Below are 57,671 nucleotides of genomic sequence, written 5' to 3'. Positions count from 1 at the left end.
GAATTTTAGGAAAAAATTCTCTAAGAGACTCTATTCCTCCCTTTTTTGCCTGTCCCCCAACAATCCAAAAAATATCATTAAAGGTGGAAAGCGCAGGAGCTGTTGCATCTGCATTAGTCGCCTTGCTGTCATTGATAAACAAAACCGCCCCCATTTTACGCACCTGCTGCATACGATGATCCAACCCTTTATAACTTGCTAAATGCTTGTTCATAGAAGGATCGGTTATTTTTAAAGCCTGCAACGTTGCTAATGCCATAAGGGCATTTTGCGCATTATGCCTCCCACGTAACACCGCCATAGGAGCAAGATCTGCAAGCATATGACGCTGTCCTTGACGAACAGAAAAGAGCTTGGTCCCATCTGCATAAAAACCATTTTCAACAAAATGATCCTTGGAAATTGCCTCTATTTGCTTCCCCTCATGAAGTAACTGTTGATATAAAACCCGGCAAGCTGCATCATCAACTGAAATAAAAGCCTGAGAAGCCTGAGCAATCAGATGCCTTTTGGTTTGCACATAACAGGCAAAACTTCCATGTCGATCAATATGATCAGGTGTGAGATTTAATAAAAGTCCAATAGTCGGCTGAAGAGAGGGAGTAAGATCAATTTGAAATGATGAACATTCAATCACATAGATACGTTTTTTAACAAAGGGCTTAAGCGTCAATATTGCCTTTCCAATATTTCCCCCCATCTGCACATCATAGCCCATTTTTTCCAACAAATGCGCAAGTAAAGATGTTGTGGTTGACTTCCCATTCGTCCCCGTAATCGCAATGAAAGGAACGTCTTTGTCACAAAAACCATAATGCTGTAAAAATTGATGGCGCGCCCGAACAAATAATTCAATATCACCGATAATTTCTATATTTTTTTTTCGTGCTTTTTCAACAACCCAATGGGGTTGAGGATAACTTAAAGGAACTCCAGGAGCTACAATCAATGCAACAAATTCTGACCAATCTTCATAACGGAGATCTCGTGTTGGAATATTGTGCCGAAAAGCCATTTGCACGCTTGAAGGACTATCATCCCACGCCACCACTTCTGCACCACCACACATCAATGCTTGTGCCGTTGCTAGTCCAGACTGTCCCAATCCAAACAGAGCAACTTTTTGACCTTTATAACACGCAACAGAAATCACATTCTCACCGCAATTTAAGTGTTGAAAGACCTATGAGAGCGAGAACAATCGAAATAATCCAAAAGCGTATCACGACTTGGCTTTCAGTCCAGCCTTTTTTCTCAAAATGGTGATGTATCGGTGCCATAAGAAACACGCGTTTTCTTGTTAATTTGAAATAACCAACCTGAATAACGACCGAAAAAGCTTCCACAACAAAAAGCCCACCAATAAGAACCAAAACAATTTCGTGTTTCGTAGCAACCGCAACAGTCCCTAAGAGTCCTCCAAGAGCCAATGAACCAGTATCTCCCATAAAAATAGCTGCAGGTGGTGCATTAAACCATAAAAAACCAAGCCCTGCCCCAACAACAGCTCCCAATAAAACAGCCAATTCACCTGTACCCGATACATAATGGATTTGGAGATAATCAGCAAAATTCATATTACCAGAAAGATAAGCAATCAGAGCAAAAGATAAAGCTGCAACCATCACAGGAACAATAGCAAGCCCATCGAGTCCATCCGTTAAATTAACCGCATTACCCGTCGCGACAATGACAAACGCAGAAAAAGGAATAAAAAACCAGCCCAAATTGATAAGATAATCTTTTAAAAAAGGCAAAGCGAATCCAGATGAGCCAATTTTCAGAATAACAAAAGCCGCAATTGCGGCAACACAAAACTCTAAGCTTAACCGTGCTTTCCCAGAAAATCCTTTGTCTGTTTGTTTTGTGACCTTAAGATAATCGTCATAAAATCCAATTGCCCCAAAAGAAAGCATAACCAATAGCGATACCCAAAAGTAAATATTCGATAAATTACACCACAAAAATGCCGATACCACAATGCCGGTTAAAATCATCAATCCACCCATTGTAGGTGTTCCAGCCTTTTTAAAATGTGTTTGAGGACCATCAGCACGAATCGGTTGTCCCTTACCCTGCCGCAATTTAAGAGAAGCAATGATGCTAGGTCCAAACAAAAAGACGATAAGTCCCGAAGTAAGCATAGCCGCTATCGTGCGAAAAGTAATATAACGAAATACATTCACACCTGGAAGCCAATCACTAAACGAAGAAAAAAACAGCATCATTGTACAAAAAACCTCTTAAAACTATGAAGAAACCGCTTTATAGCGATCAAGCAATGCAGTCACAATATTTGATGAACAAAGGCTATTGGATGATTTAACCATAAGCAGATCCCCAGAAGAAATTTCTGCTAAAAGAAGCGGTAAAATTTTCTCAATATTTTCAGCATAATGAACCTTAACACCAGTAGACAAATCACTGACTAAAGATTTCATCGCCTCACCAAATAGAAAAACCGGATTAGCACCGGAAAGACGTATTGGTTTTATTAAATCACGATGAAGCTTTTCACTATACTCCCCTAATTCTAGCATATCCCCTAAAATAGCAATTCGCCGCCCCTCTTTCCCTACAGGTCCTGTAGCAAGAAGCTCAAGTGCAGCACGCATAGAAGCAGGATTTGCATTATAGCTTTCATCAATGAGATAAAATTCACCCCCATTTGATAAAGACAATTGATAACGAACACCTCGCCCCTTTTGAGAAGAAAAATGGCGAAAAGAAAGAAAAACAGGCTCTAACTCAACCCCCATAGCATCACAAGCAGCAATAACCCCTAAACTATTTTGCACAATATGGCGTCCTGGAGCACCAATTTGAACCTCCCTATCCCGCCCCCCAATACGCACAATCATAGAAGTACTATCAGTTAGAAGACGTATACCTCGCGCTTGATAATCAGCATCTTTAGTCTCACCAAAGCTTAAGATCTTCTTTACACCGCATTTCTTTGCTTTTTGAACGAGATAAGAAAAAAAATCACTATCCGCATTTAAAATGGCAATTCCTTTTTCATCTAATCCTTCAAAAATTTCAGCTTTTGCCTTTGCTATTTCTTCAAGATCTTTGAAAAAACCCATATGTCCTGCACAAATATGCGTAATGAGAGCAACATGCGGACAAACCAGTTTGACCAGAGGGCGAATTTCATCTCTATGATTCATACCAATTTCAAAGATACCATAATCACTCTCCATAGGCATCCGCGCTAAAGTGAGTGGAACCCCCCAGCAATTGTTTAAAGAAGCGAGATTCGCATGAACATTCCCAGCAGTTGCAAGAGCTTGTTTCAAAGCTTCTTTTGTCGTTGTTTTTCCCACTGATCCTGTTACCGCGATAATCTTAGCTCTTGAACGTTTGCGTGCAGCTTGTGCAAGTTGTTCTAAGGCTTGCAAAACATCAGAAACGACAATGAGTGGAGCCGATATCTTTTTCATATCCCTCAAACGGTGTTCCGCAACGATAAGAACGCCTGCACCTCGTTTATAAGCTTGCGCAGCAAAATCATGACCATCAAGATGATGCCCCTTAATGCAGAAAAAAACATCCCCTTCCGCAAGAGTACGGCTATCAATGGAAACCCCAGAAAAAGTTTCTGGCATGCTTCCCATTACAACACCATTAATTGCAGCAACAAGTGCTTGCTTATCCCATAAAGCTGTCATTTCTTTCGGTCCTCTAAAGCTTCTATCGCTTTCAGACGATCTGAAAAAGGATAAGTTGTCTGCCCTATAATTTGGCCATCCTCATGACCTTTTCCAGCAATGATTAATGTGTCACCAACTTTCAAAAGCTCCACCGCGTAAGAAATAGCCTCACCACGATCTGCTATCTCTATTGCTGTTGGCACCGCCTGTAAAATATCCTTGCGTATTTTTTCTGGCATTTCTGTGCGAGGATTATCATCCGTTACAATAACAATGTCCGCTTTATCCGCCGCAATTTTTCCCATCAAAGGTCTTTTTCCTTGATCACGATCTCCTCCACAACCAAAAACAACGATCAAGCGCCCTTGCGTAAAGGGACGAACAGAAAGCAAAACCTGCTCCAAAGCTTCTGGTTTATGGGCATAATCAATATAAACAAGCGCATTATTTTCTGTCTTTCCCACAAACTCTAATCGCCCAGGTGCCCCCTGCAAAGTTTCAAGCGCAGAAAAAACCTTACGAGGTGAAGCACCCGTTGCAATTGCTAACCCCGCTGCCATAAGCGCATTGGCTACCTGAAAATCTCCAGCTAAAGGCAAAACAAATGTATAAATATTGTTTTCCACACGACACTCAATACACTGTTTTGAGCGTTGATGTTCGACACGATTAATCGTGATAAATTGCCCCTTACGACCAATTGTCAAAACACGGCGACGCGCTTGTGTGACAACATCAATAACCTTTTGTGAATAGACATCATCAGCAAAAATCAAAGCAGGAGCAGATACAGGCAAAAGTGTATCAAATAACCTCATTTTAGCCCGCAAATAATCCTCTACCCCCGTGTGATAATCCATGTGATCTCGCCCTAAATTGGTGAAGGCACCAGCCGTTAAACGGACTCCATCAAGTCGCCCTTGATCAAGCCCATGCGAAGAAGCTTCAAGAGCTGCATGTGTCACACCTTCATGAGAAATTTCATAAAGAAGACGGTGCAAGACGACCGGATCAGGTGTTGTGAGAGAACCATAAACATTCCGTTTAGGAGAAACAACACCAACCGTTCCTATACTCGCAGCACAAAATCCAACATAAGTCCAAATTTGCCGAAGAAAAGAGACAACAGATGTTTTACCACTTGTACCAGTCACAGCAACGACCGTTTCAGGCTGAGAACCGTAAAAACGTGCAGCTGCCAACGCTAAACTATGACGAACATTAGAAACACGTAAAATGGGAACAGATAAATCCTCAAGAACAGCATGACAATCTGTAACGATTGCTCGTGCACCACGCTTTATCGCATCATCTATATAGTGTCTTCCATCACTTTTTTTTCCTTGAACAGCAACAAAAACATAGCCTGGCAAAACTTGTCGAGAATCCGCACTTATTCCTGTTATTTCTATTGAAGAAAGACTTTCATCTTCAACGCATTCTGTAAAAACTGTTCCCAACAACATGATAACGCACCTTTATATTCATTTTACCGTTGTTTAACGAAACTTGAATTGCTCTTTTTACTTAAAAGAGGCTCATATTCTTTTTTAAAATCGGGTTTTACACCAAGAAAACTAGCTGTGCGACGAACAATATTAGCAAGCATTGGTCCAGCATTCATCCCCGCTGTTGCTGAACGCTGTCCCTCAGCAGGCTTTGGTTCATCAATAATTGTTAAAACAACATAAGCAGGATCCTCAATAGGAAAAGCAGCAAGAAAACTATTAAAATTTTTTGTTTTAGAATATTTTCCATTTTCAACTTTTTCAGCTGTTCCTGTCTTACCACCTACACGATAACCTTCAACTTTTGCATTACGTCCAGAACCAATATCACTATTTAATTTATAAAGGTAACGCATATTTTGACTTGTTTTAGCCTGCAAAACCCGTTTTGCATGGTGCAAAGTTTGTTCTTTTGGCCGTTTTAAAAATGTCGGAGCAATTAACCAACCACCATTCATTAAAGCAGCAGCCCCGACAGCTGTTTGCAAGGGTGTTGTTGCCATACCATGCCCAAAAGAAATCGTCATAGAATGGATATCCTTCCAATGATTTGGCACAATAGGGTGGGCAACTTCAGGCAACTCTGTTGTGAGACGATCCAGTAATCCAAGTTTTTGCAAAAAACCACGATGTTTATCAATCCCTATCGCCAACGCCTCTTTAGCAGAACCAATATTAGAAGAATAAATAAAAACCTCCCATAACGTTAAGGGTCGATTTTTTCCATGAAAATCATGAATAGTATAGCCACTACTTGCTTTTATTGGCTTTGAAGCATCAATAATACTGTTTAAATGAAAAATATCGGAATCAAGAGCCATAGCGGTCGTAAAACTTTTAATGATCGATCCCATTTCAAAAGCTCCTGCCGTCATCCGATTGAGACGATCACTTTTTAAAGCTTCAACAGGATTTCCAGGATCAAAGTCTGGTAGTGATGCCAAAGCCAAAACTTCCCCCGTATGTATATTTAAAATAACAGCTCCTGCAGCAATTGCCTTATAACGCTTCATAGCCTGAATAAGTTCATCATGAACAATTGACTGAACACGCACATCAATCGAAAGCTGAACTTGTTTTAATGATTCTTCCATGGCAAGACCAGCGGCACGCAAAGCACTCAGCCCCGCATCATCAATGTATTTTTCCATACCTGCAATGCCCTGATTATCAACATTCACCATACCGAGAATATGGGAAGTTACAGGTCCATCAGGATAAAAACGACGAATTTCAGTCCGAAAACCAATTCCTGGTATACCAAGAGCCATAATTTGCGTCTTCTGCATTGGTGTTAACCCACGCTGTATCCAAGAAAAACCAGATTTTCTTTTTAAGCGCTTATAGGTTTCCTGCCAATTAAGATCAGGCAAAACTGTTGAGAGCAATTCAATTGTTTCATCCACATCAATAATACGCCGTGGCTCAGCAAAAAGTGAATAAGTTTTAATATCTGTTGCCAATAAACGACCATTACGATCAACGATATCAGGCCGTGCCATCAATTGAAGCATTCCTGGCCCCTTTGCTTCTTCAATCTGTCCACCTTCCAACCCATAAGAAATAAGGCAAGCCCCCATGATTCCATATAAAATTAAAAAGCAGAACAACGAAAAAAGCAAACGTGGACGACTAGAATAGGGACGACGAACAGAAACATTATGATTATTCAACGAATTCTTTAAGCGCTTTTTCTTCTGTGAGAATAAAAAAGTCGATTTCATTACTGCGCGCCTTTTTGGACAACACTATTGATCTGAGAAGCTCGATTATTTGTCAAAATATCCTGATTATCTTCCAAGATATTTTGTTTAATCACTTCTTCAATTTGATCATGTACCTGTACCGGAATGTCTTTAAACTCCACGATTTGACGCGGCTGTATAACCTCTAACCCAAGTTCTTTCTGATAACGTTTCGCAAGTTTTTGCATGCGTGAAGGCCTTATCATCACAGCCCACTCAGCATGAAGCAAACTTACCGTATTTTTTGCTGCAGCAATTTCATGCTCAAGATGAAGAACTTCGTTCATTCGTTTTTGAACATCATATTTTACCTTATAAGTAAGTCCTGCCATACAAATCATAATCAACACTAAAATCATATCAAATGTACGAAAAACTGTCATTTTTTGCTGCCTTCAAAACTGGCAATCTCTGCTAAACCAAATAATTTCATATCTGCTGCAAGAGCCTCTGCTTCAGTCCGTACACCAATACGCAACCTCGCAGAACGTGAACGAGGATTTTTCTGTAACTCCTCTTTAGTTGCCGTGATCCCACCTTTAAACAAAGGAAAAAATGTTGCTGGAGCAGCCTTCATTTCAGGCAGATAGCGTGATCTCATACATTCTCCAGAACGAGCCGAAAAAAATCTTTTGACCATACGATCTTCAAGAGAATGAAAACTGACAACCCCCAAACGGCCTCCAGCTTTTAAAACGCGTTCAGCAGCAAATAAACCACATGCCAATTCACCAATTTCATCATTAACATAGATACGAAGAGCCTGAAATACACGTGTTGCTGGATGAATACGATCTCCCGGTTTACGTCCTATCAACGCTTCGATAGCATACGCCAAATCACCTGTACGCAAAAAAGGCTGTACAACACGACGCTTTTCAATCATCCGTGCAATTCGCCCCGCATAACGCTCTTCTCCTAATATCTTAAAAATACGTGCCAAATCCCTTGCTTTTAAATGATTGACAACATCGCTGGCTGTAAAACCAGTCTGAGCCATTCGCATGTCCAATGGACCATCTTTTTGAAAAGAAAAACCTCTTTCTGCTTCATCCAGCTGCATTGAAGAGACACCAATATCCAAAATAACTGCATCCACCTTCTCTTCAACGACACGATCGAGCTGTGAAAATGCCATATGGACCAAACGAAGACGTGGAAAAAATTCTTCAACAAGCGATTGTCCTGCACTGATAGCATGAGGATCACGATCAAGAGCGATCACCTGTGCCCCTGCCTTTAACAAAGCGCGCGTGTAACCACCAGCACCAAAGGTACCATCAATTACTTTTGCTCCAACCAATGGCATAAGCCCAGTCAAAACTGGCTGCAACAACACTGGAATATGGCGTTCAGCTCTTTGATCCTGCTTTATCAAAATAATCCGTCTTGAAGTTATGCTGTCTCAAATCAACAGCTCTCTCATGGCAACTGATCTTAGAATAACCTAGCCTTCAACTTTCATATTAATCACAATGAACGAAAAAACTAAAGTTATCCCAAAACAGATCCTAACGCATTATACTTAAAGAAATGTTATAATTTTTTAAAACACTCTTTGCTCAAGTGTCCATTTCAAACACATAGACTCCATAAAAGATCATATATAATCGATCTTATAAAATATCGCGTATCATCATGAAATATCAGTCGGCCTATAAGCCGGGTTCTGTAGAGTAAAGCTTACACTTTACATGGCAACCATTCATCTGGGACGGATGTTACCATCCGCCTCGTGCAACCTACCCGAATGACTCGCCCGGAAATCGGCTGCAAATTAAATTTTGCACGTCATTTCTATTTGGTCTTGCTCCCGGTGGGGTTTACCTTGCCACATTCATTACTGAATGCGCGGTGGGCTCTTACTCCACCCTTTCACCCTTACCTATAAAAATAGGCGGTTTACTTTCTGTGGCACTTTCCCTAGGGTCACCCCCGCCGGGTGTTACCCGGCACCGTCTTTCCATGGAGCCCGGACTTTCCTCACCTGCCATATTTCAGCATCAGACAAGCGCGGCTGCCCAGCCGACTGACGCATTAATTTATAAAACATTTTCTGCTCAATGAAAATAGCATCTTAAAATATTTTATGACAAACCTCTCTCAACAGATGTTTTTATTTTAATGAAGCCAGATAAGTTTTCACTTTTGCGCAATATTTCGCCGAAATGGAATTCATTTTTTTTGCAGCATGACCTGCGTTATATTTAAGGATTGTACCACACGTACTTCCACCACTGAGTTTATACGCCCGTGCCAAATAACGCATACCATATTCAAGATTGGTCGCAGGATCGTACAAATCCTGTACAGAACCACTAAAGCCCAACCCTCGTGCCGTAGAGGGTTTAATTTGCATCAAACCTATTTCGCCAGCAGCCCCCTTTATACCTGCCTTATAATTACTTTCAACTTTTACAACAGCATGTGCTAAATTAACGGGAACATTATATTTATTCGCAAGTTTCTGAATAAGAAACTCATAAGGGCGATCAGGAATCTTAGGAGCAACAATCACTGAGGCTTCTCCTGATTCCGAAACATTTAAGACACTATGAGTCCAACTTATGTCAAATACAAAAAATACAGCACACGCTGTATTTAACAAGATTTTCAAAAATTGCATTTTCTTTCTCTTCACTCAAACATTCTCAAATTCTAGCCGCAAGTAATTTGCAAACGTATTATACAAAAAAAGAAAGCAAAAGAACGGCTTGAAAAAGGAAAGAGTAAGACAATTTCAAGATAAAATCATGTAACAAAAGAATATCTCTTTATTCACAAATCATAGATTTCTCTATATCATAAAATAAAAAAATAAAGAAACTATGGTTAATCTTATAGCGTATTAAATAAAATGATATAATCTATAAATTGCTGCTATCGCTATTGTATCACTTAATTTTTATATTAAAAAAATAGCATCTTAACTAGATGTAATATTTTTTACATAAGATTATTAATTTTTTTATTGGGATCAATCCCACAAAGTAAGAGAGACAAGAGCATCTTTTTACCGAAGATGCTCAATATCAAGAAAGTTTCATAAAAATATAAACCGCTATCAACGCTTCTCTCTGGTTAATACCCCCCCCACAGCACTCTTTATATCCGATAAAACCTCAACAAATCACAAAACAAATCCCCCCATTATCGCACATAAAAAATTCATAAATATACTAAAACCATCATACTCTTTACCAATTCAAAATATTGCAACAGACTTTTAGCTCTCAAGATGTCTCAAAGAAGCTTTTTAATTCCTTTTTAAAAGAGCTGTTATCCACACAGTCCTCCCACTGGTAGTGTACTAGAAACTAATTTTGATTTTTTCACCATGGATAAATTTAAAATGAGAAAATTTTACAATTCTTAAGATTCTTATTCAATATAATAATGATAATTTATCATTATAAAACAATATACTAAAGAAGTTACATCCGTCTTTGTCTCTACAATAAAGCCTAACAATTACTTGTGTCTGTTTTTTTGAAAAATGTTAGAAAACTCAATACCCCCAAAGCCTTTTTAAATAAAAATAGACCTCTCACCTTCATTCAAATATTTTTTCTTTGTCACAGACTATCACCTTATCAGCCTTGCACTTCATTTTCAGAAATCATACAAGTGGATAAATATCCTAAAATCCGTAGAACAAAGAAAGCTTAAATCCTTTTAAAAAATTTTATTTTCTCATATCAAATAAAAAAATAACTGGCATATAAAATGCGATTAACGTATTTTATTATAGTCAATACTGCTTTTGTCATTGTAGCGATTGATAATGCAATTAACTTGACCAATACCCTTGATAGATTTTCTATCTCTCCTGTAATGATTGCAACATTACCGTTATACTCCGACTGCACACCTTTTGAGTAAGATAAATTTGTTAATTATCTTACAAATTGATTATCTCCTCGCACTTTTCAAAACTTCACGAAAAGCTCTTTCTCCTTTAAAACCCAAAAGCGCAATTAAAAAATAGCTAAAAATAAGCATTAGCAATGGAAGGACGAGAAATCGCTTTTGAGAGAGCCATAGCAACAGTTTCACCAGATTTTTGAGCCTGCTCACGACTCTGACCACTTTTAGCAGCAAGCGCAATTACATCACGACGCAGCTGCGCAATAAACAACTCTTGCTGTTGAGGGTCCATCTTAGAAAGATGCTTGATAATATCTGGAAAAGACACGGACAATCTCTCTAACAACTCCTCCTCTGTTACATCAAGCTTCTGAGAAGAAAAAGAAGAACGACCGGAAAAAAACTGATAAACAACACCACTTCGAGAAGCAAAAAAGACAGCGCCAAAAATAAAAAATACGAATAAAATAAAAATAATACGATGCGAAAAAGATCCCATTATCTCTTACCTAAAGATCACAGAATACAAACATAGATTCCTTTTATGATTCCCCTTATAGCATTCAACAATGCCTCAATAAAGAAAAATCAAATTATTAAAAATGAATACGCTAACACTCTCCGCCCAATAAGACCCGCCCCTCTATGTATTTAGGTACTATAGGCGAAACAATAACAGATCTTACACTTCCCCCCTAATAACACTTTACATTTCCTAAAATAATTACAAAAAGCCTGACTGAGGAAATCCTCAGTCAGGCCAGACAATCTAGGGGATCCACGCGGGGGGGGGGAGGAGGTTCCCCGATTGTCCTCTTACATCAACCACTAAGATAGCCGATGCAATATTCTTGCTATGGAATAAAATTTTTTAAACAACAAGAAATTCTTATCATCTTCTACGCAAAAAAACATAAAAGAATTATAAATTATTTAAAAATGTTTAAATTTAGGCAAAAAAAGTTCAAAATGACCCAATTTGAAGCAATTTTATTTCTAGAAGCACCAATTAGAATCTACGATCATTATAACTTTTAAATAGTTTCTTTCATAACTCTGATGATCATAATTTAAAAAAAACAGTAATTTCTACGTATCCACCCTATAAAAATCAAACTACGTAAAAGTAGAATCATTTTTCCAACAGCAATCACCACAAAAAGAAAAACGTAGATTTTTAAAATCTTACACAAATAACCGTAAAAAATGAAAAACATCTTCTTGCAAGAAATCTATGAATTATTCATATAAAACAATAAATTAGAGAAATAAAATCTTATCTATTTTTATAAAAAATTTCTGTAAATGATCATTAAAATATTGTTACATCCCTCATGTAACAATCAATGAAGAATTTAAACTGCTTAATCTTATGAAAAAATGAGAACTCTGAAGGTATTTGTTTCGAATCACGCCCCATCGTCATTCCAAATAACGATAAATCATTTTACAATAACCAACAGTCTCTAACGCATTTTAACATAACAAACCGAAATCAATGCAGACATTTTCTCTTAATCTCTATCATTTAAATGATCCCGTAAAATAATACACACAGTAGTTTCTGTGATAAAAAATTGTATAGTCTGTTCTTCTAACGTAAACAATTCATTGATTTACAATCATAACTCATCATTTACAATTTACATGAGAGATCTCAAGAACGTAAGGTTCCCTTATTTTCAATCTTCGTCTATTGAATCAATGAATAGCCATACTATCGCACATCACAAACAAGAAGAAGCGTATGGATAAAAAACATAAAACGATAATGCCGGCTTACAACTTTCACTTAAACTAAAGACGATGGTGCCCTATCAATTTTACGCTATACCCACGGACTGCGTCATAAGATGAGCGGCAAACATAAAAAGAAAAAAATACGTTTGGCAAGAACAATGGACTTATTTAATAACCTTCATAACTTCTCATGATAAAGAGATACGAAACTTTAGTGTAATATCACGCTTTTCTTTCCTACTTTCAGCCACGGACTATCCATAGATCATCGCCGATCTTATTTTTATGAATATAATGCAAAACACATAGATGAACACCATATATGAATGCTTATAGGAAGAAATAAACGTAAAGCCAGATGCGTTATTATAACCGTTGTTGTACAAAATGTTTTTAAAATTCAGAATATCACTCCAATCCATTACCAATTTATGAGTAATTTTATGGCGTCATCTACCAAGCTTTTACTTTTTCTATTACTTGTAAATCAACACCTGCTCTAAACATAGCAATATGTTTGAAATAAAGATTAGAGAAAATGAGAGCCATGTGAAAAATCCCAGCTTTTATATGCCCAATTAGAGTAAAAATATTTACGTCTGGTTGAGAAATCTTTAAAAGCCATCATTCATTTTGGAAGAAACATAAAATCCCAAAGATAAAAAACTATTGCTATCTTTACCATCCCTTTCATTTGCCTTTACGACTTTCAAACACGCTCATAACGCTGTATTTTAAATAATGAAAATCATGTATTGTCTCACCTTTTTACTTTTTCGTCTTTTTAGAGCATCTTTTTGCACTCCTCACTAAAAGTTCCAAGGCATTTCTTATCTAAGAACCTGTTTTAAAGAGATATTTTAAGACTATTGGGCACACCACCTTTGACATTTATGAAGGTATGAGCCATCACTATATTATATTGTGCGGCATTATATCATATTGCAGCCGCAAAGATGTATTTTCTTTTACAAACGGTATCATTAAGATAAATACCTTCTTTTGTAACAGACAAACAGACTCTTTTGGATTCTGAAACAGGAAATTTGAAATAAAAAAATATTCCTGTATTCAAACCTCTCATTGAGTCTAAAAAAATCAATGATCTTTTAAAATCAATATATTGGCTAATAACATAAATATGATATCAAGACACCTTAAATAATGTCCTCATAGGCTTAACTCTATAAAAAGTGCTTTCATTATACAGCCTACACGCCGCTATAAAACACCAATACTCCCATATAAAAACATAATACAAATGTAAAAAACAATAGCTTATCAATGATTGAATAAAGTTTTATCTCTACGCTATTCCTTGAGAAAAATCAGAGAATAAAGCACGTTAACAAACGCGATTTATGCAAAATCTACTTGTTTATCTTTGATATCGTCAACCAATAAACGCGGATCACGAGCAAGCCAAAGCGTAACCATACCCTCCTCACTGTTTTCATTTTGTATAGGAGTAAGACAAACCGTTTGTTCTAGAACAAGTCCCGCATTTTTAAGCCATTGTTCTATTTGTAAAGCCGAAAATCCAAGACGCATATGCGCTTGATCGGAATATGAAGGCTCAATTTCATGATAACCAAAATCCACAATCAATAAACGTCCATGAGGACGCAAAACACTTGATATCTCATGAAGGAATATTTCAGGATTTTCAAGAAAATGTAAAACCCAATGAAGAATAACTAAATCAAAAGTTGTATCTCCAACAGACAAGTGAAAAACATTGCTATCAAGCACAACTTGAACCGCATGCGTATAAAGGTTAGAAAACAATTTTAAGACAGAGTCTCCACCTATTCCAATATTCAGCATCGTCTGAAATGGCTTATCGCCAATGATTTCAAGTAAAGCGTTTTCCACACCATGATCTGCCATATAGGATGACCGTAATACATCCCATTGCAACACATTTTGTAAGAAATGCTTCTTCCTCGTTTTTTGACGCTGCTTTTTGACATCCTTCAAACGTTCTAAATCATGCGCTAACAACACATCATGCTTTGGCAAAGCCGAAAGAACACCCATCACAATGTCTTTACCCCAAAAATCATGACAAAGCTTAAAATAAAGGCTATCTCCCTTCTGATAACGCTCAATCAATCGAGCTTCGTACAAGAAACGTAAATATCGTGATATACACGCTTGCGACTGATCAAGAATAAAAATAAAATCAGGAATTGTTAAATCTTCATGACGCAAGAGCGTAAGAACACGTAAATGGCTTACTTCTGCGACCGCTTTCAGCAGCACAATCATTGCATCTAAACTTGCACTTTTTTGCATAATTATCCCCTAAACATTCCTATAAACATTTGTTTATAGGAAAAAAAGTCAAGCATACAACGCATATTCTCATCTATTTTGTTCTCTCTATTTTATCATACTATGAAAAAAATAGGCTAATGTAAAAAACGAACAGATCTTATCTCCCTGCAGCTCGTTATAATGAGAATGCATTGATTTATAATAATAATTCATTCATTGTTAACTTGAATAAAAAACCGGAATACCGTAAATTTTTCTCATTTCAAATCTATTCATGATAAATCAATCCAAATCATTCTCTTACAGCTCATAAACGGAGGGGACATATGGATAAAAATATCTTTTATACCCACCTCAAAACAAGAACTGCATACCATTGAGAAAAAATAAATAACATGATAGTGCCAACTTGCATTTTTATTAAGTAAAGATAATAATGCTCAATGACCAGAGCATTCGTAGAAATAGTACTATACTCTTCATCCCCTCCTTTTCATTGCAATTTTACAAGCAATAACCGGTTATATATCATGAGTAGAATAACCCTATTTAGGTCATAATTTCATAAAGTGTCTCTTACTCTTTGTTTAATGAATAAAAACTTACACAGAGTACACACACTTTATTTATGAAATAACAAACGCAATAAAGTACACTATTATTCCAACAAAGTTGAGATAAGAAAAAAATTTCTAGCGTGTAAGAGGTTTATAATTTGCATGCTTAGGATTAAGAGATTCCGCCCCAAGACGACGAACTTTATCAGCCTCATATTCAGCAAAATTACCTTCAAACCATTCTACATGACCATCACCTTCAAAGGCTAAAATATGTGTTGCCAATCGATCAAGAAACATACGATCATGCGATATGATAACTGCACAACCAGCAAAATTTTCCAATGCATCTTCCAATGCACCTAATGTTTCAGTATCAAGATCATTTGTCGGTTCATCAAGAAGAAGCACATTCCCCCCCTCTTTTAGAAGTTTCGCCAAATGTACGCGATTGCGCTGCCCTCCTGATAAATTTGCCACCTTCTGCTGCTGATCTGCCCCCTTGAAATTAAAAGCCCCGCAATAAGCGCGGCTATTCATCTCATATTTACCTAATTTAATAATGTCATTTCCACCAGAAATTTCCTCCCAAACAGTTTTATCCCCCACCAAGGAATCGCGACTCTGATCCACATAACTCATGTGAACTGTTTCACCGATACGTATTTGACCTGAATCGGGCTGTTCCTGTCCCGTCAACATTTTAAACAAGGTCGACTTTCCCATACCATTGGCCCCAATAACGCCGACAATGCCACCAGCAGGAAGTTTAAAAGAAAGAGAATCAATCAATACACGTTCACCATAAGCTTTAGAGAGATTATCAACCTCAATAACAACCTGTCCTAATCTTTCTCCAATAGGAATAATGATTTGTGCCTCTCCAGGACGGCGCTCACGGGCTGCTTGAACCAACTCATCATAAGCCTTAATCCGAGCTTTTGACTTTGCTTGTCGCCCCTTTGGACTAGAAGCGATCCATTCTTGCTCACGTGATAAAGCACGTTGACGCGCTGCCTCTTCACGGCCTTCTTGAGCCAAACGCTTGGCTTTAGCCCCCAAATAAGCAGAATAGTTCCCCTCATAAGGAATACCTCTACCGCGATCTAACTCTAAAATCCAACCCGTTACATTGTCGAGAAAATAACGATCATGGGTTATCAAAAGCACAGCCCCTGGATATTCACGTAGATGCCTCTCAAGCCAAGCCGTCGTTTCAGCATCTAAATGGTTTGTCGGTTCATCCAAAAGTAATAAATCAGGTTTTGACAAAAGCAATTTACAAAGTGCAACACGCCGCTTCTCACCACCCGAAAGTTTTGTTACATCCCCATCGGCTGGCGGACAACCAAGAGCAGCCATAGCCATTTCCACTTGACTTTCTAAATCCCAAAGACTTTGACTGTCAATAATGTCCTGAAGCTGTGCACTTTCATCAGCCGTTTCCTCGCTATAATTCATCATCAATTCGTTATAACGCTCAAGAATTTCCTGTTTATCTGCAACACCTTCCATTACATTGCCACGCACATCTTTGCTCGCATCAAGCAAAGGTTCTTGTGGTAGATAACCACAGCGTGCTCCTTCAGAAATCCATGCTTCTCCCGTATATTCCTTATCTAGCCCAGCCATAATACGTAAAATAGTTGACTTCCCCGCACCATTTGGCCCTAAAATACCGATCTTTGCATCTGGATAAAAAGACAAATGAATATTTTCTAGAACTTTTTTATTGCCGTAAGACTTGTTAAGCCCAGCCATATGATAGATAAATTGACGTGCCATAAATTTCTCTTTATATTGTGCGATATTAAAGATTAGGATTTTGAAAAAACTGCTTTTGCTTTTTGAAACTGTACAGTAAATAGCACTTACATCGTATCAAAAGCTTTTCGCTTTATATTGGTACATTTTTTCTAATCTCACAAGCCCCAGTATGGTCCTGAATGCAAAAAAACATCTCCCTAAAAAGCAAAAAGCAAATCTTTTTAGCTGTACCTGAAACCTGTTATCAAACATTACCTCTCTTTTCCATACCAGATATAACATTGTATTTTTATCGTATTAAACCAACTTATCAATGTAATATGGTACCACAAAGAAAAGCAATTCTCTATGCGCCTTCTTTTCTCGCTTTATGGGCTTTATATTACGCAGTAAAAAATCCTTCTCTTTTTTCATCGATTTTTTGCTACGGAAAGCAATGGACTTCACCCCTTGCCTTGATATGGCTTAAATTACGTTTACAAAACGACCGCCGCCTTATGGGATCTGACGTCCCAAGCCCAATGATCATGAAAGCTTTGCATCAACACGTAGCAACAAATGAATACAGTGCACTTCCCATTGGTACGTGGTTACAATTCGTAAAAAACTATAAAACCAATTGTAAAAACTTATCCATCCCCCTCTTTTGGCTTGATAATTATAAAAATAATATCAATATCCAGCACATCATTTCAAAACTTCAAGACGACATATAGCTTTTTAAAAATACGATAAAAGCTCATCTCGTATAGGAATATATTTATGGAAAAAAAAGCCTTAATCGTCATTGATGTTCAAAATGACTTCTTACTAGGTGGAGCACTTGCCGTACCACAAGGTGATGCTATTTTACCCGCCGTCAATAATCTCATAAATCATTTTGACCACGTTATCTTAACCCAAGACTGGCATCCCAAAAACCATTGCAGCTTTGCTTCCTGCTATCCTGAAAAAAAGCCCTATGATACAGTCATTCTTGACTATGGTCCTCAAATACTTTGGCCTGATCATTGCATACGAGGAACACAAGGAGCAGAATTCCATCCATCTCTTAGAGTAGAAAAGGCACAACTTATCCTTAGAAAAGGCTATAATCAAAAAATGGATAGCTATTCTGCTTTTCTTGAAAATGATCAAAAAACACCAACAGGTTTACAAGTTTATCTCAAAGAACATGGTTTTACTAAGCTCATTATGTGTGGCTTAGCAACTGATTTTTGTGTCGGATTTTCTGCTCTTCACGCTATGCAATGCGGTTTTAAAGTCAGTGTTTCATTAAATGCCTGCGCTGGTATTGATGTAAACGGATCACTAAACACTATGCTTAAAACGATGAACGAAGCTGGTATAGAACTTTTAATGGTCTCTTAAAATATCCTTCTCTAATCTACCATTATAATACACTGATTTATAAAGGATAAATTATTTTACACATATTTAAGTAAGAGTCCAGAATATCGTAAATTCTCTCATTTCAAACCTGTTTCAAAAACATTCTCTTACACGTTACAAAGAGAATCAATGTATGAATAAATCATTCAAAAAAACAGTAAGAATGCTTCTTATGCCCCATTAAATGCAAGAGCTTGTCATAATATTGAAAGCTGATAAAAAGTATAACATCAGCTTTCTGTCTTATATTTAGGTCAAAAAGTATCCTAGAGATTGTACATTATTCCCTTCATGGGTAGTATCATGCAATGAACTCAACTTTAAAAAAACGCAAATAAGCAATAAAATAGTATTTTATTTTGCATGAAAGACCTCTTTTTACTCAAAGATATGCGATCAACAAAAGCGTGAAAATCTTCATTACTTAGACACAACATGTTTATACAATTGACGATTCTTAAAACGAATCGAAGAATATAATGCCATTCCAATAATACAGATTCCCACAAGTCCTGTTAAAACTTCAGGAACCGATATAATCGTTTGCAGATACATAATCACTGCAAGAACTAGAATTGCATAAAAAGCACCATGCTCTAAATAACGATAATGCAATAATGTTCCCGATTCAACCAACATAATTGTCATAGAACGAACGTAAAATGCACCGATACCAAGACCTATCGCAATAATAAAAAGGTTATGTGAAAAGGCAAAAGCACCAACCACGCCATCGAAAGAAAAACTAGCATCAAGAACTTCTAAATAAAGAAACGACCCTACTCCCCCGTGAGCTACTGTTGTTAAAGTCTTTTGAGGAGTATCCAAGAGATGACCAACAACTTCAACACCGATAAAGGTCAAAAGTCCATAAAGGGCTGCCAATAAAAAAGTTATTTTATTTTCTGCGTCAATCTGACCTGAAACAAATAAGATCAAAATCAAAACAATTGCAATATCAATTCCAACAAGCGCCCCAAACTTTTGAGCAGGTCTCTCTATAACATTAAGCCAATGCACCTCTTTTTCAGAATCAAAAAAATATTTTAAGCCAACCATCATAAGGAAAGTTCCTCCAAAAGCAGCAATCCCCATATGCGCATCGGTTAAAACTTCAGCATATCGATGTGGTTCCCATATCGCTAATTTGACTGCCGCAATTGGATTAATCCCAACAGCAACGACAACCACCAATAATGGAAAAACAATTCGCATCCCAAATACAGCTATCAAAATGCCCCATATAAGAAAACGACGACGCCACAATGGACTCATTCTACTAAGAACACGCGCATTGATAATAGAATTATCAAAAGATAAAGAAATTTCCAAAATTCCTAAAACAACGCAAATAAAAAAATATTTAAGAAAACCAGTAATACTTTCCGTTTCAAACCAACCAATAACCCCTCCTAAAAAGACACCAATAATCGTGAAAAAAAAAGCAAACCCAAAATAGCGTAATAGGGCCATGATCATTCCTCAAAGTTTATTTTCTACTTCATCTAAAGCACACCCAGTACAAATCCAAAGTTTGCATCTCTTTAAAGTTGCATCTATTAATGCAGAGGTGTATAGAATATATATGGTAAAGTTACATGAAAATTCTCTCAAAAAAAGCAAGAGACAAATGTAGCAAACAAGGAATTTTGTTTTGAAGTGAATATCAATTGTCAATACAATAAGTGAAAGATTGCTTTCTATCCACGAAAATAAAAAAATAAAAAGAAATTAAAGCTATAATATTGACATTATATCATAGAATATTAATACATAGTGTGCTTTTATTATTTAATGATTTATACCATGATGATTTACCGAGGGAGATAATTCGTGGCACGTCCTGAAACTGAATCAAAAACCATATTTGGAAAACGTTTACGTTATGTACGTCTTGCTTTAGGCGATCCATCACGTGAAACCTTAGCTAAAAGTTTTAGCATGACAAAAAATTCCATTGCTTTTTATGAGCGTGGAGAGAGAGAACCCAATCTTAGTGTCTTACAAACATACCGCACGTTATACGGTGTCAATATTAATTGGCTTTTAACTGGACAAGGAAAAATGTTTGACACCGAATATACAAAAGGTGATTTTGACTGGAATTATTTTATTAAAAAAATCGAGGGACTGGAAGAAACACTTGCCGATAGTGATCGTAACGAAAAACTAAATCAAGAAAAAATCGACAGTTCTTATGAAAAATTGCAGCAATATTTGTCAAGACAAGGTTTATCAAATAGTTTTAACCCTAAAACTACAACCTCTCTTATCGATATGAAAGCTAAAATGGCCAATTCTTACACCCTTAGCTTATTCATTGATTTACTCATTCGAAGCGTATCCCAAAAAGAGGTTATAGCTAATCAATAAACGTCTATTTCAAAAGAAAAAACAAGAAATGATTAAACTCTACCAGTATGGAGAAAAGTGTTTTTACTTTATCCGTGCTGGTGAAATTTTGTATAATTTATAAATTTTGTTTCTGTAACGACAATAAAAATATTTGCGTTGTAAGTGAAAGTATAGTGTCTTTAACTTAAAAAAATAATTTTATAGTATAAAATTCTCATTCATATCTTATTGACAAGAAATTTTTTCTTGTTAAAAGAATAATAGCTCTCATAGAAATTATTTTTTTAAGTCAGAAAATTTAAGGGGAATATATTGACGACTTCCTATAGAGACATACATTAATGTTTACAAACGGATTAGTTAAATATTTATCCTGAAAATTATCAGCTATTTTATGAGGTGAGAAACATGTATTTTGAGGTGTTTCAAGGAGTTCACAATCAATGGTACTGGCGTTTAATCTCAGGAGATGCACAAAAAATTGCTTTTTCTAGTAAAGGCTATCCAACAAAACAAGATATCCTAATCAATATTGAGCAAATAAAAGAAGTTACACATAAGGCTCTTATTAGAGAACTACAATCCTAACGTTCTTTACCATTAAAACAAGCGTTTATTTTGTATAATGGTATGTTGAGTTATTTTTGTGACAAATGAACAGTGATTGTTTTTCCCTCAATGAGAGGGCGTTTTTTGTATTATTTCTGACGCTTACAAATAACAGTCATATTCTTACAGATTATGTGTTTATTTTCAATCACACACAAATCTCTATAGCCTTTATCAAAAAGAAAATCTCTTAAGTCTTGTATTTTTCATAAAAAATAAACGCACATGAAGAGAAGATAAACATCAATGAGAAATATAATTACTCTACAAGATATTAATATCTTTTACGTTCATATTCCTCTTCTGTATCTGATAATCATAACTGACTTACCCATTTCATCTTCATAAAAAGCAAATATCTCTTTCTTCCTATTATCATGCAACTTTTTATACCTATTAGCTGAAACTATCGTAGCATTTATACCTTACATCTAAAAGGAACGTGCAAAATTGTTTCCAGCAATAATATAAAATTGCTGGATTGTATAGACGCGCTTTTTAATAACCAGCCTACCTATAAACTGGTTTATCATCATAAACTCTTATTTTATGACCAACGACGCTCTGTCTTATAAACTTAAATGTTTTCATAAAATCAGAGTAAACTTGAATATTCTCTTCTAATACAATATCTCCATCAGCACCATAATTGGCTTCATTAAAGTTTATCTCTCTCGTCATTCCAATCTTCCTAACACATTTTCAAACCCTTTAATGCAAAATATGAATACAATCACTCTTTATCATCTTCAGATTTAAGCATTTTTTTATATTTCTTTTCATTTTTTTCATATTGCTTAATTTGTTTTTTCAGTTTTTCAATTGCTTGGTCACGTCTTTTAATCACCATACTTTGCTCTCTAATAGCTCTATCTCGTTCTTCAGTCATCTTCATAGAATCTCTTAAAAACTCATGCTTTATTCTTCTAGATTCCTCTTTTAAAATTTTCACTTGACTGCGATAATATAAAGAAAACCGAAATATAACCCCGCTGCACAACAAAACAACAACCATTGCTCCCAATAAAATTTCGTTTACACTCATTTGGATCTCCCTTAATTGTCGCTCAAGTGATCATCTTGACCAATTTATTTCATCCTCAATCAAAAAAAGAATGCAATAAATTGCATGTTCCAAGTGTGAACAATCACTCTCGGCATTCTTATTTTCTCCATTAAAGCATTGATCAATGGCGCAAACAAATCTCTGAAAGCGGCTAAATCTACACTCACACCAATTATTTGCGACACATTTATTGACACAAAATACAAAAATAAGGAACGTCAAATAAAACTAACGACGCAATGCAATCATAAAAGCCTTGCCCAAATCGTTCCTATCTTCCTTTTTACGCCATGTGGAATGCGGCTATATGAAAGTTTTTCATTATTACAAAAATCTTCACTGTCACAAAGCACAGCATTTCTGTAAAATTTTGCCTTCCCACAAATCTTTACATCACCATAAACTAAAGCATCATTATAAACTCGAGCCTTTCTACAATCACGAGTATCACCATAAAATTCAATACATTGAACATTCAAAACTTGATCAAAAAAGACCGCATTAGCGTAAACATATGCATCTCCACTCATATTCAAATAACGATAAAGTTCTTATTTTTCATAAACATGCAAACTCTTACGAACGACTACACAACCATATGTTAATGCATTGTTATAAATAACAATATCATTGTAAACACAGACTTCATTATAAACCGCAGCATCATAAAAACACACTCATCCCCATAAGGGCATTGATCGAATGTATAATTCTACCAAACAACCACCTTTGTGGATCAGATTACCTTCCTGTTTAATAAAATATCCAAGATCACTTTTTTGATATTTCCCAATTTTTTAATGCATATATACGATATACCATCTGATAGTGATCTAATTTATTACAATAAAGGAGAAATCAGTATTCTTTGCCTATGAATTTACATTTTTTCTACAGCCATTATCCTATCTCTTAAGGCTCTAAAGCTTCGTTATATTCACATACTACCTCAACGCAGAATTTTTTTACAAATTCTGATGTTGGGGTATATCTTGATTTATAATGCTGCTACGTATACTATCACAGTGAAATCTCATAAACATACGAGTGTGTATCGCCCTTTCTGGTATACACATTTACTTTTTCACAACCGTGGAACTAAGCAACCATTTTTATTGATTCGAATCTGAAAGTGTATGGGGACATTTTGTTATTAGTTAAAAACAACTCTATATGCTTCCTTAGCGAAGAGCTACACATGGATATTTTCACGCTCCTTGTATCATATATTCTGGATTCGCAACGCAATATTAACGCTATAGCGTAAATATGTAAAGGTCTAAAAATGACAAAGACTGAAAAAGATTGGTTCCAACGCTTAGTTGAATTGATAAAAAGTGACGGACGAACAATGATTGAAATAAGCAGAGCTGCAGGCTGTGGACAAAATTACGTCCAACAAATGATAAATGGGGGAAAGAGGCCTTCTGTAGATAAACTCATGGCTATTTTGAACACACTGGGAAATGCTAGTGCCATATATGTAATAACTGGTTTCAACATCTCCGATGAAGATTTAAAACTCATAACTTTGATTTCGTCTGGAGATAAAAAGAAGATTGAAGCCTTAAATGTTCTGTTGAATGAGCAGAATCTGTAGAATTTTCTACTTTATCCAATATCGCTTGCTTTTGAGACGTCGATAAAGACTCCCATTTCACAATAATATCAGATAAAGTTGTTTCAAATTTTTTATCATTCTTCATAGTCATACTCCATGTAGTCAAACTATATAACGCTAAAGCGTTCAAATATATCTCATACCTTAGAAAAAAATATTTGCAATAGGCAGTATGGAAGCAATTGTGTACAAACTTATTTTACAAAATCAGATGAAGTTCTATTAGTCATGTACCATGGTGAAACAAAAGGCATCACACGATCCAGACCTTACTTATGAAAATTGGTATAATCTATCAAAAACGCGAATAATGTTACGCAGATCTTGCGATTCGGACCAATGAAAACTAATGTGAAAATATCCCTGAAGACACTCCTGAACTCTATATAAGAGAACACGAAAAAGCTTTTTGAAAAAATACATCACAATTTTATGCTACATAGCACTATCTATGTTTTTTAAACAATATTGCAAAGCAAGAATATAACAATGTTATAGGAATAAATTCTTATAAACAGAGCCACACTACCTAAAACTCTGTAACACGTTTACAGGTAACCTCCCCTCTAAACACACCTTGTAAATACTAATATAAGTCTCTATCATGAGCAAAAATGATATTCTTAAAAAATAAAACGAATCACCACGCACAATCTTTGTACGTAAATTGTATACAGATTTACAACAAGAGAGAAATTCCCTTATGCAAGAGAAATTCCCTTATGCAAATGAAGAATTATATTTTCAAAGTATGATTTTGAAGAAGAAGTGTACTTTTACAAAAAAATCCCCCTCTCTGCCAATACTTTTTCATAAGAGAGAAAACTCATAACAAAGATAAAACTCTCTACACGATCAATACGAGAAAAAGGTTAGCAATACAAAAAAGTGGTAGGTTTACCGCAATATTGCCAATCCCTTATGAGAGTAAAATTAAAAAAGACGTCTGCTCTTCAATAATAATTCGGATCACATGAAAACTCTATAATTTGAACATTAAGAAAAAAATACACAAAGACAGAAAATGGCATTTTAACGAATTTTCTAATATCATAGAAAACATTTCTTACAGAATAATAAAAGGCTTATTACAATAAAATCGGGATGATGCAAAGCGATAGAAACAATCACTCAATTGATTTTTCAAAGAACAATTGATGAAATTCTTTTCAAAGAACACGCCTCCGTCACTATGAACAATATTTCTCAAAAATCAAATAGAACTCCTTTCTTGGGAAAAAGAAAATATCAACAAATGTTATCATCGTTGACCCCATGATACATATGAACGCCTATAGATCACATTCTCTTATATACAACCTTTCATCACGATGATGCTATTCGAACGTCTAAAAGACATTAACATCACTTAGAAAAAAGCAAATTTACACTAAATGTTTTTTGAGCCATTTGTTCTGAACAGGCCCAATCTTTAAAATTTGTTTTATTGAGATCTGTTTATTTGCAGAACAAGTATAAATAAATTTATCCAATGAAGCTTTTAGCCGTCTATTTTATGAAGCACATCACACAAGAAAAGTACAAAACAGTATATGAATTAAGAAAGTAAATAGCGACACATATCAGTTAATCAAAATGCTACAATGTTGCAAATGAGAGAACTTCTTTGATGAGACTAAAAAAATATACCCTCACTTTATATTAAAGTGACTGAGAGAAAAAAAATGAAACAAACAACGACTAAAGGATTTTAGAACGAACAGGAAAATAAATAAAAAAAACGAAAAAGGTAGAATCTCAAAACTTTTATATAAGCGATCCATTTTTCTATTGGATATTTCCCTATTGGTGGGCCCGGAGGGACTCGAACCCCCAACCAAGCGGTTATGAGCCGCTGGCTCTAACCAATTGAGCTACAGGCCCCACATAGGTTGTTTCTCTCTAAACTAAAATGCCCTATGATACAAGAGCTGACAAAGATTATAACCCATCTTTTTCTCTTTTCTATTGGTTTTTTTTTCAGTGCTCTAATTTCTTTACAAAAACTCTTAAAAATGAGAGAATAATTAACTGACAAATATAAAGGTATAGATATGATAGAAAAGAAAATTCAACCACTGAAGGGTTCTCTGGTTAAAACAGTTATATTAGCATTTACACTCTTAACCACATCGTTGACTGTACGTGCTTATGCTGAAGAAAATAAAATGAAAAATGCAACAATTACAGTGACAGCAATCGGAGAAAGTCAAGCCGCACCGGATATGGCAATTATTAATCTAGCCGTTGTTACCTATGATAAAACTGCCCAAAAGGCATTAGCTTCCAATAATCAATCCATCAATGATATTATAAAAGCTTTTAAAAACAATGGTATCCAAGCAAATGATTTGCAAACATCAGGCTTATCCATTTATCAGTCAACCTCTGATAAACAGCACGAAAAAAAGAATAATGAAAAACTCTATCATGTTTCAAATTCTTTAACCGTACGCATTCGTGATCTTACCAATGCTGGTAAAATCTTTGATCAAGCGATGTCACTAGGTGTTAATTCAGTTAACGGCATTACTTTTACCAACGCAGATACAAAGCCATTTTATCAAGAAGCACGTAAAAAAGCCATTACTGAAGCCATTGAAAAAGCGCAAACGATAGCGCAAGCGGCCGATTTAAAATTAGGAAAAATTATTGAAATCAATGAAAAGGATGATTACTATCACCCAACACCACGTCTCATGAGTAGAGCAGCAGATGTAAGCTACGCAAATACAAATTTTGCAGGTGGTGAGTTAAATTATAACGTGAGCGTCACTGTAGTCTTTGCGATCGATTAAGTCACAAACAGTTGTATAAAAATTACATTACTGGCCTTCACGTAGAAGACCAGTAATGTGATAAAGATATTCTTCCTCAGATAATAATTCGTCTTCGTAAACCTCTATTTGTCCGCGTGCAGAAATACGCGCTGTATGTACCGTCTGACAATCTCCTGATACTAATGGATGCCACCAATGAAGATCTTTTCCCTCATAAATTAATCTATAAGCACAACTTTCTGGAAGCCAACGCGCTGTTTTAACTGTCGTAATGTCTAGCGACATACAATCTGGTACAATTGATTTACGATGAGCATAATCTCGACACCTGCAAGTTTCCCCATCTAAAAGACGACAAGCAATACTGGTTGCATAAAGGTCACCCGTATCGTCGTCCTCAACTTTATGGAGACAACAACGGCCACAGCCATCACAAAGGCTCTCCCACTCAGAAATGGAAATCTCTTCTAATTTTTTTACTTTCCAAAAGGGGAGTTCTCCACTCATAAACTCAGACACACCTTTTTTAATTAAGACGATCTATAAAAATAAAACGTTTAATTTCTATAATTTCATCTATTTCTGTCTCTTAAAAAGATTCAACTCAATGTATACTTTAAACCATGTTCTTAAAATCTATCTGAATAAAAAGAGAATATTCAAAAATAGCGCATATAAATGAACATAACCTATTGAAAAATCTCTTTATAAACTGACAAAGAATAAAATGCGTTACCTAAAATGATAGAAAAATCCCGCAAAAGAATACACATTTTTCATCAAAAAGTCCGTATGTTGCAATATAAGTTTATTCCTAATAGATCCCATTTCTTAAAAAACGAGCTGCGCTATACGCAAGGTAATGTTTTTATCGTTCATTTCTTGAAAGCCCCCCTACTCTCTACTCCATAAACACCCTTTGCCCTATATCTATTCTTTTGAGACAGAGAAGTATAAAGCCCCAAAGCTAAGAAAAACATTAAACATCGCAAACTTTCTAGATTATTCAAATTCTTCCCATGTTTTTCTCAAGAAAGTATCCAAGTACAACATGACGCACCTCCCCCCCCTTCATTAAGAAGAAAGAGGAAGTTATTAAAATGCACAAGAATTCCTTTATTTAAGAATCGAGAAAACTGCGCAATTTTCGTGAACGGCTAGGATGTTTCAATTTACGAAGTGCCTTTGCTTCAATCTGACGAATACGCTCTCTTGTAACTGAAAATTGTTGTCCTACTTCTTCCAACGTGTGATCTGTATTCATCCCTATTCCAAAACGCATCCGCAAAACACGTTCTTCCCGCGGTGTTAATGAAGCAAGAACGCGTGTTGTCGTATCTCGCAGATTAGCTTGGATAGCTGCATCAATTGGTAATAACGCATTCCTATCCTCAATAAAATCACCCAAATGGGAATCATCTTCATCACCAACAGGCGTTTCGAGAGAAATAGGTTCTTTTGCAATTTTAAGAACTTTTCGTACTTTTTCTAACGGCATAGAAAGCTTGCTAGATAATTCTTCTGGTGTTGGTTCTCGTCCAATTTCATGGAGAATCTGACGCGAAGTACGAACGATTTTATTAATTGTTTCAATCATATGAACAGGGATACGAATTGTACGTGCCTGATCAGCAATTGAACGTGTAATAGCCTGACGAATCCACCATGTTGCATAAGTTGAAAACTTGTAGCCGCGCCGATATTCAAACTTATCCACAGCCTTCATCAAACCGATATTGCCTTCTTGAATAAGATCAAGAAACTGCAAACCACGATTAGTGTATTTTTTTGCAATTGAAATGACAAGACGCAAATTAGATTCTACCATTTCTTTTTTCGCAATAGTTGATTCGCGTTCACCTTTCTGCACCTGCATAACAATCCGACGAAATTCACCAATCGAAATAGCCGTTTCTTGCGCAAGATTTTGTATCTCACTTCGCAGTTTTTGGATTTCTTTTGCTTCACGCACCGAAAACTCTTTCCAACCAGGTGTAGGCAAGGCAGCAATATAATTCATCCAATCTGCGTCCAATTCACGCCCTTGGTATTCTTTTAAAAAGTCCTCATGGCCAATGCCATAGCTATTGGCAATCCGTTTCAGCTTACCTTCATTATGAATCAATCTCTTATTGATGTCATAAAGCTGTTCAACCAAAGCTTCAATACGATTTTGGTTTAAAGAAAGAGATTTTACTGCTTGAATCAACTCACCCTTTAATTGAATATATTTCTTCTTCTGAGAAGAAGTAAGGGCCCCCTCTTTACGCTCTGCCAAACTGCTTTCAACATGCTGATCTTGTAATTTTCGTAATTTCACATAGGTTTGAGCAATAAAATCCAATGTTTCCATAACTTGAGGACAAAGCTCATTTTCCATTGCAGCAAGCGATAAGTTAACATCGTCATCGTCTTCTTCATCATCGTCTTCAATATTTCTCTCTCCTGCGCTCTCCCCCATATTACGTATACCAGAAGACATTTTTTCTTCTACCGTCTTATCAACTTCACTTCGCTCAATAATAGGAGCCTGCTTTGCTTCTGGACCAGCATAAGTCGTTTCAAGATCAATAATTTCACGAAGAAGAATACGCTGCTCTTTTAACTCGTCACGCCAGATAATAAGAGCCTGAAAAGTCAAAGGACTCTCACAAAGTCCCGCAATCATTGTCTCACGCCCTGCTTCAATACGCTTAGCAATGGCAATTTCGCCTTCCCGCGAAAGAAGCTCAACAGCTCCCATCTCACGCAAATACATACGCACCGGATCATCCGTACGATCTGTTACTTCGCGTTTATTCGTTGTCGTTGCAATTGCGTGGCTAGAGGCTTCTACTAAATCACCACCCTCTACCGTAACTTCTTCTTCATAATTTTCAGACTCAACTTCATCCTCATCATCCACAACATTAACCCCCATCTCAGAGAACATCGCCAAGATATCTTCAATTTGTTCGGATGTAACCTCGTCAGAAGGAAGAACTGCATTGAGTTCATCCATTGTTACGTAACCATTTTTTTTGGCAAGCTTAATCATTTTCTTGATGGCATCATCAGAAAAATCAAGAAGAGGACTATCCAAACTCGCTTGGCTTGTTACTTCTGCATTATCTTTCTGTTTAACCTTTGTTGCCATACCATAACTCCACTCGATCACTTCACAGTTTCCATGTAACCATAGTTTCCATGTGACCAGTTTGTTTGTTCTCACTAAAATCTACCAATAGTTACTCATATATACTTCCTTTTAAGAGATTACTATTGGAAAGAATACATTTTGTATATGCCCTGACATCCAGACAAACTCGACATCCAGACAAAAACGCGGGAAAACTCCAGAAGTTTCCCCGACACCTCTCAGCCCTTCTGAGATAATCTCTGTACCCTATCGTAAGAACCAATTTCCCGCTTTTCCTAAAATTTACCCGCTTTTTCTAAAATTTAATTGTCATCTTTATAAAAATGTCACTCCACATAAAGTTCCTCATCTAAAATTTAAGTGACTGATTCGCATTAAAAAAGCGAATCATTTTATCGTATCTTGTGTATTCCCGTCTATTTTTTCATCCAACCAACTTCCAAACCCTTCAATTAACGCTTCTGTTGCCTGCATCTGCTCCAGCTCATTTTTTACCTCACGAAGCAGATCAAAAACCTCACTCTTAGGATTTTCTACAAGTTGCTCTTCAATATCCTGTAATCTCTTATGTAGGTGGTGTTCTTGAAGATGCAAGTAGACAGCTTGTTTTAATATAGCACGTGCATCTTCTATAGGGGCTCCACCAAGGATAATACGCATACCAATATTTTGCACAAGATGTTTCATACGCTCTAACAGAGCTTTTTGTTCTCTTTTCTCTAAGAATGCAACCATCGTCTCTTTATCATGAAGCTGTTGGTCCCCAAGAATTTCCAACATAGCTTGATGAAGAGTTATCAATTGAGTATTTTTTAATTCTAACTCAGAAAGAATTTCAAAATTTTCATACCACAACTCAGGATAGTAAGCTAAAGTGAGTAAAATCACTGCTTCACGCAAAGGAATAGATTGCGAAGAATTTCGTACTATTTCAGAATTTGCTAACAGAGAAAAGGTTTGATCTTTAAAGGTCCTATTTGGTGAAGATTGATCATATCGCCCTCCCCCCTTTTTTTTCGAAAAAGAGGGACGAAAAAAATCAAAAAGGCGTTTTTTTACATCTTGCAAATAATAACGGCGGACATCTTCATCCTTAATCGTAAAAATTTGTTGTTTCAGTTGTTTTTCTAGCGCTGCTCGTGTCTCTGGAATTTCAAAATGCTTTCCATAGGTAGCTCGCCACCATAAAAGCTCACTCAAAGGAATTGCCTTTTGCAAAAAAGAAGAAAAAAGCTGTGCTCCACCAGCACAAACAATTTCATCAGGATCTTTCCCTTGTGGCAACAAAACAAAGCGTACACAAACCCCAGCCTTTAAAAGAGGCAACACACGATCAGCAACACGAAAAGCAGCTTTTAAACCAGCATCATCACCATCAAAACACAAAATGGGCTCCTTCCCCATCTGCCATAAAAGCTCAATTTGCGCTTCCGTTAATGCTGTCCCTAAGGGCGCTACGACTCCTTCAAAACCAGCTTTAGTCAATGCAATGACATCCATATACCCCTCAACAACAAGAAGTGAATGAATTTTTTCATCGCCAACAAAGCGACTATTTTTGCGAGCTGCTGCCGCGTTATAAAGTATATTTCCTTTATGAAACAGCACTGTTTCAGGGCTATTGAGATATTTTGCTCGTGTCTCTTTCTCTAATGCACGCCCTCCGAAAGCCACCACACGTCCGCGCAAATCTTCGATAGGAAACATAATGCGATTTCTAAATCGGTCATAAGAATCCGCGCTCTCCTCATGCACTGAGAGAAGCCCACATTCTTCCATTTGCTTTATTGAAATGCCCAGTGCACTCAAAGCTTCTTTCAAAGCTGTACGCCTTACCGGTGCAAAACCAATGCGGAAACGCTCTACAAGCTCTGGTGTAACACCACGTGCATCCAGATAACGACGTGCTTGCGTACCTTCTTTATCGCGTAAATTATATTGGAAAAAATCTGTAGCAATTTTCATCACATCATAAAGGTCAGCTTTTTCCAGTTGACGTTTATGACTTTGTGAATCCAAAATAGGGAGTTTTATTCCCGCAAAATCAGCCAAACGCTCTACACTTTCTGAAAAGTGCAATCCATCAAGCTCACACAAAAAGGTAAAAATATCTCCACTTACACCACAACCAAAACAATAATAGCGCCCTTTATGATCATCACAATGAAAACTTGGCGTTTTTTCACCATGAAATGGACAGCAACACCAAAAGTCTCCCCGTGAAGGCTTACTTTTTCGAGGATCAAAATCCACCCGTTGCCCAATCACTGTTGAAATTGGGAGTCTCGTACGCAGTTCATTAAGGAAATCGGGCGGAAAACGCATTATCTCTCACAGAGTTTGAAAATTCTTTTTTGCATATTTAACGACTTTAGAGCATAATTCCAATACTTCCTCTTAAGCAGTTGTAAAATTTTAAACCCTCAACTGCATATATTTTTAGAAATGGAGAATAAAAAAGTGATCGAATTTATTGTTCAATATCCGTGGTTAGAGGCTATTTCTTGGCTTATTATTCTTACTATAGCTGCCCTTTTAGTGAACTTTCTAGGACGAAAATTACTTATTCACGGAGCAAAAAAACTCTCTTCTTTTCTCCCCAAAAATACAACGATCGATATTAATAATGCTATTCAATACATGGCAAATATCACTTCAGCTTTTATTCTTTCAATTGGTGTTAATTTTATTCCAACATTGCCCGATGCATTTAGCACTGTCATCGGTAATGTTGCCAACGCCTTCATTATCTTTTTTGTTGTCCTGACAATTTCTTCCTGTCTCAATGTCATTAACATCCTTTACGAACAACGACCAACAGCACGACTAAAACCAATAAAAGGTTATATTCAAATTGCTAAAATTGCACTTTTTGCTGTTGCAACAATTTTAATGGTTGCTACATTGATTGACCGCTCCCCTCTTATTCTCTTCTCCGGTCTTGGTGCAATGGCCGCGGTTCTCATGTTAATTTTTCAAGATACGCTCCTTTCTCTCGTTGCCGGTATTCAAATTTCATCCACTGATATGGTTCGCGTTGGAGATTGGATTGAAATCCCCAATCTCGGTGCCGATGGTGATGTTATTGAAATTGCCTTGCATACTGTTAAAGTTCAAAATTTCGACAACACCATCACCTCAGTTCCTATCCGTAAACTTGTGACCGACCCTTTTAAAAATTGGCGTGGCATGCAAGAATCAGGTGGCAGACGCATCAAACGCTCCCTTTTTATTGATCAATCAAGTATCCATTTTCTCACAGAAGAAGAACAAAAATATCTTTCTCGATTTAATTTATTAGAAAATTATTTCACGCAAAAAGTAGCAGAAATTGATCAATGGAATGCTCAATTAGATAAAAATCATGATGTTTTAGCCAATACGCGCCGTTTAACCAACATTGGAACTTTTCGTGCTTATGTTTTTGCTTATCTACAACAGCATCTAAATATCAACCCTAATATGACCTATATGGCAAGGCAATTACCTCCTACAGAAAATGGTTTACCCTTAGAAATCTATTGCTTTACGAACACCACCGTTTGGATAGACTATGAACAAATTCAAGGCGATATTTTTGATCACCTTTATTCTATTCTGCCCTGTTTTGGTCTAAAGGTTTTTCAAAATCCAAGCGGTTATGATTTTAATCAAGTATTAAAAGCAAAAGTGAAATAAAAACAATAAACTTCAATTTATTAATTTTGAAGTAACCACATTCACAACAACAAAGAAAGAATAAAGTATCATGAATGGTTCATTGGTACTCCTTCATCTTGCCGGCGCTATTTCTTTACTTCTCTGGGCCACACGCATGGTGCGCACAGGAATTGAACGCGCCTATGGTGACAGACTTAAATATAAAATGTGCCACGTCATTTCAAAACCATTGTTTGCTGTAAGTTTTGGACTTTTTACAGCAATGATTTTACAAAGCTCTACAGCAATAACGCTCCTCGTTGGTTCTTTCGTTGAATCTGGTTTTGTCTCTGGAGTAGCAGGACTTATGGCTGTACGTGGAGGAGAATTAGGGTCAGCAATCGTTGTAAAAATTCTCACCTATGACCTCACTCTTGTTGTGCCCTTGTGTCTTTTAATTGGCACTTGTATCTTCATGACAACAGAAAAACGTGAATGGCGTCAAATAGGACGTATTGTCATCGGTATTGGTCTTTTGATTTTATCTTTAGAGATGATAAGTACAGCGACAGAACCTTTACGTGAAAGCGAAATTTTGCCTAGCATCATTCGTTATCTTTCAACCGATCCTGTTTCCTCTTTTTTGTTGGCTGCTGGCTTAACCTACCTCTTACATTCATCCATCGCAGGAATCATTTTGCTGGTCAATTTTGCCAATTACGATCTTATTCATACGCAACTCTGTGTTGTCATGGTTCTTGGTGTCAACTTTGGCTCTTCTCTTATAGCACCACTTTTAACGCGCAACGCCTCTCCTAATACCCGCCTCGTTCCCTTAGGAAACTTACTCATGCGTGGGGCCGGTTCAATCCTTATACTTATCTTATTTCTCTCCTTTCACCCTCCCATCACATGGCTTGGCAATAACGCCCCTACTCAAGTGATCAACGCCCATATCATTTTTAATGTTTTCATTCTCCTTGCTGGAATACCACTTTCAAAATGGGTTTTAAAATTAACCACTCAGATCGTGAATATAAGTGCAAAAAAAATGCAAGCTAACAAAACGCTCAATTTATCCGATCAAACAGCTCTTGATGACAGTGTTCTTGAACGCCCAACTCTCGCTCTCTCGAATGTCATGCGTGAAGTCATTCATATTTGTGATCTTGTAGACATCATGCTAGAAAAAATCATGGGACTTTATGAAAATCCTGATCCCAATATTATTCGTGAACTCAACCAACTCAACACCATATTGGACAAAAAACATATCGCCATCAAACTTTATCTTGCACGATTAGCGGGACAAAAATTATCTGACGAAGAAGCTCTTCAAACGCAAGAACTTCTAGGCGCCTGTATAAAATTAGACCAAGCAGGCGATATCATTATTCATAATATGCTGATGCTGGTTAAAAAGAAACAACAAAAAGGTTTACAGTTCAGCAGCGAGGGCTGGAGTGATCTCCTTCGTTTCCACGCCATTGTACTAGCCAACGCGCATATAGCATTTAACGTTCTCGTCTCACGTGATACACATACTGCACACCTATTGGTACAAAAAAAAGATCAACTACGAAACTTAGAAAAAGAGATGAGTTTAAAACATTTTAAACGTCTGCGTGAAGGGGATCTCAAAAATGTAGAATCATCCAGTCTTCATCTCGACACTGTGCGCGACCTCAAACAAATCAACTCTCTTTTGACCTCAATGATCTACCCCATTTTAGAAGAACAGGGACTTCTTCAAAGTTCTCGTCTACGCACCCCTGCTGAAGAACAAACAGAAAAAACTTAAACTTTTCAAATAACTTGAATAAAACACACATCACATCGATTATTCAATTTTGAATATGGTCAAGATATTGATTTAATCAAAACATCTTATTATTTGACAATTTAAATGAGCTTTCTTCATCGTAAATTTCTTTCATTTAAAATCTATTCATGATGAATTGCTCAAAGTCATTTGCTTGCACATTACAAACAAAGCAGCATGTAGAATAGAACTCTTGAAGAAAGACATAAAAATGCCTAACCATCTCAAAGCCAAGACTGTTAAACACATAAAGAATAGGTCAAGAGTATGATAGTTCCAACCTAAACTCGCCTTGTAAAAAGGGGATCGCTTCACAGTAGCAGCAAAACAGAAATGCTCTATAAGGAATGCAAAACCCCACAAAAATGCAATATTTATATCAAGATCTGTAGAGGTTAAACCTATACAGCCACGCTATAACGTGTCAACAAAGCAGTTTTAATTTCAAACATCATTGATATCAATTGGCAAGCTCCAAACTTTTAAATATCCATTTTACTTATTGCTTTAATCACAGTTGTTTTTTTCAATTTAAGAGAGAGCTTTAAAAAGCTTATAAATACACTTTATGAGTTATTAAAACATTTTCACTAATATTTTCTTATTTTATTCGTATTTCTAAATTAATTAATTTGTTTATAAATTAAAATGTATTATATATTTATACTTATTAAGTATTATTATGATACAAATGTGAATATTATTTTAATATAAAGGAAAGTAATAAGTAAAATATCTAAAAGCAATATCCTTTCCACTGGGTAAAAAAGGAATAAACCTTGATTTTTACAAAGTTTACTCTAGTTACAATTTAAATTCAGGCAAAGGAGGGTATCATGGAAAATGCAAACATCGGCTGGATTGCAGCTATTGTCATTGGCGGGATTGCAGGTTGGGCTGCACAGTATATTATGAAAAGCCAAACAGGAATATTGTTAAATATTATCTTAGGGATTATTGGCGCTGCGCTAGCAAGCTTTCTTTTTAGTCTTTTAGGTGTAAGTTTTGCTGGTTGGCTTGGCTATCTTATTTCAGGTTTTATAGGAGCCTGTATTCTTATATGGATAGGACAAAAAATTCGATCATAGAGTATTTATTTTTTACACCTTTTGGGATTCAATACAAAACTAGGAAACAACTAGCAGAGTTTGAAATATTTCCTTGTAACTTGTTGTTACCAATTTTGATATGATGGTGAGATGCTTAAGCTGCGATTTTAGGCATACACCATCACCGTATTATAAAACGAAATGCAGTAAAGAACTTTATAACGCACCATTTCATACCTATATAAACTTACGCATATCAGGAGAGATATGTTGCGTTATTTTAACGAAATACGAACTGATTTTTGTACCACGTGCGCAAATCCAGCATATCTCACTGTAATAACAATTCATAAGGTTACAAAAATCACTAACGATGATTAAAAATTCTACCGTATAATGCTAATACCTATACACTCTATCAACAATACCCTTTTTACCAAGAAAACTCGAAGAGCTTTTTTGCATCTTAAGAAATAAAGAGAGACGGTAAGAACAAAATGATAAAGAATTTTTTCTAATCTATGAAAGAAAATAGTATATAAAATAAATATGAAATAATATTAATGTAACTTTATTATAGAATTAATACACATTATGTTATGTGAAGTAATTTTTAACAATTTTAATAATATAATATATTTTAAATTTTTCAAAAATATATGCATTAATATAAACTTCTTGATTATAAAGAATACGATCCCCTTTACATCTCAATTCAAAAGATTTGAATATCTCTTCACTTTCTAAAGTATAAAATAAAATTTTGTTCCTCTTAAAACTTCCTCTTTATATCATCTTGCATAGATGAATTTTTAGCTCTTCTTTATATGCGTTACAAACGAATTTTAAAGTACGAAACATTTTTCCCATTGCTCTCATGCGATAAAGAAATTTCCGTAACGCATTGTGAAAGCGCCTTGGATAAAACATAATACCTTATTTTGCTTTTTTAATGAAAATAATCCTATAATATATACTTCCCGCATATCTTCTTTTAAAGACCTTTGCAATCGACTTTCCCTTTGATATCTTCCTGTTAAAATCTTGCTGCTTTTATACTCCTTGTATTACAATAGAGCTATCTATTTAACCCAACATAACATATGGAATAAGACTTTAGCTGTGGAGTAAAACGATGTCTGATCTTGAAGATTCCATCTTACCGCCTCTAACGTGGTTCTCTGATCAAAATCCTCCAATACCAGAAAACGTTCGCGATTGGCTCATGGAATCGGGCTCGATGACGCTTCGATTAAAGAAATATTGTACCTGCCTCCAAGTTCAACCACAACGCGAATGTTTTATTACGCAAGATAAATTAACAGAAGAAGCAGAGCATCTCCCCGAAAGTGCGCGTTATTGGCTACGCGAAATCATATTAATGGGAGATAATAAACCTTGGCTCCTTGGACGCACTGTAATTCCACAAGAAACCCTCCTACACAATCAAGCCTTGATGCATTTGGGAACTGTACCTCTAGGACATTATTTATTTAACAATGACAAATTAACCCGCGATTACATTCATATTGGTCAACAAGGTGCACTATGGGCACGCCGTTCCCGTTTGCGGTTAACGGGTAAGCCATTGTTGCTAACTGAACTATTTTTAACAGATTCACCACTATATCCCCATAAATAGAGGTTACTCATTTTATTCTGCATAACTTATAGATTTTATATAGCTTATAAGGGATTTAATCAGAGAAAAGAATTTCAAAATTATCTCAAGAACACATTAAAAACAAAGACTTCTTTTCAAAATACCCTTTTATTTCATAAACTCAGCTTAAAAATCTCTTCCCTAGAAAAAACGTTCTAAAATTCTGATTTTCTTATCATTAAAACCAGCACTTGAATTAAAAAGATACACACCATATTGATAAAACCATCTATATTTAAATTTCTTACCGAATAATCACTACTCTAAATATGGTAACTCTTTATCAAACAAATGCTTTGAAACAGCAAAAAAGACAATAATACACTCCCCAAAATTGGAAATCTGTATCAATTAACTTAATCATCCTGTTTTAAAATTTTTAACAGTGCAAATAATAGATTTTTTTTAAAAGTAAAAACTCTATAACCTTTTTGTTTTTTAATGATCTAACAGCTTTGAAGAACAGAAAAATATAATACATAAAAGAATGTTTATTGCTCTATGAGCTCCAAAAAAACTTCGTTGATTTCAAAAAAAATATTTTTTTGATAATAGTATGTATATAAAAAATAAATGATATTTATCAAAATCCTACTGATTTATAAAGGTGACGCACAATAAAAAATATTTTCCCATCCCATTGAATTAACAAGATCTATTGCAATTTTTTACGAAGACTATTGCACACTTTAGAAAAATTCATTTGCCCCGCATACCGTTCCTTAAGCCATGCCATCACCTTACCTATATCGCGTAATTTTTCAGCCTTTGTTTGTGCCAAAGCTTCACAAAGAACCTGTTCTACTTCCATCTCCTTAAGTTGATAGGGAAGAAATTCACGAATAACTTCTATTTCTGCTTGTCCTCTCTCTGCCAATTCCAAGCAACCAGACTCTTTATAGGCTCGCATCAATTCTTCACGCTGTTGAAGCATTTTAGTGAAAACAGACTGTATCTGCTGATCATCCACTTCTAGCTTCCCCTCATCATAATAAAGAATATCACGATCCCTAACTGCAGCATTCATTAAACGAAGTGTAGCAAGACGCGCACTATCTTGCACTTTCAAAGCAGCCCTAAGAGCCCCATCAATCTGGTTACGCAACATAAATTTATCCAATTTTGTTCAAGAAGAATATGCCTTTTAACCAATCTTTATCCATCTTGCAATGGAAGATAAAAAAATAATTAAGGACTCGATCTTCGAAAAGCTAAAACAAGACTTTACCTCTTCATGGAATGTACTTATACTGCCTATTTCAAGCGAAACGTTACCAGAATAATATACACAGCATCTGTTAAAGGTATGATTTTTGTGTAAAGTTGGTCATTATACCTTTCAGAGAATAAATTGTGGATACATACTATGATACAAGCAACTTCACCCAGCCACCCTTGGAGTATCAAAAAACCGACAGCCCTCTTAGTCTTAGCAGATGGAACCGTTATTGAAGGCAAAGGAGCAGGTGCTACAGGTATCGCTGAAGCTGAAGTGTGTTTTAACACCGCCATCACAGGCTATGAAGAAATCCTCACCGACCCATCATACACACAACAAATCGTTAATTTTACTTTTCCTCATATAGGAAATGTAGGGGCAAATAGCGAAGATATTGAAGATCTCTCTCCTCTCAATTGTCATGGTGCTGTTGGCGCTATTTTCAAAGCAGATATTACACATCCCTCAAATTATCGATCCAATGAAAATCTTCATCAATGGCTTAAAACGCGTAAAATTATTGCACTTTGTGGTATTGATACACGTGCACTCACAATTCTTATTCGTGAAAAAGGTGCACAAAATGCTGTCATTGCACATGATGCTAATGGAAACTTTGATATTCCTTCTTTAAAGAAACGTGCGCAAAAATGGCACGGTCTCGTCAATCTTGACCTTACGAAAGACGTGACATCTCAATCATCAATGCAATGGAATGAAAAACCATGGAGTTGGAATAAAGGATACGGTACAAACAATGTGCACAATCTTCATATCATTGCAATTGACTACGGTATTAAACGTAATATTCTTCGCCTTATGGCAACACAAAAAGCCCGCATTACTGTTGTGCCTGCCCACACAACTGCAAAAGAAATTCTGGCAATGAACCCTGATGGCGTTTTTCTTTCTAATGGACCAGGAGACCCCGCAGCTACAGCTCAATATGCCATTCCAACGATTAAAACATTAATTGATCATAATTTGCCAATTTTTGGAATATGTCTTGGTCATCAACTTCTCGCTCTTACGGTTGGTGCAAAAACCGTGAAAATGCACCAAGGACATCATGGTGCCAACCACCCAGTTAAAGACCTTAACACTGGAAAAGTTGAGATTGTATCGATGAATCACGGTTTTGCCGTAGATTCTTCCTCTTTACCACAACATGTTCAAGAAACACATATTTCTCTCTTTGATGGTTCAAACTGTGGTATTCGAATCATTGGAAAACCTGTTTTTTCTGTTCAATATCACCCCGAAGCTTCTCCTGGACCACAAGATAGCCACTACCTCTTTCAGCATTTTTGTGATCTCATTATGAATTATAAAAAAATATCTTAAAATAAAAAGCCTCACCTTTTAACTTCTCTCCTTTAAATTATATCATCTTCCTACGCACAATTATATTATTTTTATACCTACAACTTATTGAAGTTGTATTATTATTTATCATTCTGAAACTAAAAAGAGCGCACTGAATAGCTTAAATTTTTCTCCTTCCTCTTCTCTTAAGGTCGTATCCATCAAAATCATTGGCTTCTCCCCCCAAGCAAGGTAAGTGTATCGATAAAAACTATTTTTAAAAAGAGTAAAGTGTCTAACATTCAAAAAAGTGCCTAAACTTCAAATAAGCATTGGATTCACAATACAATTTTAAGCATTCTATTTTGCATGAGAAGCATAACTCCTCCTAAAGAATAAAGAAATTAAAGTGTGAGACAATGCAACAAATCTCTACTTTTTAAAAGATATTGCCGTAGATGGTTTTGAAAACTGTAAAGCCGAATAAAAAAGTAATAGCAAAACAGAAAACATCTTTTCAATTTTACAACTTTATATTCTTCCAAAATGAGGTTTTCTTTCGATTCCAGAAGTTATGCCAACAAATATAAGCAATATTTACTTCCAATTTGCCATATAAAATTTGGAATTGTTCATACAATACTGATACATCTAACGCAGATACGTTTTAATCTTTTGTTTTCAATATGCTGCTGCATTAGCACTGGATATTAATTTGCAAGCAATAGAAAAAATACGGACTCCCCTATACAAACAATATCACAAAATAAAAAAATTATTTGCACTAAATGAAAAGGAGATATCGATATTTTATATAACACTTTGTTAAACAAATATCACAAAAAACTTTCTGCCTATAAAATGATACATTTTGTTTATCTTCTGCATTCTTCTAGCAAAATAGTACGTACCGGCCTCTCTCAACAAATTAACGTACCCGCAAGGCAAAAATAACTGTGGCAACGACAAGAAGAAAAAAGCCTCCAACAAAAGGAGCACCTGAAAAATAAAACAGTGCATTTTTATCTGTAAAACATTCAAAAAGAAACACATAAAAAACAGAACCAAATGTTAAACTTAATGAAATAACAGATGTCATCGCTCCTTGCAGTTCTCCTTGTACATTTGTCGGTACCTGCGCTGAAGCAATCGCACGTATAGGTGCATGAACAAGATATTCAAGCATTGTACACATACAAACCATATAAACCATCCACCCCTGCGTCGCGAATGTATAGCCCAGCATAGCAACGGAGGCAAACAAAAGCCCCACTATAACAATATGCCAATCACTCCATCGTTTAGAAAAATAAGGCAAAAAGAGAGCGACTACAATAAATTGGCCTATCCCAAAAACACTATAGGAGAGTCCAATAGAAAAAGAACTCCAATCATAGCGTTCTTTTGCAATGAACGCCCAAATGCTTAACCATACAGATTCCGCAAACCAATAAAGAAAAAAGACCAATAACACCCAAAGAACCATCGGATATTGTTTCAGGTGCCAAAAAGCACCTAAGGGATTTGCCCGCTTAATATCAAAAAAGCGCCTATTCCATAAAGAAAGGGTTTCTGGAAGCATAACCCAAGAAAAAATAAAATTAATGAGTGAAAAACCAACAGCAAAATAAAACGGAATACGCGGACCAAACTGACCTAAAAAACCACCAATAAACGATCCTAAAATAAACCCCAATGCGGATGCAATGCCTAACAGACCAAAATTGCGTGTACGGGTTTTATCATCAGATATATCCGCAAGATAAGCTGTACAAGTTGCAAAACTAGCGCCACTTATCCCTGACAAAAGACGCCCGATAAATAACATAGAATAGCTCCATGCTATAGCACATATGAGATTATCAAGAGCAAAGCAGATAATAGAGAGAAGCAAAATAGGACGACGACCATAACGATCAGAGAGATTGCCAATAACAGGAGCAAACAAAAACTGCATCACTGAATAAGCTGCAAGTAATTTTCCTCTTTCTACAAAAGATGTACTAACCTCTTTTCCAGTTAATTGAGAAAAATATTCAGGCAAAACAGGACAAATGATCGCAATACAAAGAATATCTAACAATAAAGTGATGAACACTAAAATGAGCCCACGCTGAACAAATTTCGGATTGAGCATTTGGTCTTGCATAACATACACACTATTTTACGCATACAATTACTTCCCCGCTATATTTTAACTCCCTTTTCCTTTTAAAAGTATTCTATACCGTATACTTTTCACATACAAAATAATAACAAAGTAAAAATTTAAGTAAGAGTCAAGATAAAACTGTAAAATTACGTTTTAATTGGTGTATCTTTAGTTGCTATCTCATTGTCAAAGAATAAAAATTTTTTTTGCATTATACGAACAAAATATTTGTGCGACAAACTCATGAACAAAATTTCATGAAACACAGAGTATTTCCAATAGTTTTAGAGACATTACGATGAATTTTATCAGACATCATTTTCCCCTCTCATCCCACCGTTTTCAGGAATCTCAATTCCATTGGATACGTTAGATATCCTATAGTAATTGAAACCTTTTAAAAGATAAGCTCTTAAAAAATTTTCTTACCCTCAGAATATGCTATAAAGTTAAAGCAGCAACACCAGAATAGCTTAACAACGTAAAAAGCTCATCATATTTTTAAAAATATTTATTTGACAATAATTTTGATTAAAAAATAAGTATATTATAGAGAAAAATCCTTTAATTCTATAATCTTAGAAAAGATTCATATCGTTTGCAATTTGTGTAACCTTAAAAACCATGATTTTATCTTTATATTCATTGATACTCTTAATGATTGTATGCTAGCATTAAATCTAACGATGATCATGATAAGCATTTAAAAAATAGCACTTTTAGAAATAGTTCGTCATGAATTTTTAATTCAAAATGGTGTATAAAATGCGAAAAATATCCCTATTAATTCTCATATTAATGTTGGTAACAGGATGTGATGTTCAGGATTCTGATTCACAAGAGAGTACTGTAGAAAATAAAATAAAAACACAACAAACAACCAACGTAAACCTAGATCCCTATACTCTAAATAAATTAAATGCTCTTCTCAAAAAACGTTCAGAAACAAATTATCAGGAAAAAGGGGCACTAATTGACTTTCTTTCTGAAGCTTTTTTAGGGACACCTTACCAAGCAAATATGTTACATGGCTCAGAAAATACACCAGAAAAACTGATTATTGATTTTAGAGGCTTAGATTGCTTCACTTATCTGGATTATGTTGAAGCATTGCGCAAATCAACATCCCAAACAGAATTCATAAATAACGTCATAAAAACGCGTTATATTAACGGTAATGTTCATTTTTTAAATCGGAAACATTTTTTTACGGATTGGGCTTATAGAGAATATAAACTCGCCACTGATATTACCGCTGAAATAAGTCCCCATGCGGTAAAAATAGAAAAATATCTCAATAAAAAAGCTGATGGTGGAAGCTATCTACCTGGGTTGCCAGTTGTGAAACGCACAATAACGTATATTCCAAGTAACTTTATTAATGAGGAGGTTATAGGTCGTTTACAGTCCGGTGATTTCATTGGTATTTATACGAAACTTGCTGGATTGGATGTAACACATGTGGGCTTCTTTATCATGACAGATAAAGGGCCAATGTTAAGAAATGCTTCTTCACGAAAAGAAAACGAAAAAGTCGTTGATTCTCCTTTTATGAATTATGTTGAAAAAACACCAGGAATCATTGTTTTAAGAGCTCTTGAATAACATCATAGCGATATGAAATATCTTCTCTATTCTTAAAATATATACTGTCGTTATTCAGGTAAACATCTAACTTCGTTCAAGCTATACGGATACAATATATTTGTTTACAGTTTTAAGAGAAAAAAGTCGTTTTGATCTAACTTTGTTTATAAGTATGACAAAATCATTTTTGGAGAAATTACGGATTTGTAATCACTTTTACTGGTTGAACGATAAAGACAGAAAAAACTCTATTATAGTATCACGCTTTCCTTTCATATTCTCAACCAAGAGTTATCTTTAGATTACCGCTAATCTGATCTTTACGAATATAACGCAAAAGACACAAACGAACGTTTGTAAAAATAAGTAAAAGCCAGATATGTTTGGTGGTTGTTTCATAAAGTATTCTATAAAAATTCGATCTACCTCTCTAATTTATTGCATATAAATTTTTGACTTTATAGCTTTTTTTTCCTTATAAAGTCTTTGCTTTTTGTTATTATCTATAAATTAAAATAGCCCTGATATAGCAGCATATTATGATTAGGATGCACCAGTACTGTACGAGTCCTTGTAAAATTTTGATGCCAGATTGGAATGAAAATATGAAGGCATCAATTAAAAACCAGTTTCTATCTTTAGCATCATTCTTTAGTTCAGCTTTACAATTTTCTACAGTAACGACAATAATATCCTTTAAAGAGTAGAGTTATGAGCATGATTTTTGTTTTTTCATCTTTTAATGAGTCCCCCATCCTTCATGCAATAAAGAACACTCTAAACAGAACACATTGTATCGATAAAACAACACATTTATTAGCAACAATAATGACGATTAATCTATGATCACAAACTTTAAAACCCTATTCATAACTTTTATACAAAATTTATAATTAAATCTCATTAAACTTATTACGAAGGCTTCACTCCTCCTCGCCCTAAGAAACGAAACATCTACTCCCGACAGTCTGTAAACGATCCGTTTTCTTAAATGGATTTAAGCTGCTAACCATTTCATGAGATTCACTTACAAAAGAATACACCGGCAAGTCCTATTTTGAATATTTACTCCATACTCTAAAAACACTTAATAGATCAAATTTTATATGCCTTATCTCACCACACCTTAAATGACAGTGTTTTAACGAAATAGAATAAATCTTGCCTTAAATACTCTGTTTAACCTTGTATACTTGATTGATGCAAAAATTAAATCAACAAAAGAGCATCATTGTATTTTCGAGAGGTATGAATCACCCCATCATAAAAAAACAGTCTAACATAACAGACAATTTGAAAAATCTTTTTATATAAAAGGGATTACCGTTGTACCGGGAGGCAATTTTGCCTCATCTTCAGGCTCGACATGAATAGAAATACGCACATTATCAAATTCTTTTTGAAGAACAGCTTCGATTTTATCACAAATTTTATGTGCTTCTCCTACCTGCATTACAGCAGGCACAACCAAATGAAACTCTATAAAAGTAACCCTTCCAGCAACACGCGTCCGTAAATCATGGACCTCAAGCGCACCCGATGCATTTGCAGAAATCAGTTCCCGAATCCGCATGCTTTCATTCAATTCAACGCCAACATCCATTAATCCCTGAACAGCATTTCTAATCACCTTCCAGCCCTGTAAGAGAATATTAACGGCAACGATTATCGCTAAAATTGGATCTAAAGCTCCCCATCCTCCGACAAAACCGGCAATCAAACCAATTAAAATTGCAAGCGAAGTAAAAACATCTGTTATAAAATGCACTCCATCAGCTTTAAGAGCCGGTGAGCGATGGAGTTTTCCCTGCCAAATAAGAACCATTCCCCACATACAATTTATGACAGTTGCAATAAGATGAATAACAAGCCATATTCCAGGTTTCTGCAACAATTTAACGGTAGAAAGAGCTATCCATGCTTCTCTTAAAATAACAATTGCGGCAATAATAATGAGTACCCCTTCAAGAATTGCGGAAAAATATTCCGCTTTATGATGCCCAAAGGGATGATCATGATCTGCTGGCTTCATACTCACTTTAACAGCCCACCATGCTGCCAATGACGCAAGGATATTAACGATTGATTCCAATGCATCAGAATAAAGTGCAACCGAACCTGTGATGTGATATGTCCAATATTTCAAAGCAAAAACAATACACGCAATAAAAATAGAGTATAAAGTCAAGCTTTGTATATTGATTTTTACATCCATGAACCTCATCCTTTTCTTCACGAAATAGGGAATTAATATTTTCAACCATATCATTATACTTTTGGCATAACGACGATCTTTCCTCAATATTACAGAAGCTTCATCATACAATAAACGCCTCAGCTCACCATTATTATCGTAAAAACTGCTCAGTTACACGAACAGCACCAATAAATAAAGAAGAGAGAAAATAATAGAAAAAAGAGCTTTCCCAAGAGCAATCAAACACATAACCTTCATTATTAATCGTTTTCTGAATAACTTAAAGCCATCTCACTTCTCATAAACGAAAAACTTTTTTTGCTCAAATCTATCATGATCATGCATTATTTTTCAGTCTTATGATGTGCATTATACCCCATTTATAAGCCATCGTTGCACCTTAGAAAAAATATCTTAGCACTCTACGGTAACTTTACAGGTCAACTGGATTTTAAAATATGATTTACTAAAAAATTTAGATATAAAAAGAAGAACAATGATTACCCTCAAAAAAAAAAGAATCTGGGCATTGGGGACCCAGATTCTTTTCCCTTAGAAATTAAGGGCATACAGAACTTGGGAAATAGCGGGGACCCAAGACACTGCACCCGATACGAGAAAAAATATATGATTCCGTATCAGTATTTTTACATTATACCTATGGTTGCATATTGTCAATACAAATTCTACCATAAGTTTTAAAATAATGTTTTTTTATCTCTTTTTTTTAAATAAAACAAATTCTAACATCTGGAAATCATAAGAAAAAAGCACTAAAAATCTCGCATGCATTTGAATATCACAACAATCAATGAAACAGATGATCCACGCCTAAAAGCCTATCATAATATCCGTGAAAAAGATCTTGTTGGACGGCAACATCAATTTATTGCTGAAGGCAAAGTAACATTGTCCGCATTACTACATTCGAAAGAGTTTTCTGCCATCTCACTGCTCATCGTAGCAAACCGTCTCTCTGGACTTCTACCGCTTTTAGAAAAAACACAGCCTCTATGTCCCATTTATTGCGTTCCACAAAAAGTTATGGATAATATCACCGGCTTCCATGTTCATCGTGGTGTTCTGGGTATTGGTAAACGCAAAATACTGCCATCCTTACAAAGTTTTTTACAACATCTTCCAGAAAAAGCTTTGATTCTTGTTTTATGTGGTATCTCGAATCACGATAATATGGGATCAATTTTTCGTAATGCAGCAGCCTTTGCCAGTAATGGCATTATTGTCGACAAAACCTCATGCGATCCACTTTATCGCAAATCAATAAGAGTGTCTGCCGGCGCTGCTTTAAAAGTACCCTATACGCAAAACGCTGATATAAATGACATTATAGCTGCTCTAAACGATGAAAACTTTCATCTTTATGCACTCTCCCCTTCTGCCTCACACACTCTCAAGCAAGCCAACAAAACCAAAAGAATGGCACTTATTTTTGGAACAGAAGGCGATGGCTTACCACCCCATATACTACAACAATCAAACACCTTACGTATTCCCATGACTGACGGTTTTGACAGCCTTAATGTTGCCACAGCCTCAGGTATTGCACTTGCTCATTTTACCAACTTTGACCACTAAAGATGATAACACTTCAAGTTATAAAACATACCCAATGTTGTATGTTATCTATCAGTCTCCAATAATATTGCCGTCCCCTAGCCTTTGAAAGCATTGATAAAAAACATTTTTACATTTTCTTTATCATCACTTTCCACACCCTAACCCCGCTTATGACGTGCAGAAGATATAATTTTGATGGATTCAATCATAAAACAAACTTTCAATGAGAAAATCTTCCGGAAGTCTCTCATTCAAGTTTAAGATTAAAAAATATCATTATAAATCAATTTACTATGCTTTATAAAGCTGTTGTTTTTAGTTCTGAGGAAACAGGATCTTTTGTTTCGAGATTGCATAAAACGCGCTTCAACATCATTTCAGTATCAGCTGCACGTTCTGAATGTGTTACAAATCCTCCCCCAAGAATACGCGCCTCATGACCATTTCCATCATAAAGAACGCAAGCTTGCCCTGGTGCCACACCATTTTCACATTCCAATAAATCAACGGAAAAAATACCTTCTTTATAATGTAAGCGCGCAAGGTGAGGAGGACGCGTTGAACGCACCTTTACAGCCACCTCAATACCTTGAGAAGGGAAATTATCTAACGACTCATCACCAAGCCAATTCACATCACGTAAAAAAAGCTTATGCGTTTCTAACATTTCACGCGGTCCAACAATAACACGTGCATTTTCCACATCGAGATAAACCACATAAAGCGCTTCACCCGTTGATACCCCAATACCACGACGTTGACCAACCGTATAATTAACAATTCCCGAATGTTTACCTAAAATCTTTCCATCAATATGGACAATAACGCCAGGATTAGCTGCTTCTGGACGCAGTTTTGCGATAACATCTGAATATTTTCCTTGTGGAACAAAACAAATATCCTGACTATCATGCTTATTGGCAACCACAAAGCCCATTTCTGCTGCCATTTCACGAACGCGGGCTTTTGGAAGGTCACCAAGTGGAAAACGCAAATAATCAATCTGTTCTTGTGTCGTTGCAAAGAGAAAATAACTCTGATCACGATCATTATCGAGAGGACGAAAGAGTGCTCGATGCACTCCGTTGGAACGCGAACGAATATAATGTCCCGTAGCCAAAGCATCTGCCCCCAATTCGCGTGCCGTTGCTAATAAATCAGCAAACTTAACCGTTTGATTACATGCAATACATGGTACTGGGGTCTCTCCATGAGCATAACTTTCTGCAAAAGGATCAATAACAGCTTCGCGAAAGCGCTTTTCATAATCAAGAACATAATGAGGAATTCCTAGTGTTTCTGCAACGCGGCGTGCATCCTCAATATCTTGTCCTGCACAACACGCCCCCACCCGATGCGTTGCTTCCCCATGATCATAAAGCTGCAACGTAATGCCAATAACATTATATCCTTCCTTTTTCAAAAGACCTGCAACAACCGATGAATCAACCCCCCCCGACATTGCAACAACAATGCGAGAATCCTCAGGTTGTCCTGGTAAATCAAGACTGTTTAAAAACATGTATTCATTCTCTATTTAATGCTCTGTTTAATGGCTACCCATATGTTGACATTCTGATGCACGCTCTTCAGCACTTTTACACGATTGATTGTCTTTATATTATTTTTTTATCCTTTCCACAACCATAGGCATTATTTTCTTAAGAGCTGCTGCAAACAAAAAAAGAATGATGGAAATAAGGCATAATGGCAATCGTTTAGGAGAAATCCTTTTTTGCTCTTTTGAAAAATCCGGTAAAATATTGCAAGAATCTCTTCTACACACTTCAACTTGAGCTTCTTTTTACATACCCAATCACTTTATTAATTTTTTCTTTCAGCGCTTTTAGCTCTTTTTTAAATTTCATGCTCTATAAACGAATCAAGTCCTTGACTAAAGGTAGAGGATACGAATGAGCAACTTGATAAAAACACAAATGAAATATGTTATTGGGCCAGATGGAAGTCCGCTTACAATTGCCGACCTACCGCCGCAAACAACACGGCGCTGGGTGATTCGTCGCAAAGCTGAAGTTGTTGCGGCTGTCAGAGGTGGATTGTTAAGTCTTGACGAAGCGTGCCACCGTTATACTTTGACTGTAGAAGAATTTCTTTCATGGCAAAGTTTAATCGATGAACACGGTTTAGCGGGATTACGAACGACCAAGATTCAACACTACAGGCATTAAGTTGCCATTGATTACGATTTGATAACATAAAGCAATCTATAAAACAGCCAAACTTGATAAAAGTTTGGCTGTTTTATACTATATCCAAAAGATAAACCTGAAAGAATGGATTCTTCAATAATTGCTTTTATTAGCCAACCATTGCATTAGCCAACCATTGAATTAGATTGAATCAAAATATCCTTATCATCCGCAACAATCTTCTTTTCTCGTGCTTCCAAAAGCTGTGCACGTTGCAGCTCTGTATTAGCTTCATGGAGAGCAATTTCAGCGTTTGTTTTTTGAAGTTCTAAATCACGAATTGAATTGATCAGATTATCACGTCTTTGCCGCGCTGCACGCGCAAAAGCAGAATAAGCAAAATGGTGAACATCATTGTTTCCAGATTTACGTTCTTCATGAGTAATCTGTGCTTCCAACTCTAACACCATTCGTTCAAATTCTGCGATCATCATCTCAAGCTGTGCAATTTCACGGCGCTTTCCACGCACTTGAAACATCCTCAATCGCACCATATTTTCTCGTGGCTTCATACTCACTACTCCTTGATTGCGCCAACTCAAAACTCGCATTCACACCCAATAAATATCTTTTAGTTATATGTCTATCCGACAAAAACAGTCTATTAACTTGAAATTATAATAATTTTTGCCTTGCATTAAAGCATCTGAAAATACAATCTGCTTTAAAGAGCAATAACTATTTCTTTAACTTTTCCCCCCATTATAAATGAAGAGGTTTAAAGCTCAGTAAATAAACACTGAAATTGTAAAAAAGTAATTTATAACGCTCTTTTACAATTTTTTTTAAGTTAAAGTTTATAGAAAAAGCCCTTCTTTGTTTATTATGTTAAAAAATATGGGATTTTTCTAAAATAATTTTGTAGCCTCTTTCAAAAATAAAAATATTTTGTTAACCACTATCATGGATAGTGGGGAATTTAGTAGTGATTGTTACGCGTACTACTGAAATGTTCATAAACACTTTGTCATAAGTGTTTGATTTAATGAATTGTTTTTATAACAGTGGTTTTGCTAACTGATATAAAATAGAAATGCTCCTTATGATTCGTGAAGGAGCAAAGTGAGGGATCTAAAATGCGCGTATTATTAATTGAAGATGATAGAGCAGTTACTCAAAGCATTGAGTTGATGTTAAAGTCGGCTAACTTTAATGTTTATATCACTGATCTGGGTGAAGAAGGTATCGATTTAGGAAAACTCTATGATTATGATATCATTTTGCTTGATCTGAATTTGCCTGACATGTCAGGGTATGATGTCTTGCGGACTCTAAGATTGGCAAAAATAAAAACTCCTGTCTTAATCCTTTCTGGTATGAATGCCATTGAAGACAAGGTTCGTGGTTTTGGCTTTGGAGCAGACGACTATATGACGAAGCCTTTTCATAAAGATGAGCTCATTGCACGTATCCATGCAGTTGTTCGTCGTTCTAAAGGACATGCACAATCGGTTATTGTTACCGGAGATCTCACCGTTAACCTTGACACAAAAACTGTCGAAGTTGCAGGGCGCCCTGTTCATTTAACCGGTAAAGAGTACCAAATGTTAGAGCTTCTCTCTTTACGCAAAGGTACCACCCTTACCAAGGAAATGTTTCTCAATCATCTCTATGGTGGAATGGATGAACCAGAACTAAAGATTATCGATGTTTTTATCTGTAAATTGCGGAAAAAATTGGAAGCAGTCTCTTCTAGTGTAAATTACATTGATACAGTTTGGGGACGTGGTTATGTATTACGTGATCCAGTTGAAGAGAACGTACGAAAAACCGCTTAAGCAGTGAACATGCACATTGTAAAATCTCGGAGTGTAGCGGGCCGAGATTTTTTCCCGAGATCTTTTCTCTGTTAAAAGTAGAAAACTCGCACACCAAAAATCTCATATAGAAAGCGCTTAAAGCTTAAGAAGTAACCACACCAAATTTACACATATAACCTTATCGCTCATAAATTCAATCGAAGCCACTTTTCCCAACACAGCTTAAGCGCTTCTCTCTTATTCAAAGCTTTTTTATACTTTCTAAAACAATACAACCATCACTTTCATCAATATTTATTTTCATCTCTGTCATCTGAGCAAGTAACATTGTGTAATAAAATTGGATGACATGTGCATCAACAAGCTCTTCTTGAACTTCTCCACGGAATAACGCAAGAAAATGAGGGGGTATACGGAGAGTTCTACCGAAAACCTCAAATCGAAAAGAACGTTTATTTTCTTCTTGCAAAATCATAACAACAATTTCACCACCACGAGAAACTGTTGCATTTGCAATCAATAATAAATTAAGCAAAAGTTTAACTTCATCTTTTTCTAACAATAAAGAAGAAGCTTGCCATTTTAATGTTGCTTTTTCTTCTTTCATATATTGTTGAGCAACCTGCTCTGCAGCCCGTGTATCTATTTGTCCTCCACTTGCACCAGCAAAACCAAAAGCCAATCGCGCAAATTGTAGACGTGCAGCAGCACTTGCAACGGATAAACGCACCAATTGTAAAGCATCTTCTTCAGCTCCTCCTTCATCATAAAGCTCCATTGCATTTTGAATAGCCCCCACAGGTGAAATCAAATCATGGCAAATACGACTACAAAGCAAAGCAGCAAGATCCATAGGCTTCAAAGAAATATCTAACGTCATAATGATTGAAAACTCCTAGATTCAAAAAAACAAACTTTATTTTAAAGAAAAACTCTTAACATCTGATGCATAATAGGAAATATTAACAATCATGCTAAAAAATCAGAAATAAATTCAAGAATTTAAATAACCTTATATCTTATTTTTTATTTGAATAGCATGAAAATTCTAATATTATCTTTTTGTTTATCACTAATAAAAGGAGAAAACTCCATGGCTCTCTCTCTGCTCAAATACTGGTACAAAAATATTATATCTTTAATCTTCCTTTTATTCATCACCATAAACACCACACATGCTCAACTAAAACCAATAGAGCAAAACGAGCCTCATTATTCACTCCAAGAAATTATTGATTCTGGTCATATTTTTTTTGGAAAAACAGCCAGTGGTTTGGCTGTTGCAATTCAAAATATTTTTTCAAAATACGGTTATCCCAATGCCTATATTTTAGGAGAAGAAGCTTCTGGTGCCTTTTTTGCTGGATTAACCTATGGCGAAGGAAGGGTTTTTACCAAAAGCTATGGTCAACATAAAGTTTTTTGGCAAGGTCCCTCAGTAGGATGGGATTTTGGCGGCCAAGGCTCCCGTTTAATGATCTTAGTTTACAATCTTAATGGCATAAATAATTTATGGAGACGCTATGGTGGTATTTCAGGTTCGGCCTATTTAATTGCAGGTGTTGGTTTTCATGTCCTAAAATACCATAATACCTTGTTAATCCCAATACGTACAGGAGTCGGCGCACGCCTTGGTATCAATGTAGGATATTTAAAATTAACACCTAAACCGACATGGAATCCGTTTTAAACGTATTCTTATTTGAAAAGGGGTATTATGCTTATTCAATCATTTCTTTTTTTTATACTCGGAGTTGCTTTCACTTCTTGGTTACTGGTGCTTTTATCTCCTTTTATTTGGCGGAAAGCCGTTCATTTTGCGTATAAAGATGTTTGTGCGAAAATGCCATTATCACTCGCGGAAATAGAAGCAAATCACGATTTTCTTCGTGCACAACATGCTGTAGAATTAGCAAACAACCAACAAAAGTATGAATTTTTGCAAAAAAAATATGCCCAACAAAAAATACAACTGAGCCAAGTAACAGAACAATTTTATCGGCTATGCCTCCCCACAAAAGATACTCTCACCAAAGAAGCGATAGCAATCAAACAAAATATCGCCACACTACACACTTTCAAAGGAAAGAAAAATGATGCGTGAAAAAATCGCACTCTATCAGCAACGCTTACAAAAAATCCAAACTCATGAGCTTGACCCGACTGCTAACCACCAATTGCTGGAAGAACTCCGTGAAGAAACAAAAGAACTTGCAGCAACATTGGCAGCTCAAATAGCGCTACAAGAGGGGAATACATCACCCATCAACACATTGATTCAAAAATCAAAAAACAAAAATGACCTAGCCTCACGTATTCGCAAAAAAATAACTTTTCTCTCCCAAAGCCCTGTTAAATAAGTTATCTTTTAAAACACCTTAAATGAAGAGTAAAATCAACAAAGGTTCATTGTAACTTTCATAACCCAAATCCTTTTTATTAAACGTGACTTTTCTGCTAAGCTAAAGGACAAAGTTTTTTAGCCCATACCGTTCTGTTAAAAAATATCTTCTTGTCTAGCAGATTCACTTGCTAATCATATCTCCGCTCTAAAGAACAACATTTCATAGGTTCTAGAAAGCAAATAATACCAAAGACATTGGTCACATACTCTAACAAAAAATACCTTCTAAGATGGATCACCAATAGAGATTTGACCATAATTTTAAGGATAAAAATACGCTCTCAAGAGTGATAAAAATCTCTTATTTTTTTGATAATCATATCCTGATCCGTTTGTGTCAAGTAAGGATGCATTGGTAAACTTAAAACACACTCTCCCAAAGACTCTGAAACAGAAAGGGAATCTTTTACATAAGGGAAGTGTTTATAAGCTGGCTGTTGATGTAAAGGAGTTTTATAATAAATCATTGTAGGGATAGAATTTTTTTGTAAAAAATCTTTTAATTTATCCCGTTCTTTTACCTTAATCGTATATTGTGCATAAGCAGAACGAATATTTTCTCCTATTTCTGGAACTGTAACAATATCTCTTAAGCCATTGGAATAGCGTTGAGCAATTTCTACACGCTTTTCCATTTCATCTTCAAAGATCACAAACTTTTCTAGTAAAATTGCAGCCTGAATGCTATCTAGGCGCGAATTCATACCAATACGTACATTGTCATATTGCGTTTCACCTTTACCATGAAACAAAATAGAGCGTAAAAGTTTTGCAAAATGATCATCATTGGTCATCATAGCGCCTCCATCGCCATAACATCCTAATGGTTTTGCAGGATAAAAACTTGTAGCAGCCACATCACCAAAAGCACCACACATAGTATTACCGCTTCTCCCCCCCATAGATTGAGCAGCATCTTCAATTACAAAAAGATTTTCCTTGGCAGCCACTTGAGCAATTTGCACATAGTCAGCAGAAAGCCCAAATAAATCAACAGCAATAATAGCCTTTGGCTTTAGACGTCCTTCTTTTTTTATCATTTCGATAGCGTGAGAAAGTTTTTCAACATCAATATTGAATGTATCAGGTAAAACATCGACAAAAACAGGTTCAGCCCCCACCAAAGCAACCACTTCAGCCGTTGCTGAAAATGTAAAACTAGGACAAAAAACAGCATCCCCTAGACCAATATTTTTAGCCATAAGAGGCATCTTCAAAGCATCTGTTCCATTAGCACATGCAATCACATGTTTAACGCCAAGATATTCTGCCAATTTCTCTTCAAATTCTGTTACTTTTGGCCCCAAAATATACTTACCACTAGCGACTACATGCGCAATTGCAGAATTAATTTTATCTTCAATACGCGCACGCTGCGCCCCAAGGTCGATGAATTGCATATTAACTCCATTGATCATCACAAAAATGCAAAAGCGCTACCTATCTCTTTTATCTATCATAATTGACATCAGCAGCTGTTAAAATCCGTAAAACAGCAATAGCATCATCACCATTTGTACGAGGTGATTGACGCGTTTCAATACAATGAAGGAAATGCCGTAATTCGCAAGTAAGCGGCAAATCTTCACAAACATCAATATAACTCAGCTCATCCATGCTAAAAGCCCACTCTTGATTTTCTTTCCAAACGGCAAAATGGTGCATTGCCAATTTACGACTCCACGGTTCCATATCATCAAAAACGAGTATAGCCTTTGTTCCAACAACAGTTAAACGCCTCTCACGATAAGAACTTAAGCGTGAAGTAAAAAGATGACTACGCACACCATTTGGAAAAATCATATGAATATGAGAAAAATCAGAAATCTGATCAACGACAGCAGCCCCCTCACCGCGAATTTCGGAAGGTTCGCATCCTGTCAACGCCAAAATCATTGAGAGATCATGAGGGGCAAGATCCCATAAAGCATCACTGTGTGTGTGAAATTTTCCAAAGCCTAATCTATGAGAATAAATATATCGCACATCTCCCACATCTCCGTTTTTCACCAATTCACACATTTTTTCAAAAGCCGGATGAAAACGTAAAATATGGCCCACCATAAAAACTCGCTCATAGGCCTCAGCCTCCTGAACTTGGCGTTTAGCATCAGAAACATTCAAGGCTATTGGTTTTTCCACCAAAACATCTTTACCATTTTTAACAGCACGGAGCACATTTTGCGTATGCAATTGTGGCGGCAACGCTAATACCAACGCATCAATATCTCGATGAGTAAAAAGATCATCTGGTGTAACAACCTCTACACCATACAGTGTTGCAAAACTAGCAGCACGATCATTATCAATATCAGAAACTGCTGCTAAAGCTCCGAGAGAGTGGAGTGTCCGTATATGATTTTCACCCCAATGACCGCATCCTAAAACCGCTACACGTGGCACCATTTTCATGCCTTACCTTACTTTATCATATAAAATTACACTTTTACATATCGAGGATAATATAGAATGACAAGAGAAAAGCTTAAAAACGATGCTTGACATCTTACTATTCTACCCCTTATATCCGCAAAAGATATAATTATTGACAATTATGATTGCTTATTTTGGCGGAGTAGCTCAGTAGGTTAGAGCAGAGGAATCATAATCCTTGTGTCGGGGGTTCAAATCCCTCCTCCGCTACCATTACTTTTTTATTGTGTGTTTAGTTTGTCAGCAGTGTAGCTGTAGCTTGCCAGCGGGTTTTGTATATTTTGACACTAGGTTTTGTACCAATTTATTTTTTCTCAAAGAGTTTTAAAGGTGTTCTCAAAGGGTCTTCAAATGCCTTTCAAAGGGTCTTTAAAGCTCTCTTTAACGCATTTTTCTGCTCCTATTTTTCCAGATCACTAAAGCATGTAAAGTCGGATTGAAAGGCAAGGGGGACGATTCCTGTCGGACCATGGCGTTGTTTTGCTATAATAACCTCAGCTTTACCCTTGGCTTGCTCCATTGCCTCTTGCCATTTGTTATACTCAGCAGTGCCTTCTTTGGGTTCTTCATTTTT

General features: G+C 36.0%; 47 protein-coding genes, 2 tRNA genes and 1 other RNA gene (1 of these 50 running past the window's edge). 20 read left to right on the top strand and 30 right to left on the bottom strand.

Translation table 11 applies throughout. The annotated features are described in order from the left end of the window. The 9 genes from murD to ACFILL_RS05915 form a co-directional block, all read right to left on the bottom strand. Positions 1 to 1,153, bottom strand: partial view of a UDP-N-acetylmuramoyl-L-alanine--D-glutamate ligase gene (murD, locus tag ACFILL_RS05955; RefSeq protein ID WP_375643451.1) — the 5' portion only. The gene continues 242 nt to the left of window position 1, outside the view; 1,153 of the gene's 1,395 nt are visible here — the first part of the coding sequence; the start codon lies at positions 1,151 to 1,153; the stop codon falls past the left edge of the window. Between the two features lie 4 nt (positions 1,154 to 1,157). Then, positions 1,158 to 2,228 carry a phospho-N-acetylmuramoyl-pentapeptide-transferase gene (mraY, locus tag ACFILL_RS05950; RefSeq protein WP_273790783.1) on the bottom strand — a complete coding sequence of 357 codons (1,071 nt, stop codon included), beginning with the start codon at positions 2,226 to 2,228 and terminating at the stop codon, positions 1,158 to 1,160. A gap of 21 nt (positions 2,229 to 2,249) precedes the next feature. Further along, positions 2,250 to 3,671 carry a UDP-N-acetylmuramoyl-tripeptide--D-alanyl-D-alanine ligase gene (murF, locus tag ACFILL_RS05945; protein ID WP_375643450.1) on the bottom strand — a complete coding sequence of 474 codons (1,422 nt, stop codon included), beginning with the start codon at positions 3,669 to 3,671 and terminating at the stop codon, positions 2,250 to 2,252. Beyond that, complete coding sequence (locus ACFILL_RS05940) at positions 3,668 to 5,119, bottom strand: UDP-N-acetylmuramoyl-L-alanyl-D-glutamate--2,6-diaminopimelate ligase (protein WP_375631181.1); 1,452 nt, start codon at positions 5,117 to 5,119, stop codon at positions 3,668 to 3,670. The genes murF and ACFILL_RS05940 overlap by 4 nt, the downstream gene beginning before the upstream one ends. Positions 5,120 to 5,142: 23 nt before the next feature. After that, the gene (locus ACFILL_RS05935) at positions 5,143 to 6,885 is read right to left on the bottom strand and encodes a peptidoglycan D,D-transpeptidase FtsI family protein (RefSeq protein WP_375637659.1); all 1,743 of its coding nucleotides are present in this window, start codon (positions 6,883 to 6,885) and stop codon (positions 5,143 to 5,145) included. Further along, positions 6,885 to 7,289 (bottom strand): hypothetical protein, encoded by a 405-nt coding sequence (locus tag ACFILL_RS05930; protein ID WP_273790787.1) that lies wholly within the window; start codon positions 7,287 to 7,289, stop codon positions 6,885 to 6,887. Before ACFILL_RS05930 ends, ACFILL_RS05935 begins: the two co-directional genes overlap by 1 nt. Beyond that, positions 7,286 to 8,284, bottom strand: coding sequence for a 16S rRNA (cytosine(1402)-N(4))-methyltransferase RsmH (gene rsmH / locus ACFILL_RS05925; protein ID WP_375643449.1), 999 nt, complete (start codon positions 8,282 to 8,284; stop codon positions 7,286 to 7,288). The genes ACFILL_RS05930 and rsmH overlap by 4 nt, the downstream gene beginning before the upstream one ends. Positions 8,285 to 8,548: 264 nt before the next feature. Continuing rightward, positions 8,549 to 8,939: RNase P RNA component class A (gene rnpB / locus ACFILL_RS05920), an RNA gene on the bottom strand. 83 nt (positions 8,940 to 9,022) lie between these two features. Next, a complete protein-coding gene (locus ACFILL_RS05915; protein WP_375631183.1) occupies positions 9,023 to 9,532 on the bottom strand; it encodes a lytic transglycosylase domain-containing protein in 510 nt (169 codons plus the stop codon). 1,100 nt (positions 9,533 to 10,632) lie between these two features. On the opposite strand from ACFILL_RS05915, the gene ACFILL_RS05910 reads away from it, so the two are divergent. After that, positions 10,633 to 10,788: a hypothetical protein gene (locus ACFILL_RS05910; RefSeq protein WP_273790790.1), complete on the top strand. Its 156-nt coding sequence runs from the start codon at positions 10,633 to 10,635 to the stop codon at positions 10,786 to 10,788. Positions 10,789 to 10,894: 106 nt separating this feature from the next. On the opposite strand, the gene ACFILL_RS05905 is transcribed toward ACFILL_RS05910, so the two are convergent. From ACFILL_RS05905 to ettA, 3 genes are all read right to left on the bottom strand, one after another. After that, positions 10,895 to 11,272: a hypothetical protein gene (locus tag ACFILL_RS05905; RefSeq protein WP_375631184.1), complete on the bottom strand. Its 378-nt coding sequence runs from the start codon at positions 11,270 to 11,272 to the stop codon at positions 10,895 to 10,897. A 2,600-nt stretch (positions 11,273 to 13,872) separates the two neighbouring features. After that, positions 13,873 to 14,811, bottom strand: coding sequence for an ArsR/SmtB family transcription factor (locus ACFILL_RS05900; protein WP_375637661.1), 939 nt, complete (start codon positions 14,809 to 14,811; stop codon positions 13,873 to 13,875). A 674-nt stretch (positions 14,812 to 15,485) separates the two neighbouring features. Next, positions 15,486 to 17,135 (bottom strand): energy-dependent translational throttle protein EttA, encoded by a 1,650-nt coding sequence (gene ettA, locus ACFILL_RS05895; RefSeq protein ID WP_375643447.1) that lies wholly within the window; start codon positions 17,133 to 17,135, stop codon positions 15,486 to 15,488. 161 nt (positions 17,136 to 17,296) lie between these two features. Between ettA and ACFILL_RS05890 the strand changes: the two genes are divergently transcribed. Beyond that, on the top strand, positions 17,297 to 17,833 hold the full coding sequence (locus ACFILL_RS05890) for a hypothetical protein (protein ID WP_273790794.1): 537 nt from the start codon (positions 17,297 to 17,299) through the stop codon (positions 17,831 to 17,833). A gap of 46 nt (positions 17,834 to 17,879) precedes the next feature. Then, the gene (gene pncA, locus ACFILL_RS05885; RefSeq protein ID WP_273790795.1) at positions 17,880 to 18,488 is read left to right on the top strand and encodes a bifunctional nicotinamidase/pyrazinamidase; all 609 of its coding nucleotides are present in this window, start codon (positions 17,880 to 17,882) and stop codon (positions 18,486 to 18,488) included. A 441-nt stretch (positions 18,489 to 18,929) separates the two neighbouring features. Here the strand turns inward: pncA and ACFILL_RS05880 are convergent, their stop codons facing one another. Next, positions 18,930 to 19,982, bottom strand: coding sequence for a DUF475 domain-containing protein (locus tag ACFILL_RS05880; RefSeq protein ID WP_273790796.1), 1,053 nt, complete (start codon positions 19,980 to 19,982; stop codon positions 18,930 to 18,932). 360 nt (positions 19,983 to 20,342) lie between these two features. On the opposite strand from ACFILL_RS05880, the gene ACFILL_RS05875 reads away from it, so the two are divergent. After that, positions 20,343 to 20,882 carry a helix-turn-helix transcriptional regulator gene (locus ACFILL_RS05875; RefSeq protein ID WP_273790797.1) on the top strand — a complete coding sequence of 180 codons (540 nt, stop codon included), beginning with the start codon at positions 20,343 to 20,345 and terminating at the stop codon, positions 20,880 to 20,882. Positions 20,883 to 21,272: 390 nt separating this feature from the next. Beyond that, positions 21,273 to 21,452 (top strand): DUF1508 domain-containing protein, encoded by a 180-nt coding sequence (locus tag ACFILL_RS05870; RefSeq protein WP_273790798.1) that lies wholly within the window; start codon positions 21,273 to 21,275, stop codon positions 21,450 to 21,452. Between the two features lie 531 nt (positions 21,453 to 21,983). Here the strand turns inward: ACFILL_RS05870 and ACFILL_RS05865 are convergent. The 3 genes from ACFILL_RS05865 to ACFILL_RS05855 form a co-directional block, all read right to left on the bottom strand. Continuing rightward, on the bottom strand, positions 21,984 to 22,154 hold the full coding sequence (locus ACFILL_RS05865) for a hypothetical protein (protein ID WP_375631186.1): 171 nt from the start codon (positions 22,152 to 22,154) through the stop codon (positions 21,984 to 21,986). Between the two features lie 52 nt (positions 22,155 to 22,206). Then, the gene (locus ACFILL_RS05860; protein ID WP_273790799.1) at positions 22,207 to 22,518 is read right to left on the bottom strand and encodes a hypothetical protein; all 312 of its coding nucleotides are present in this window, start codon (positions 22,516 to 22,518) and stop codon (positions 22,207 to 22,209) included. 266 nt (positions 22,519 to 22,784) lie between these two features. Continuing rightward, positions 22,785 to 23,069, bottom strand: a complete 285-nt coding sequence (locus ACFILL_RS05855; protein ID WP_375631187.1) for a hypothetical protein — start codon at positions 23,067 to 23,069, stop codon at positions 22,785 to 22,787. Between the two features lie 755 nt (positions 23,070 to 23,824). Here ACFILL_RS05855 and ACFILL_RS05850 point away from each other — a divergent pair. Further along, complete coding sequence (locus ACFILL_RS05850) at positions 23,825 to 24,139, top strand: helix-turn-helix domain-containing protein (protein ID WP_007347852.1); 315 nt, start codon at positions 23,825 to 23,827, stop codon at positions 24,137 to 24,139. On the opposite strand, the gene ACFILL_RS05845 is transcribed toward ACFILL_RS05850, so the two are convergent. Both ACFILL_RS05845 and ACFILL_RS05840 read right to left on the bottom strand, forming a co-directional pair. Then, complete coding sequence (locus tag ACFILL_RS05845; protein WP_273790801.1) at positions 24,063 to 24,245, bottom strand: hypothetical protein; 183 nt, start codon at positions 24,243 to 24,245, stop codon at positions 24,063 to 24,065. The genes ACFILL_RS05850 and ACFILL_RS05845 overlap by 77 nt on opposite strands. Before the next feature lie 1,722 nt (positions 24,246 to 25,967). Beyond that, positions 25,968 to 26,044, bottom strand: a tRNA-Ile gene (locus ACFILL_RS05840). Between the two features lie 170 nt (positions 26,045 to 26,214). Between ACFILL_RS05840 and ACFILL_RS05835 the strand changes: the two genes are divergently transcribed. Then, complete coding sequence (locus ACFILL_RS05835) at positions 26,215 to 26,958, top strand: SIMPL domain-containing protein (protein ID WP_273790802.1); 744 nt, start codon at positions 26,215 to 26,217, stop codon at positions 26,956 to 26,958. Positions 26,959 to 26,985: 27 nt separating this feature from the next. Here ACFILL_RS05835 and ACFILL_RS05830 read toward each other — a convergent pair whose 3' ends face one another. From ACFILL_RS05830 to dnaG, 3 genes are all read right to left on the bottom strand, one after another. Further along, positions 26,986 to 27,447, bottom strand: coding sequence for a YcgN family cysteine cluster protein (locus tag ACFILL_RS05830; protein ID WP_273790803.1), 462 nt, complete (start codon positions 27,445 to 27,447; stop codon positions 26,986 to 26,988). A gap of 613 nt (positions 27,448 to 28,060) precedes the next feature. After that, positions 28,061 to 30,076 carry an RNA polymerase sigma factor RpoD gene (gene rpoD, locus ACFILL_RS05825; RefSeq protein ID WP_273790804.1) on the bottom strand — a complete coding sequence of 672 codons (2,016 nt, stop codon included), beginning with the start codon at positions 30,074 to 30,076 and terminating at the stop codon, positions 28,061 to 28,063. A gap of 390 nt (positions 30,077 to 30,466) precedes the next feature. Further along, positions 30,467 to 32,404 (bottom strand): DNA primase, encoded by a 1,938-nt coding sequence (gene dnaG, locus ACFILL_RS05820; protein WP_375643446.1) that lies wholly within the window; start codon positions 32,402 to 32,404, stop codon positions 30,467 to 30,469. A 135-nt stretch (positions 32,405 to 32,539) separates the two neighbouring features. On the opposite strand from dnaG, the gene ACFILL_RS05815 reads away from it, so the two are divergent. The 4 genes from ACFILL_RS05815 to ubiC all read left to right on the top strand — a co-directional run bounded on the left by ACFILL_RS05815 (position 32,540) and on the right by ubiC (position 38,231). Then, positions 32,540 to 33,757 (top strand): mechanosensitive ion channel family protein, encoded by a 1,218-nt coding sequence (locus tag ACFILL_RS05815; protein WP_375631190.1) that lies wholly within the window; start codon positions 32,540 to 32,542, stop codon positions 33,755 to 33,757. A 70-nt stretch (positions 33,758 to 33,827) separates the two neighbouring features. Continuing rightward, positions 33,828 to 35,519 carry a Na/Pi cotransporter family protein gene (locus ACFILL_RS05810; RefSeq protein ID WP_375631191.1) on the top strand — a complete coding sequence of 564 codons (1,692 nt, stop codon included), beginning with the start codon at positions 33,828 to 33,830 and terminating at the stop codon, positions 35,517 to 35,519. 857 nt (positions 35,520 to 36,376) lie between these two features. Continuing rightward, positions 36,377 to 36,628, top strand: a complete 252-nt coding sequence (locus ACFILL_RS05805; RefSeq protein WP_273790808.1) for a GlsB/YeaQ/YmgE family stress response membrane protein — start codon at positions 36,377 to 36,379, stop codon at positions 36,626 to 36,628. 1,096 nt (positions 36,629 to 37,724) lie between these two features. Further along, complete coding sequence (gene ubiC / locus ACFILL_RS05800) at positions 37,725 to 38,231, top strand: chorismate lyase (protein WP_375621383.1); 507 nt, start codon at positions 37,725 to 37,727, stop codon at positions 38,229 to 38,231. 676 nt (positions 38,232 to 38,907) lie between these two features. On the opposite strand, the gene ACFILL_RS05795 is transcribed toward ubiC, so the two are convergent. Beyond that, positions 38,908 to 39,360, bottom strand: coding sequence for a GatB/YqeY domain-containing protein (locus tag ACFILL_RS05795; RefSeq protein WP_273790810.1), 453 nt, complete (start codon positions 39,358 to 39,360; stop codon positions 38,908 to 38,910). Positions 39,361 to 39,618: 258 nt separating this feature from the next. Here ACFILL_RS05795 and carA point away from each other — a divergent pair, with 258 nt between their 5' ends. After that, positions 39,619 to 40,815 (top strand): glutamine-hydrolyzing carbamoyl-phosphate synthase small subunit, encoded by a 1,197-nt coding sequence (gene carA, locus ACFILL_RS05790; RefSeq protein ID WP_375631192.1) that lies wholly within the window; start codon positions 39,619 to 39,621, stop codon positions 40,813 to 40,815. 889 nt (positions 40,816 to 41,704) lie between these two features. Here the strand turns inward: carA and ACFILL_RS05785 are convergent. Beyond that, complete coding sequence (locus tag ACFILL_RS05785) at positions 41,705 to 42,925, bottom strand: MFS transporter (protein WP_273790812.1); 1,221 nt, start codon at positions 42,923 to 42,925, stop codon at positions 41,705 to 41,707. A gap of 768 nt (positions 42,926 to 43,693) precedes the next feature. Between ACFILL_RS05785 and ACFILL_RS05780 the strand changes: the two genes are divergently transcribed. Then, positions 43,694 to 44,533, top strand: a complete 840-nt coding sequence (locus ACFILL_RS05780) for a DUF1460 domain-containing protein (RefSeq protein WP_375623436.1) — start codon at positions 43,694 to 43,696, stop codon at positions 44,531 to 44,533. Between the two features lie 1,288 nt (positions 44,534 to 45,821). Here ACFILL_RS05780 and ACFILL_RS05775 read toward each other — a convergent pair. After that, positions 45,822 to 46,730 carry a cation diffusion facilitator family transporter gene (locus ACFILL_RS05775; protein ID WP_375631194.1) on the bottom strand — a complete coding sequence of 303 codons (909 nt, stop codon included), beginning with the start codon at positions 46,728 to 46,730 and terminating at the stop codon, positions 45,822 to 45,824. Between the two features lie 768 nt (positions 46,731 to 47,498). Between ACFILL_RS05775 and ACFILL_RS05770 the strand changes: the two genes are divergently transcribed. Beyond that, entirely contained in the window at positions 47,499 to 48,308 is an 810-nt protein-coding gene (locus ACFILL_RS05770; protein ID WP_375643444.1) for a TrmH family RNA methyltransferase, read from the top strand. A gap of 280 nt (positions 48,309 to 48,588) precedes the next feature. On the opposite strand, the gene mnmA is transcribed toward ACFILL_RS05770, so the two are convergent. Continuing rightward, positions 48,589 to 49,812 (bottom strand): tRNA 2-thiouridine(34) synthase MnmA, encoded by a 1,224-nt coding sequence (mnmA, locus tag ACFILL_RS05765; RefSeq protein ID WP_273790816.1) that lies wholly within the window; start codon positions 49,810 to 49,812, stop codon positions 48,589 to 48,591. 391 nt (positions 49,813 to 50,203) lie between these two features. Between mnmA and ACFILL_RS05760 the strand changes: the two genes are divergently transcribed. Further along, entirely contained in the window at positions 50,204 to 50,479 is a 276-nt protein-coding gene (locus ACFILL_RS05760; protein ID WP_273790817.1) for a DUF1153 domain-containing protein, read from the top strand. Positions 50,480 to 50,625: 146 nt separating this feature from the next. Here ACFILL_RS05760 and ACFILL_RS05755 read toward each other — a convergent pair whose 3' ends face one another. Next, positions 50,626 to 51,012, bottom strand: a complete 387-nt coding sequence (locus ACFILL_RS05755) for a flagellar export protein FliJ (RefSeq protein ID WP_273790818.1) — start codon at positions 51,010 to 51,012, stop codon at positions 50,626 to 50,628. Between the two features lie 564 nt (positions 51,013 to 51,576). On the opposite strand from ACFILL_RS05755, the gene ctrA reads away from it, so the two are divergent. Next, entirely contained in the window at positions 51,577 to 52,278 is a 702-nt protein-coding gene (gene ctrA, locus ACFILL_RS05750; RefSeq protein WP_273790819.1) for a response regulator transcription factor CtrA, read from the top strand. A 223-nt stretch (positions 52,279 to 52,501) separates the two neighbouring features. Here the strand turns inward: ctrA and chpT are convergent, their stop codons facing one another. Then, the gene (chpT, locus tag ACFILL_RS05745) at positions 52,502 to 53,140 is read right to left on the bottom strand and encodes a histidine phosphotransferase ChpT (protein ID WP_273790820.1); all 639 of its coding nucleotides are present in this window, start codon (positions 53,138 to 53,140) and stop codon (positions 52,502 to 52,504) included. Between the two features lie 213 nt (positions 53,141 to 53,353). On the opposite strand from chpT, the gene ACFILL_RS05740 reads away from it, so the two are divergent. The 3 genes from ACFILL_RS05740 to ACFILL_RS05730 are packed head-to-tail and all read left to right on the top strand — an operon-like array spanning position 53,354 to position 54,620. Next, positions 53,354 to 53,950: a DUF1134 domain-containing protein gene (locus tag ACFILL_RS05740; RefSeq protein WP_273790821.1), complete on the top strand. Its 597-nt coding sequence runs from the start codon at positions 53,354 to 53,356 to the stop codon at positions 53,948 to 53,950. A 27-nt stretch (positions 53,951 to 53,977) separates the two neighbouring features. Further along, a complete protein-coding gene (locus tag ACFILL_RS05735; protein WP_375631197.1) occupies positions 53,978 to 54,364 on the top strand; it encodes a hypothetical protein in 387 nt (128 codons plus the stop codon). Next, positions 54,354 to 54,620, top strand: coding sequence for a hypothetical protein (locus ACFILL_RS05730; protein ID WP_375631198.1), 267 nt, complete (start codon positions 54,354 to 54,356; stop codon positions 54,618 to 54,620). The genes ACFILL_RS05735 and ACFILL_RS05730 overlap by 11 nt, the downstream gene beginning before the upstream one ends. 325 nt (positions 54,621 to 54,945) lie before the next feature. Here ACFILL_RS05730 and ACFILL_RS05725 read toward each other — a convergent pair whose 3' ends face one another. After that, on the bottom strand, positions 54,946 to 56,064 hold the full coding sequence (locus ACFILL_RS05725) for a DegT/DnrJ/EryC1/StrS family aminotransferase (RefSeq protein ID WP_375631199.1): 1,119 nt from the start codon (positions 56,062 to 56,064) through the stop codon (positions 54,946 to 54,948). A 49-nt stretch (positions 56,065 to 56,113) separates the two neighbouring features. Continuing rightward, positions 56,114 to 57,070 carry a Gfo/Idh/MocA family protein gene (locus tag ACFILL_RS05720; RefSeq protein ID WP_375643469.1) on the bottom strand — a complete coding sequence of 319 codons (957 nt, stop codon included), beginning with the start codon at positions 57,068 to 57,070 and terminating at the stop codon, positions 56,114 to 56,116. A 163-nt stretch (positions 57,071 to 57,233) separates the two neighbouring features. On the opposite strand from ACFILL_RS05720, the gene ACFILL_RS05715 reads away from it, so the two are divergent. Then, a tRNA-Met gene (locus ACFILL_RS05715) sits at positions 57,234 to 57,310 on the top strand. A 187-nt stretch (positions 57,311 to 57,497) separates the two neighbouring features. Here ACFILL_RS05715 and ACFILL_RS05710 read toward each other — a convergent pair. Next, positions 57,498 to 57,671 (bottom strand): DnaB-like helicase C-terminal domain-containing protein (locus ACFILL_RS05710; protein WP_375643468.1); only part of this gene is annotated, 174 nt, incomplete at its 5' end.

The organism is Bartonella sp. AP20NXHL (assembly GCF_042196165.1).
Lineage (GTDB): Bacteria > Pseudomonadota > Alphaproteobacteria > Rhizobiales > Rhizobiaceae > Bartonella.
The sequence above is the reverse complement of the archived record's forward strand: the minus strand, read 5'-3'. Positions and strand labels throughout refer to the sequence as shown.

Coding starts and splice junctions, on each gene's coding strand:
- mraY (WP_273790783.1), bottom strand. CDS start 2,228: ATGATGCTGTTTTTTTCTTCGTTTAGTGATTGGCTTCCAGGTGTGAAT.
- murF (WP_375643450.1), bottom strand. CDS start 3,671: ATGACAGCTTTATGGGATAAGCAAGCACTTGTTGCTGCAATTAATGGT.
- ACFILL_RS05940 (WP_375631181.1), bottom strand. CDS start 5,119: ATGTTGTTGGGAACAGTTTTTACAGAATGCGTTGAAGATGAAAGTCTT.
- ACFILL_RS05935 (WP_375637659.1), bottom strand. CDS start 6,885: ATGAAATCGACTTTTTTATTCTCACAGAAGAAAAAGCGCTTAAAGAAT.
- ACFILL_RS05930 (WP_273790787.1), bottom strand. CDS start 7,289: ATGACAGTTTTTCGTACATTTGATATGATTTTAGTGTTGATTATGATT.
- ACFILL_RS05915 (WP_375631183.1), bottom strand. CDS start 9,532: ATGCAATTTTTGAAAATCTTGTTAAATACAGCGTGTGCTGTATTTTTT.
- ACFILL_RS05910 (WP_273790790.1), top strand. CDS start 10,633: ATGCGATTAACGTATTTTATTATAGTCAATACTGCTTTTGTCATTGTA.
- ACFILL_RS05905 (WP_375631184.1), bottom strand. CDS start 11,272: ATGGGATCTTTTTCGCATCGTATTATTTTTATTTTATTCGTATTTTTT.
- ACFILL_RS05900 (WP_375637661.1), bottom strand. CDS start 14,811: ATGCAAAAAAGTGCAAGTTTAGATGCAATGATTGTGCTGCTGAAAGCG.
- ettA (WP_375643447.1), bottom strand. CDS start 17,135: ATGGCACGTCAATTTATCTATCATATGGCTGGGCTTAACAAGTCTTAC.
- ACFILL_RS05890 (WP_273790794.1), top strand. CDS start 17,297: ATGCAAAAAAACATCTCCCTAAAAAGCAAAAAGCAAATCTTTTTAGCT.
- pncA (WP_273790795.1), top strand. CDS start 17,880: ATGGAAAAAAAAGCCTTAATCGTCATTGATGTTCAAAATGACTTCTTA.
- ACFILL_RS05880 (WP_273790796.1), bottom strand. CDS start 19,982: ATGGCCCTATTACGCTATTTTGGGTTTGCTTTTTTTTTCACGATTATT.
- ACFILL_RS05870 (WP_273790798.1), top strand. CDS start 21,273: ATGTATTTTGAGGTGTTTCAAGGAGTTCACAATCAATGGTACTGGCGT.
- ACFILL_RS05865 (WP_375631186.1), bottom strand. CDS start 22,154: ATGACGAGAGAGATAAACTTTAATGAAGCCAATTATGGTGCTGATGGA.
- ACFILL_RS05860 (WP_273790799.1), bottom strand. CDS start 22,518: ATGAGTGTAAACGAAATTTTATTGGGAGCAATGGTTGTTGTTTTGTTG.
- ACFILL_RS05855 (WP_375631187.1), bottom strand. CDS start 23,069: ATGAGTGGAGATGCATATGTTTACGCTAATGCGGTCTTTTTTGATCAA.
- ACFILL_RS05850 (WP_007347852.1), top strand. CDS start 23,825: ATGACAAAGACTGAAAAAGATTGGTTCCAACGCTTAGTTGAATTGATA.
- ACFILL_RS05845 (WP_273790801.1), bottom strand. CDS start 24,245: ATGAAGAATGATAAAAAATTTGAAACAACTTTATCTGATATTATTGTG.
- ACFILL_RS05835 (WP_273790802.1), top strand. CDS start 26,215: ATGATAGAAAAGAAAATTCAACCACTGAAGGGTTCTCTGGTTAAAACA.
- ACFILL_RS05830 (WP_273790803.1), bottom strand. CDS start 27,447: ATGAGTGGAGAACTCCCCTTTTGGAAAGTAAAAAAATTAGAAGAGATT.
- rpoD (WP_273790804.1), bottom strand. CDS start 30,076: ATGGCAACAAAGGTTAAACAGAAAGATAATGCAGAAGTAACAAGCCAA.
- dnaG (WP_375643446.1), bottom strand. CDS start 32,404: ATGCGTTTTCCGCCCGATTTCCTTAATGAACTGCGTACGAGACTCCCA.
- ACFILL_RS05810 (WP_375631191.1), top strand. CDS start 33,828: ATGAATGGTTCATTGGTACTCCTTCATCTTGCCGGCGCTATTTCTTTA.
- ACFILL_RS05805 (WP_273790808.1), top strand. CDS start 36,377: ATGGAAAATGCAAACATCGGCTGGATTGCAGCTATTGTCATTGGCGGG.
- ubiC (WP_375621383.1), top strand. CDS start 37,725: ATGTCTGATCTTGAAGATTCCATCTTACCGCCTCTAACGTGGTTCTCT.
- ACFILL_RS05795 (WP_273790810.1), bottom strand. CDS start 39,360: ATGTTGCGTAACCAGATTGATGGGGCTCTTAGGGCTGCTTTGAAAGTG.
- carA (WP_375631192.1), top strand. CDS start 39,619: ATGATACAAGCAACTTCACCCAGCCACCCTTGGAGTATCAAAAAACCG.
- ACFILL_RS05785 (WP_273790812.1), bottom strand. CDS start 42,925: ATGCAAGACCAAATGCTCAATCCGAAATTTGTTCAGCGTGGGCTCATT.
- ACFILL_RS05780 (WP_375623436.1), top strand. CDS start 43,694: ATGCGAAAAATATCCCTATTAATTCTCATATTAATGTTGGTAACAGGA.
- ACFILL_RS05775 (WP_375631194.1), bottom strand. CDS start 46,730: ATGGATGTAAAAATCAATATACAAAGCTTGACTTTATACTCTATTTTT.
- ACFILL_RS05770 (WP_375643444.1), top strand. CDS start 47,499: ATGCATTTGAATATCACAACAATCAATGAAACAGATGATCCACGCCTA.
- mnmA (WP_273790816.1), bottom strand. CDS start 49,812: ATGTTTTTAAACAGTCTTGATTTACCAGGACAACCTGAGGATTCTCGC.
- ACFILL_RS05760 (WP_273790817.1), top strand. CDS start 50,204: ATGAGCAACTTGATAAAAACACAAATGAAATATGTTATTGGGCCAGAT.
- ACFILL_RS05755 (WP_273790818.1), bottom strand. CDS start 51,012: ATGAAGCCACGAGAAAATATGGTGCGATTGAGGATGTTTCAAGTGCGT.
- ctrA (WP_273790819.1), top strand. CDS start 51,577: ATGCGCGTATTATTAATTGAAGATGATAGAGCAGTTACTCAAAGCATT.
- chpT (WP_273790820.1), bottom strand. CDS start 53,140: ATGACGTTAGATATTTCTTTGAAGCCTATGGATCTTGCTGCTTTGCTT.
- ACFILL_RS05740 (WP_273790821.1), top strand. CDS start 53,354: ATGGCTCTCTCTCTGCTCAAATACTGGTACAAAAATATTATATCTTTA.
- ACFILL_RS05735 (WP_375631197.1), top strand. CDS start 53,978: ATGCTTATTCAATCATTTCTTTTTTTTATACTCGGAGTTGCTTTCACT.
- ACFILL_RS05730 (WP_375631198.1), top strand. CDS start 54,354: ATGATGCGTGAAAAAATCGCACTCTATCAGCAACGCTTACAAAAAATC.
- ACFILL_RS05725 (WP_375631199.1), bottom strand. CDS start 56,064: ATGCAATTCATCGACCTTGGGGCGCAGCGTGCGCGTATTGAAGATAAA.
- ACFILL_RS05720 (WP_375643469.1), bottom strand. CDS start 57,070: ATGGTGCCACGTGTAGCGGTTTTAGGATGCGGTCATTGGGGTGAAAAT.